A 55115-nucleotide genomic window follows, 5' to 3' on the forward strand; every position below is an offset into this window, starting at 1 on the left:
GCAGCGTCGTTGAACTGCAGCTGCTTTGCCATGTGATCTCCTTGATCGAGAAAACCCCGGCCAGTTGCCTGGCCGGGGTCATCGGAAAACTTACTTGACGACGATCGCCAGGACGTCGCGCGCGGACAGAACCAGGTATTCCTGGCCGCCCTGCTTGATTTCGGTGCCACCGTACTTGGAGTAGATGACGACGTCGCCTTCGGTCACGTCGACCGGTACGCGGTTGCCGTTGTCGTCAACGCGGCCGGGTCCTACCGCGACAACCTTGCCTTCCTGCGGCTTTTCCTTGGCGGTGTCCGGGATGACCAGGCCGGAAGCGGTGGTCTGCTCGGCTTCGAGCGGCTGGACGACAATACGATCCTCAAGAGGCTTGATGGAGACCGACACTCGGCTCTCTCCTTTGCATGAGCTACGAATAGGTACGTTGGCCAAGGACTTTTCCGCCGTCGTCGCGGTGCCGGCAGAAGGCTCCTTGAAAGGTTGGCACCCATAGGGTGAGAGTGCTAATGCTGACTCTATTCGCACAGTTAGCACTCGGTCAAGGCGAGTGCCAGCGGGTGTCACGCGGCCGCCGTCGCCCGTTCCAGGATGGCCGCGAAGCGCTCCGGATCCTGCAGCGGCAGGCCGTGGCCGGCGCCCTCGACTATGTGCAGCGCGGCATCCGGGTGGGCATCCGCGAGCAGGCGCGCGGAGCGGCGCATCACGGCCCTCTCATTCCGGCCCGCGACGACGGCGGCGCGCGTCCCGGTGCTGCCCCAGCCTTCGGGCGGGGCGAAGCATGCGTTTTCGCGGAGCACAGCCTCCAACGTGCGGCGGCTCATGGCCTGCGTGGTGCGGAAGTAGTCCTCGAACAGCTCGTTGCCGAGATGGAGGGCGCGCGCCTGCAGCCTCGCGAACCCGCGAAGGCGGGCCAGCGGCAGCAGGTGTCCCGCCGCACACGCGGCAGCCGCACCGGCGGCGAGGGGTACGGCCAGCGCGCTGACGATCACCGCGCTGTCCACCAGCCCCGGATTCCGGCCAACCAGCTCCACGGCGATCTGCGCGCCGAGCGAGAACCCTGCGACCGCGACCGGAGCGCCTTCCGCGCGGAGTGCCGCCAGGATCCCGGCCAGCTCGTCCGCGGTATCGCGGATGGTGGTGAAGGCCTCGGCCGAACTTCTGCCGTGCCCGGGAAGGTCCGGCACGACAAGGCGGAACCTTGCGGAGAACTGCTGCACCTGCGGGCGCCACATCCATCCCGCCACGCCGCCACCGTGGAGGAGCATCAGGACGGGGCCGTCCATCCGCCCGGAATGTTCGACGTACAACAGCTTCCCCCTCGTCGGTGCGTCACCGGAAGACTCAGGACCCTCTCCGGTTTTGCGGTAAGGCTAACCTAACCGCTAGGGTGCAAATGCGCGCACAAATTAGCAAACGGTTTTGTGTCCTATTGCCGGCGGGCCGCCCAGCCCTCCGGACCGATCTTATCTGGAGCCTAGAAAATGAACTCGACCTTGACGTCCCGGCTGCTTGCGGTCACCGCGGCCGCTTCCCTGCTGGCCCTGAGCGCGTGCGGCCAGAACCCCGGAGCCAGCGCCGCCGCGGGGGAAACAGTCACCGTCGAGCACGCCCAGGGTTCCACCGAGGTTCCGGCCAACCCCGAGACCGTCTACACCTTCGATCTGGGTGCGCTCGACACCCTTGATGCCCTCGGCGTCGAGGTCGACGGCGTTCCGCAGGCCGTCATGCCCGAGTCCCTCGCCAAGTACGGCGAGGACTCCGTCACCAAGATCGGTTCCATGAAGGAGCCCGATTTCGAAGCGATCAGTGAAGGCGCGCCCGACCTGATCATCATCTCCGGCCGAACCGCCGAGGCCTACCCGGAGCTCAGCAAGATCGCCCCGACCATCGATGTCAGCGTCGACATGGCCAACCCGCTGGAGTCGTTCAAGGAGAACACCGAAACCCTCGCAGGGATCTTCGGCAAGGAGGCCGAGGCCGACAAGAAGCTGGCGGCCATCGACACCCGCATCGAGGAGACCAAGGCATCCGCCGCAGACGCCGGCAGCGGCCTGATCGTGATGACCAGCGGCGGCGAGCTGACTGCCTACGGTGCCGGCTCCCGCTTCGGGCTGGTCCATGACGTCCTGGGCGTCAAGACCGCCGCCGACGTCAAGTCCGAGGGCACGCACGGGGAGGCCATCTCCTTCGAGTACATCGCCGAAAAGAACCCGGCGCACCTGTTCGTCATCGACCGCGACGCCGCCACCGGAGAGGCCGGGCAGGCCGCTTCCGCCGTGCTGGACAACGAGCTGGTCAACGGCACGGACGCCGCCAAGAACGACAGGATCACCTACCTCGACTCGAGCTCCTGGTACCTGGTGGGCTACGGCCTGAACAACGTCGACGCCATGATCGGCGCCGTGCAGGAAGCCGTCGCGGCGTAGGACGCTTCCGCCGCCGGGGCACCTTTGCGGGAGCCCCGGCGGCGCAGGCAGGCGACTATGGCTTCCTCAACGATCACCCCGATTGCCCCGGCAGCAGCCGAGCGGGCCACCCGGGCACACCCCCGCGGCTCCGGCGGCCAGCTGATAGGCGCGGGCGCCGCGATTGCGGCGCTGGCCATCATCAGCATGTTCGTCGGCGTCTCCGACGTCTCGCTGCCCGCCCTCCTGGCCGGCGACCAGACGGCCTGGGACATCTTCTGGATCAGCCGCGTGCCGCGCACCATCTCCGTGGTCCTGGCGGGCATGGCCCTCAGCGTGGCCGGCCTGATCATGCAGCTCATGGCCCGCAACAAGTTCGTCGAGCCCTCGACCGTGGGAACCGTGGAGTCGGCGTCGCTGGGCATCCTGGTCGTCACCGTCGCCGTGCCCGGAGCCGCGCTGCTGACCAAAATGTCGGTGGCCGCCGTGTTCGCCGCGCTGGGCACGGGCCTCTTCCTGCTGGTGCTGCGCCGGATCCCGCTGCGCAACACCCTGCTGGTGCCGCTCGTGGGCATCATGCTGGGCGGCGTGATCGCCGCGGTCACCACCTTCTTCGCCTACCGCTTCGACCTGCTCCAGACCCTCAACAGCTGGATGATCGGCGACTTCTCCGGCGTGCTGCGCGGCCGCTACGAGCTGCTCTGGATCGTGGCCGTGCTGACGGTCGTGGGCTACCTGTGCGCCGACCGCTTCACCATGGCCGGCATGGGCCAGGAGTTCTCCACGAACCTGGGAATGAACTACAACAAGGTGATGATGACGGGACTCGTGATCGTCTCCCTGATCAGTGCCGTCGTCGTTGTTTCCATCGGCAGCATCCCGTTCCTGGGCCTCATTGTCCCGAACCTGGTGTCGCTGGCCTTCGGCGACAACGTGCGCCGCTCGGTGCCGTGGGTCGCGGTGTTCGGCGCCGGCTTCGTCCTCGCCTGCGACATCATCGGCCGGACGATCCGCTTCCCGTACGAGATCCCGGTCGGCGTGGTGGTGTCCGCGATCGGCAGCGTTCTGTTCCTCTGCCTCCTGCTGCGCAAGCGTGAACGCCGTGGGTAATACAGCTAGCACGCAGCTTCCCGCCGCCCTCACCCAGCACACGCGCCGGCCGCTCAAATCGCTGGCCCCGAAGACCTGGATCGTCCTGCTCGCCGTGCTGGCCGCCGCACTGGTCGCGACGTTCATGCTGATCGACCTGCGCGGCAACATCGGCTACATCCTGCCCCGCCGCGCGATCAAGGTGGGCTCGATGCTGCTGGTCGCGTACGCCGTCGGTGTTTCCACCGTGCTCTTCCAGACGGTTACGTCCAACCGGATCCTGACTCCGTCCATCATGGGTTTCGACGCGCTCTACATGCTGATCCAGACCGCGCTGACGTTCGCCATCGGCGGCCAGGCGCTGCTCAGCCTCGGCGCCCCGGTGCGGTTCGTGATCGAGGTCGGGCTGATGGTCGGCTTCTCCTTCCTGCTTTACCGCTGGCTGTTCACCGGCGGAGGCAAGAGCCTGCACCTGATGCTGCTGGTGGGCATCGTGTTCGGCGTGATGTTCCGCGGGATCTCCTCCCTGCTGCAGCGGCTGATCGATCCCAGCGAGTTCATCATCCTGCAGGACCTCTTCTTCGCCAGCTTCAACAACGTAGACGGCCTCCTGCTGCTGGTGTCCGTGGCGGCCGTGGCCGCGGTGAGCGGGCTGGCCTGGCGCATGCGGCACCAGCTGGACGTGCTCTCGCTCGGCCGGGACATGGCGCTGAACCTCGGCGTGGACCACAAGCGCTCGGTCACCTCGGTGCTGGTCATCTGCGCCGTGCTCGTGGCAGTCTCCACCGCGCTGGTCGGCCCGATCACCTTCTTCGGCCTGCTCGTGGCCAGCCTGGCCTACCAGCTGTGCAGCCACTTCCGGCACGCCTACGTGCTGCCGATCGCGGTGCTGCTGGGCGTCATCGCCCTGGTCGGCGGCCAGCTGGTGCTGGAGCGGGTCTTCGCCTTCGACACCGCGCTGAGCATCGTCATCGAATTCGTGGGCGGCATCGTCTTCATCGCCCTGCTGCTGAAAGGCTCCGTCAAATGATCCACGTCTCCGACGTCTCCAAGCGCTACGGCGCCCAGACCGTGGTGGACGGTGTCAGCTGCTACATCAAGGACGGCGGCATCACCTCGATCATCGGGCCGAACGGCGCGGGCAAGTCCACGCTCCTGTCGATGATGAGCCGCCTGCTGCCGATGGACGGCGGCAGCGTCAGCATCGACGGGCTGGACGTTACGGCCACCGACAGCAAACAGCTGGCGCGCAAGATGGCCATCCTCCGGCAGGAAAACCAGCTCACCGTGCGCCTGAGCGTGCGGGACCTGGTCGGTTTCGGCCGCTTCCCGCACAACAACGGCCGGCCCACCGCCGCCGACAAAGTCCACATCGACCAGGCCCTGGAGTACCTGGACCTGGGCGACCTCGCGGACAAGTTCGTCGATGAGCTCTCCGGCGGCCAGCGCCAGCGCGCGTTCATCGCCATGGTGCTGGCGCAGGACACGGACTACCTCCTGCTGGACGAGCCGCTGAACAACCTGGACATGAAGCACTCGGTGGAGATGATGCGGCTGCTGCGCCGGCTGGCGGATGAGCTGGGCAAGACGGTGGTGCTGGTCATCCACGACATCAACTTCGCCTCCTGCTACTCGGACAGCATCGTGGCCATGCGGCAGGGCCGGCTGATCCACCAGGGGCCGCCGGCGCAGATCATGCAGCCCGAGGTCCTGCGCGATGTCTACGAAATCGACATCCGCATCGAGGAGATCGACGGGAACCGGATCGGCGTTTACTTCGCCTGAACGGGTGCAGGACGACGGCGGCGTGCCCGGTTCCGGGCGGCCGGCACCTCGGCGCCGCCCGGCTCAGGCTTTGAGGACCGACAGGACGTTCCCCGCCGGATCCTTGAACCAGGCGATGTCCGGCCCGTTCCCGCGCATGATGCCCTTCGCGTCCGTGGGCAGCTGCGGATCGTCGTAGATCTTCGTCCGGATGCCCTTGCCGTTCAGCTCCTCCACGGCGGCGTCCACGTCGTCGACCAGGAAGTTCAGGATGGTGAAGCTGGCCGGCTCGTGGGTGTCCTTGGGGTAGACAAGCACCTCCGCACCTCCGGGCAGGGTGAGGCGCAAGGTGCCCATGTCGCCGTCGTTCACCTCCAGTCCCAGGACGTCGCCGTAGAACGCCTTGGCTGCCGCGATGTCGTTGACGCTGAAGCCGCTCATGGCGCGCGCTGCAAACATGGGATTCCCCTCCTGTGCCTCGTGGAACAGCATGGCTCCTTCCACCTTGGCACGCTTCGCTGCCCCTAGCCAGAGCCGGAAGGGCCCCGGCGGGCGTCGCCCGCTGCGCGCAGCGGTCCTACCATGGGAGAAGGCGCCAGTAAGCGGCGGACCGGAGGCCGGCGATGAATGGGTCAGTCCCACGAACGGACCTGGAACTGGCCCTTGCCGCCTCGCATCTGGCTCCGCTGCCGCAGGAGTCGCTCGCGCGCGTCATGGCCGGCAGTGCCGCCGCAGTGGTGCCGGCCGGATCGGTCACGCACCACGAGGGCGATCCGATGGCCCATCTGGAGCTGGTCGTCACCGGCTTGGCCAAGGTCTTCGTCACGGCGCCGAACGGGCGGACCGCCACGGTCCGCTACTGCCGGGCCGGCGCCCTGGTCGGCGTGGTTTCCCTCTTCACCGAGGGTTTCACCATGCCGGCGACGGTATTGGCACTCACCGAACTGAAGGTGCACCGGCTCTCCCCCGCCGTCGTCCGCGCCGCCGCCCGGCAGGACGGCCATGTGGCCGAGGCGCTGCTGCAGGAACTCAGCGAACGCGCCTTGCAGTTCATGGCGGAAATCGCCGGTACGGCCTTCACGTCCGTGCGGCAGCGCGTCGCCCGCCACCTGCTGGACCTGGCGCATCCCGAACCCGCCGGGCCGGGCCACGAACTGGTGGTGACCACCGGCCAGCGCGGGCTGGCGGAGGCCGCGGGAACAGCGCGGGAAGTGATCGTGCGGGTGCTGCGCGAGTTCCGGCAGGAACAGACCGTGCGCACCGAACGGGACCGGATCGTGCTGCTGGCCCCCGAGCGGCTGATGGAACTGAGCAGGTGGAACACAGGTTCCTGACCGTCCGCGGCAGCGGGACGACACTGAAGGCATGAAGAAGACTGCAGTACGTTCCGGGCGCCCTGCCGGGCAGGCACGTCAAGGGCAGGCACGTCCGGCGCAGGAGAAGGCACCCTCGCCGCATCCGGCAGAGCCGAGCAGCGGCCTGATCACCGAGGACGAACTCCTGCTCGCATCGCGGAACCATGCCATGCCGCTGGAGATGCTCCGCTGGTACGCCACGCCGGCCGGCATGCACTACCTGGTCATCCACTGGGATGTCCCGGCGGTCGACCCGGAGACCTGGTCGCTGCGGCTGCACGGCGCGGTGCACCGCGAACTGCAACTGCGCCTGGGCGACCTGCGTGCCAGGGAGGCGCGGACACTGGACGTGACGATGGAGTGCGCGGGGAACGGCCGTTCGCTGCTGAAGCCGCGGCCGGTGAGCCAGCCGTGGGTCCTGGGCGGCGTGAGCAACGCGGTCTGGACCGGCACGCCGCTGTCCGGCCTGCTGGCGGAAGCGGGGCTCGAACCGGGCGCGGTGGAACTGGTGTTTACCGGCGAGGACCGCGGCTTCCAGGGCGGCGTCGAGCAGGCCTATGCGCGGAGCCTTCCGGTGGAGGTGGCGGCCTCGGACGATGTGCTGCTGGCCTACGAAATGAACGGCCAGCCGCTGATGCCGCAGCACGGTTTCCCGCTCCGGCTGCTCGTGCCGGGCTGGTACGGGATGACCAGCGTCAAGTGGCTGCGCAGCATCGAGGCGGTAACGACGCCGTTCGAGGGCTTCCAGCAGAGCGTCGCCTACCGGTTCCAGCAGGACGCGGAGGACTCGGGAACCCGGGTCTCGCGGATCCGGGTGCGGGCCCTGATGGTTCCGCCGGGCGAGGCGGACTTTGCCACCCGGCGCCGTGTCCTCGCCGCCGGGCCGACCGTCTTGGAGGGGCGGGCCTGGTCCGGGCACGGCGCCGTCACGGCCGTCTCGGTCGGGATCGACGGGGCGTGGTTCCGGGCCCACCTGGAGCCGGCGGTGGACCGGTACGCATGGCGGCGCTGGACCTTTCCCTGGGTGGCCTCAGAGGGAACCCACGAACTGATGTGCCGCGCCGAGGATACGGCCGGAAACATCCAGCCCCTTGAGCAGGAGTGGAACTACCAGGGCATGGGCAACAACGCGGTGCAGCGGATCGAGGTCACGGTCCGGCCCAGCCTGGCCGACGGCACCGCATTCCCCTAGGAAGCCCGCTCGCTGCCCCGGGTACCCGCCCGCTCCTGCACCACGGATCTCCTACACCACGGAGAACCCGGCGGGCAGGGCCGTCCGTCCGGTGAGCGCGGACAGCAGCCTGCTGCCGTCGCCCCGGGCGACCGCGATCTCGACGGCGAGCTTCGCGGCACAGAGTTCGACGTCGGCCGGCAGCGAGGTCGGGATCCCGCAGGCATTGGCGAGGTCGACGCTGTGCACCGCCAGCTCGAAGATCCTCGTCGGCAGGTAGTCGCTGAGGCGCATCCCGCCCGCGATGGTTTCGATGACGCGGTCTTCGGCCGCGGGGATGACCTGGCCGGCCTGCACGAGGAGCCGGTCCACCGCTTCCGCCGGCGCCGGTCCCAGATCCTGTCCGGCCGCGACGGCGCGGTTGGTCACGCCCGGCGAAGAGCTGAAGTCCTGTCCGACGAAGTAGGCGGCCGGCGAGGCGATGTCGATCCTCTCCGCGGGCCGCTGCAGGTAGGTCAGCACGGTCACCAGCGCCCGGCTGGTATGGCCGGCCAGGGTCCGGACGCTCCACTCCCCCAGCCCGGGTTTGTCCCAGCCGTCCGGCGGGACCTGCGCCAGGACTCCGCGGAAATGCCGGCCGGCCGCCAGGTATGTTGCTGCCCCAGGAATCATGAGGCCATGCTACCCATGCCGGCCGCGTCACGGCCGAACGGGCCTATGCTGGCTTTGACTGCCCCCTGCGCGAGAGGACCGAGCCAGTGCCACCGTCCCCGAACCGGTCCGCACCGTTGCTGGAGTCCGACGCCTTGGCGGCCGGCTATGCGGGCACCGCCGTCTGCGGCAGCCTGACCGTCAGGCTCGACGGCGGCGAGTGCCTGGCCCTCATCGGCGCCAACGGCACGGGCAAGTCCACGCTCATCAGGACGCTGAGCGGCCGCCAGGCCCCGGTGGCTGGATCCGTCCGGCTGAACGGCCGTCCGGTGGCCGAAGGCAGCCTCGCGTACCGGCGGGCCGTCGCCGCCGTTCCCGACGAGGACGCGTTCTTCCCCTCGCTGACCACCGGCGAGCATCTGCTGATGACCGCCCGCGGCCACCAGGTACCGGACCCGGACGCCGCCGTCGGACATGAACTGGAGTTCTTCGCGCTGGCCGGACGCCGCCACGCGCTGCCGGACGAACTCTCCTCCGGTCAGCGCCGGCGGCTGCTGCTGGCTTCGGCATTTATCCGCCCGTTTTCGCTCATGGTGCTCGACGAGCCCGAGCAGCGCCTGGACCACGGCATGCGGGGCCGGCTGGCGGAGCGGATCCGCGAGCGCGTCGATGCCGGGGCCGCAGTGCTGATGGCGACCCACGATGCACGCTTCCTGGCCGCGGCCGCGGACCGGTGCGTACTGGTCGGCGACGAGACGGTCGAAGTGGCTCCCGGGCAGGCGGCCGGGATGATGTCGGCGTGAGGGCCGCCAGCGAACTGGAGCGGCCGTCCGGCTTCGATCCCCTGGCCTTCACCCGTGCGGCGGCCCGGCGGCATCCGGCCCGGACCACGGCGGAGAGCTTCGCCGACACCTACCAGGTCCTGCTCGCGGCAGCGGTGGCGCTCGCCTACGCCGGCGCCGTGCTGAACGGCCTGCTGGAGGGGCTGCTGGTCGAATCAGGCGCCGTTCTGACGCGGCAGCTTTCGCCCGGCACCGCGCAGCTGGCGGGTGAAGTCGCCGTCCATCTGGCGCTGCTGTGCGCAGCGGCGGCCGCCCTGAAGCTGTTCCTGCGCGTGGGTCCGGTCTCAGCCACGCCGGCGCAGGCCCACTGGTGGCTCGGCCTGCCCGTCGACCGCCGGAAGGTCCTGGCATGGCCCGCTGCGGCCGGGCTGGCGAGGGCCGCGGCCACCGCAGGCCTGGTGTTCGTCCCGGTGGCGGCGCTCGCGGATCCTGCGCATGGCGCCGCCTCCGTTGTCCTCGGCTGCCTTGCGGCCGCCGGGCTGGGCGCCGTCCTCTTCCTCGCCGGCGCGCTCATCCAGCTGGCGCGGCTGCAGCGTCCCGTCCACCGGCTGCTGTCGGCCATGGTGGCCGCCGTGCTGCTGGTCGTGCCCACGCCGCTGGCTGCATACGCCGCGAGTTCGGCCGGGGTGGAGTCCGTGCTGCCGCTGTCGCCGTCATCATGGCCGCTGCTGGTGCTCCACGGTGCGGCCTGGCCGCTGGCAGCCCTGGCGGTCCTGGTCCTGGCCAGCGCAGCTGCGGCCGGGATGCTGCTCGACCGGCTGACGGCTGGCGAGCTGGTCGCCAGCGGGCAGGCAGCCGGCCAGGCCTCGGCCGCCTTCTATTTCGGTGACGCCGGCGTCCTCCGCGGGGTCCTGGCACCGGAGGGGAAAGCGAAATCATGGTTCGCCCCGGCAGGGAAACCGGCTTCCGCTTTCCGGATCCTCATCGAGGCGGACGCCCTGGCATTCCTGCGCGCACCGGCCAGGACCGGCTGGATCCTCCTTTGCGGACTTCTGCCGGCTGCCGTCGCCAACATCGCCGGCGCAGGCAGCGCAGTGCTGGTGGGCATGTCGCTCCTGGCCAGCGCCGGCATCGCCACCGCCGGGACATCCGCGGCCGCCAGGAGCTGGGCCGCCAGGCCGGCCTTGGAAGCCGGCCTGCCGATCAGCAAGGCCGGAGCCCGTCTCGCCCACGCCGTGCTGCCCGCGGTGCTGCTGGCAGGGTGGGCTGCGGTCGCCTTCGGAACGCTCCTGGCCATGGGTGCGACCAGGCCCCTGAGCCTGGCCCTCGGCGCGGTGGCTGCCCTCGGCCTTGCCGGCGCCGCCGTGCGCGGCGCCTACAGGCCGGAACCAGGCTGGGCGGATCCGGCGGCCGTGCCATGGAACTACTTGGCGGCCAGGGCGGCCTCCTCGTACCTGGCCGGGCCGGACTTCACCTTCGTGGCCGTGCTGCCCGTCCTCGCTGCGATCCTCACCGGCGAAGCGGGCTGGTGGCTCGTCCCGCTCCAGCTGGCCTGCAGCGGGTTCTGCCTGTGGCGGGGCACCCGGGACCGCGGGCGCTGAGGTTCCCAGCACGGACCGCGATGGGGAGAACTCCCCCTGGCCGCCGCGCGGCTGCCGCTGGGCTAGGCTTGAATCCATGGCTTCGGAGAACATCGCACCCATTCTCACGCCCGCGGGATGGGAGCTGCTCAACTCCCTGGGCCCCTATTCCGAGGCCGACAGCCTGAAGACCAGCACCGCGCTGCGCAAGGCCGGCCACTCCCCCGAGCTCATCTCGGCGGCGCTGACCCAGTCCAAGCTGCGTGGCAAGGCGGAGGCCAAATTCGGCCCGTTCGCCTCCAATATGCTTTTCACCCAGGCGGGACTGGAACAGGCGACCCGGCTGAACATCGCGGCCCTGCACGCCCAGCGCTTCGTCGCCGCCGGCGTCGAACACGTCGCGGACCTGGGCTGCGGCATCGGCGCGGACGCCCTGGCCCTGGCAACGCTGGAACGCCGGGTCACCGCCGTCGAACGCGATGAGACCACCGCCGCCGTGGCGACGATCAACCTGATGCCCTGGCCCAACGCGACCGTGGTCAACGCGGAAGCGCAGGACGTGGATCTGGCCGGCATCGATGGCGTCTGGCTGGATCCGGCCAGGAGGACGACGACGACGTCAGGCACCACCCGTTTGTTCGACCCGGAGGCGTTTTCCCCGCCGCTGTCCTTCGTGGAACAGCTGGCCGACCGGGGCCTGCCGGTCGGGGTGAAGATGGGGCCGGGCATCCCGCACGAGGCACTGCCCGCCGGCTGCGAAGCGCAGTGGGTGTCGGTGGACGGCGAAGTGACCGAGGCGGCGCTCTGGTTCAACGCACTGGCCCGTCCCGGCGTTCGCCGCGCGGCGCTGGTGATCGGACACGGAGGCTCGGCGGAGATCACCAGCGGCGTCGACTTCGATCCGGCCAGCCAGGACGTGGAGCTCGGCCCGGCCGAGGGCTACCTCTACGAACCGGACGGAGCGGTGATCCGGGCCGGGCTGGTGGCGGACGTGGCCCGGCAGCTGAACGGGCACCTGCTGGATGAGCACATCGCCTACTTCTGCGCGCCCGAACTCATCGAGTCGCCGTTTGCCCGCGCGTACAAGGTGCTCGAGGTGCACCATTACAACATCAAGAAGCTCAAGGCGTGGGTGAAGGCCAACCGGATCGGCACGCTGGAGATCAAGAAACGCGGCACCTCGGTCACGCCGGAGGAGCTGCGCAAGACCCTGCTGACCGGCTCAGGCAAGGGACCGAACAAGGCGACGCTGGTGCTCACCCGGATCGGCGAGGACCGGGTCGCCATTGTGGTGGAGCCCGTGCCGGGACCGGGCCACCGCAGCCGCAGCCGCGACGTCAGGCCGTAAGAAGGGCCGGCGGTGCGGCCGGCGCGGGTCCTCACAGCCCGCGGCCTGCTCAGCCGCAGCCGGTGCCGGCCTTGAACTCCCCGACGTCCGCCGGCAGCTTGCCGGGCGCGCCGGCCTCGCCGGTCAGGTAGTCCAGCAGCGCCTCGAAAGCCGCCGGGGTGTCCCCGTACAGCGCCGCCTTGGTCTTGCCCTGCGAGAGCTCCAGCCCCCACGGCTCCGCCAGGGACACAACGACGTCGCCGGTACCGGACTCCCGGCCGGCCAGCAGCGTCACCACCGGGCCGGAACCGACCTGCAGCCCGCGGGAGCGCGCGGCCTCGGCCAGCCGCTCGTTGGCTGCCGGGTCCGCTCCCTGGATGGTCAGCGCGCCGTCGACCTGGCCGCCCTTGCACTGCCCGGTCAGGACCGTCAGCGCGGCGGCCGAGGCGGACTCGGCCTCGTCGGCATGGGTGCCGACCTCCTCGAGGGAGGCCACCTGCGCGATCGATTTCTGCCACAGCTGCAGGGTGGCCACGCGCGTGGCAGCCTCGTCCAGCCGCTTCTCGCTCAGCGTGCCGTCCTCCACCGCGGCCAGAATGGCGGCGTGCGCTTCATAGACGTCGGTCGGCATCAGCAGCAGGTCCGCGCCGGCGGCGAGCGCCATGGGTGCCGCCCTCCCGCCCGGGTAGGCGTTCTCCACGGCGCCCATATTGAGCGCGTCCGTGACGATGACGCCCTCGAACCCGAGCCCGCGCAGCGCCTTATAGCTGGGCGCCGAAAGCGAGGACGGAACGCCGGGTTCCAGCGCGTTGACGGCGATGTGGCCCATCATCATGACCGGAGCCCCGGCATCGATAGCGGCCTGGAAAGGCTTCCAGTCGCGCGCCTCCAGCTCGGCCAGCGGGGCGTCCTGGACCGGCAGGTCCAGATGCGAATCAGTGGTCACCGAGCCGTGCCCCGGAAAGTGCTTGACGCTGGGCAGCACGCCGGCGCTCTCGAAACCCTCGAGCAGGGCCGGGACCTGGGCCGACGCCGGTACCGGCTCGCTGCCGAGCGAACGCGCCCCGATGGTGGGGTCGGCCGGGCCGATGGTCAGGTCGACGCTGGGCGCGTGGTCCATCGTGAAGCCGAGCGCGGACAGCTCCGTGGCCATGGCCGCCATCGAATCCCGCGAGACGTCCTTGTCCGCGGCGGCCCCGTAGGTCATCGGCGTGGGCCACTCGGTCAGCGGCGCCCGCAGCCGGGACACCAGCCCGCCCTCCTGGTCCACCGAGATGATGCCTGGCCAGTCCCGGCCGTCGAACATCGCGTCCTGCAGGGTCTTGTTGACTTCGGCCATCGCCGCGACGTCCACCGTGCCGTCCGGCGCCGTCGGGACGTTGTCGCCCATGATGATGCTGCCGCCCAGGTGCAGCTTCTTGATCGCTTCCACTTGCGGCGCGGGATCGGTGCCGGCGAAGAACGCCACCATCACCTGTCCCGCCTTTTCGGCGACGCTCATCGCGGAGACGGCGGCAGCGGCGTCGTCGTAATCCTGCTGGCTGGGCCCCCACGAGAGCGCGGCGTCCTGTGTAGGGGTGGCGGACGCGGACGACGGCGGGGCGCCGGTTCCGTCCTGGGGTGCGGGCGGTGCGGTGGTGCAGGCGGCCAGCAGCAGGGACGAGGCCGCCAGCATACCCAACGCCAGGCGGCGGGAACCGAGCAATTTCACGTACCTGACCGTACCACTGCGTAGAATCGAGATAGGTCCTCCGCCGCAGCGCTGCGTGCCGGAAACACAGTTCCGGCGCAGGGTGCCGGACGACAACGCAGCAGATCAGGAGCCGGTTTGAATATCGATTTCGCGCATTCGGCGCAGTCCACCCTCGGCGTCGAATGGGAGCTCGCCTTGGTTGACGCCGAGAGCGGCGAACTCGTGTCCGCGGCGGAAAAGGTCCTCCGCGAGCTGTCGCGCAACCACCCGGATCTGAAGGATGACGATGAGCATCCGCACGTGAAGCAGGAGCTGCTGCTCAACACCGTGGAGCTGGTCACCGGAATCTGCACCTCCGTGGAACAGGCCAAGGACGAGCTGGCCAGCGGCATGGCCTCGGTGCGCGACGTGACGGACCCCATGGGGATCGAGCTCTTCTGCGCCGGCAGCCACCCGTTCGCCGCGCCGCGGTCGCAGCGCGTGACGGACAAGGAACGCTACGCCAAGCTGATCGACCGGACGCAGTGGTGGGGCCAGCAGATGGTGATCTACGGCGTCCACGTGCATGTGGGGCTGGACCACCGGGACAAGGCCCTGCCGGTCCTGGACGGCCTGATCAACTACTTCCCGCATTTCCAGGCGCTCTCCGCGTCGTCGCCCTATTGGGGCGGGGAGGACACCGGGTACGCCTCGCAGCGGGCGCTGATGTTCCAGCAACTGCCCACCGCCGGGCTGCCGTTCCAGTTCCCGGCGTGGGCCAACTACGAAGACTACGTGCAGGACATGTTCACCACCGGGGTGATCGACACGCTGAGCGAGATCCGCTGGGACGTGCGGCCGGTGGCGGCGCTGGGCACCATCGAGATGCGCATCTGCGACGGGATGTCCTCGCTGCAGGACGTCGGCGCGATCGCCGCGCTGACCCAGTGCCTGGTGGATGAGTTCTCCACGGTGCTGGACGAGGGCTGGGCCATTCCGACCATGCCGCCGTGGCACGTGCAGGAGAACAAGTGGCGCGCCGCGCGCTACGGATTGGACGCGATCGTCATCCTGGACGGCGCCGGCCGCGAGAAACTCGTCACCGACCATCTGCGCGAGGACGTGCTCAACCGGCTGGAACCCGTGGCCAGGAAGCTTGGGTGCAGCAACGAACTGGCGGACGTGGAAAAGATCATCGAGCGCGGTGCCGGCTACCAGCGGCAGCGCCGGGTGGCGGCGGAGAACGACGGCGATCTGCGCGCGGTCGTCCTCGACGCGGTCCGGCAGATGCGCGAAGTCTAGGCTCGGGAAGGAGCCAGGATGGGTCCAGATCCGCAGGACTCCGGGGCGGCAGGCCTCGCGGGCGCGTTCCGGGCCGCCTTCTCCGGCCATCCCGCGGCCGTCGCGATCGTCACCGCGGCAGGACCGGACGGACCCGCCGGGATTACGGCGTCCTCGGTGATTTCGGTGTCCGCGGAACCGCCGGTGCTGGCCGTTTCCATCACCCCCGGCACCGAGTCCGGCGCCGCCCTGCTGGCCGGTGAAGCGCTGGCCGTCCACCTGCTCACCACCGCCAACCGGCGGCTCGCCGAACTATTCGCGACACCCGGTTCGCGCCGCTTCGGCTTCGACATGGACTGGCATACGGCGCCGACGGGCGAACCCGTCCTCCGGGGTGTCGGCACGGTGCTGCTATGCAAACCGCTCGACAGGATGGCCGCCGGGACCGGTGTCGTGCTGGCCGCACAGGTCCAACAGATTCTCGAGGGCGGCTCATCCGCCCCGCCGCTGGTGTACCGCCGCCGGACCTACTATGCCCTGGACGACTGGTCCATCCTGCGCACCCGGACCTGACGGCCCCGCATCCTCACTTGGTTCGGGGTTGGCGGCAGGACCCGCAGCGTCAGCCCGCACGGGCCTGTGGCGTGCCCCGGCGGCCGCGGTAGCGATGGACCGCGTCCGTATTGCCGCACCGCGCGGAGCAGTACGCGCGGCGGCCCCCGCGGCTGGTGTCCGCGAAGACCCGCCGGCAGCCGGCACGCGCGCAGGCGCCAAGGCGGGCCCCTCCCGCCTCGGTGATGAAGATGGCAAGTCCCCCGGCGGTCATCCCCCGGACCCGCTCGATCACGCTGTCCTGCGGGTCCGCGAAGTGCATGTGCGGGAGCATGCCGTCGTGGGCAGTGAGGAAGACGCGCCGGACTCCCTGGTCCAGGAGGGTGTTGACGACGGCGCAGCGGACGTCCTCACCCTCGGCGGTGAAGACCGACCGCAGCATGCCGGCCCAGCTCCTCAGCCCTTGTTCCGCAGCCGCGTCCAGCTCCGCCTGCCGGACGAAAAAGCGCGCCAGGAGCTCCTCGAGCGCACCAACGTCCCAGTTGTCCGTGTCCAGCATGTTGACGAGCTCCTCGGCCAGCCGCACGCCGTTCATGTTGTCATGGTTGAACTGCATAAACCCATGACAATACAGTCGTCTCGCGCACCTGTCTCCTCCGCGATCGCAGCCCGGACTCACCGGGCGGCGTCCGGGCTGGAGCAGCTGGCCCGACGACGAGGAGCCCCAAGCTAAGTGAACACCGCTCTGTCCGCGACGCGGACTACCCAGTCCCGCATCGTGCGGACCCTTTCCATCGCCCAGGTCTTCTCCGGACTGGGCAATGGCTCAACGCTGGCCTTGGGCTCGATCCTGGCGGTTGACCTGTCGGGGTCCGAAGCCCTGGCCGGGTCGGTGAATACGGCCTTGACCCTGGGGGCGGCCGTTTCCGCGATTCCGCTGTCCCAACTGGCCCTGGCCCGCGGGCGCCGCATCGCCCTGACCACCGGGCTTACCGCGGCCATCGCCGGCACCGCGCTCATGGTCGGCGCCGTCGCCACCGGGCTGTTCGCGCTGCTGCTGGCGGGGGCTTTCCTGGTCGGCCTGGCCACCGCCGTGAACCTGCAGGCACGCTTCGCCGTCACCGATCTGGCGGAGCCCTCCCGCCGGGGACGGGATCTGTCCCTGGTGGTCTGGGCGATCACGATCGGGGCGGTCGCCGGCCCCAACATGGTCTATCCCGGCGCGGTCCTGGCCGGCTGGCTGGGGATCCCGGCCCAGGCCGGGCCGTTCCTGATCTCGGCGGCCGGCATGGTCATCGGCGCCGCGATTGTCGCAGTGTTCCTGCGCCCCGACCCGTTGCTGACCCGCCGCGCCATGGACGGAAACGGACCAGAGCCCTCCGGCAGCAGCTCAAGCCTCTGGCGCGCCGGCTGGCAGATCGTGCGCGAGCACCCGACCGCCCGCGGCGCGGTCATCGCCGTGGTGACCGCGCATGCCGTGATGGTTGCCGTGATGTCCATGACGCCGCTGCATATCCAGCACCATGCCGGGAACGCGGCCGGGAGCCCGGACACGATCGCCCTGATCGGCTTCACCATCTCCCTGCACATCGCGGGGATGTACGCGCTGTCCCCGCTGATGGGCTGGCTGACCGACCGGATCGGAGCCGCACCGACCGTCCTGGCGGGCATGGCCACCCTCATGGCGGCGGTGGCGCTGACCGGGCTGCTGCCCGGCAGCATGCCCGCCGTAACCGCGGGGCTCATCCTGCTCGGACTCGGCTGGTCCGCGGCCACCGTCGCCGGTTCCACCCTGCTCGTCGCCTCCCTCACGTCCTCCCAGCGCGTACCGGCGCAAGGCTTCTCCGACGCAACCATGTCGCTGGCCGGGGCCGTGGGCAGCGCCGTCGCGGGACCCGTCATGGGCCTCATCGGCTACTCGGGCATCAGCACCGTTGCCGCCCTCCTGATCGTTGCCTCGATCATGGCGCTGCTCCGCCTGTCCGCCGGCGCCCGCCGGCGGGAACCCACACCTCCCGGGCACTGAGGCCAACGCGGAAAGGACAACGCGGATAGGAGCGGGCCACCCGCCGGCCCTGAGGTCAGCCCGCCTAGCAGCCTGTCCCGCTTACAGGTGGATGCTGGTGACCGGCATGGAGGAGTCCGGGGCGAACGCGATGCCGGACGGTTCTCCCCCGGCCATGATGATCTGCGAGCCCAGCGCCGCCACCATCGCGCCGTTGTCCGTGCACAGGCTGATCGGCGGCACCCGCAGGGTGATCCCGTTGGCCGCGCAGCGCTCCTCCGTCAGCGCCCGCAGCCGCGAGTTGGCGGCCACTCCCCCGCCCAGCAGCAGGTTGCTGATGCCGTTCTCCGTGCACGCCAGCATGGCCTTGGCGGTGATCACGTCCACCACCGCCTCCTGGAAGGACGCGGCGATGTCCGCCACCGGGACCTCCTGGCCTGCGGCCTCGAACTGCTCGACGGCGCGGGCCACCGCGGTCTTCAGCCCCGAGAAGGACCAGTCGTAGCGGTGCGGGCCGGGAGCCTCGGCGGTGCCCATGTACTTCGGCTGGCTGAGGCCTCGCGGGAAGCGGATGGCCTTCGGGTTGCCCTCGCGCGCCAGCCGGTCGATCACCGGGCCGCCCGGATAGCCGAGCCCGAGGATCCGGGCCACCTTGTCGTACGCCTCGCCCGCGGCGTCGTCGATCGTGGAGCCGAGCAGTTCGACGTCGTCGGTAATGGACTTCACGCGCAGGATCTCGGTGTGGCCGCCGGACACGAGCAGCGCGCCGAGGTTTTCCGGCAGTGCGCCGCCATCCAGCAGGCCCACGCCCACGTGCGCCACGAGGTGGTTGATGGCGAAGAGCGGCTTGCCCGTGGCGACCGCGAGCGCCTTGGCCGCGCAGACGCCGACCATCAGGGCGCCGGCCAGGCCCGGCCCGGAGGTCACGGCGAGCGCGTCCACTTCGTCGAGCGTCACGCCGGCGCTGTCCAGGGCCTGCTGCAGGGTCGGCACGAAGGCGTCCAGGTGGGCCCGCGAGGCGATCTCGGGGATGACGCCGCCGAACCGCACGTGCTCGTCCATGGAGGAGGACACGGTGTTGGTCAGCAGCGTGTCCCCGCGGACAATCCCGACACCGGTCTCGTCGCAGGACGATTCGATGCCGAGCACCAATGGTTCCGTGCGGTTCATCGGGCATCCTCCGTTTCGTCGGTCTGTTGCACGGGATCGGTCTGCAGGGCGGTCCCGGCCTGTTGCGCCGGTGGGGCCTGCCCCGCCTGCCCGGCGTCCGCGCCCGGCGCCCCGGTCCAGCGGTCCAGTTCCAGCCGCATAATCAGCGCGTCCGCGCCGTCCCGGTAGTAGCGCGGGCGGATGTGGATCTGTTCGAAGCCGAACCAGCGGTAGAGCCGCTGCGCCCGCGGGTTGTCCGCGCGGACCTCCAGCAGCACGTCCTTGGCCTTGCGCCGGCCCGCCTCGTCGATGAGCAGGGTCAGCAGCTGCGTCCCGATCCCCTGGCCTTCCCGCTCGGGCACCACCGCGATGGTCTGCACGTCGGCGATCGGTTCGATGCACATGAGCCCGGCGTAGGCGATCACGCGGTCCAGCGCGTCCACGGCGACAAAGTAGCTGCGGGTCTCGGGCTGCGCGAGTTCGTCCTCGAACATCTGCAGCGGCCACGCATCCAGCGGGAAGAGCGCGCGCTCCAGTTCCTCCACCGCGGCAACATCCGCGCCGGTCATCGTCCGGATGCGGCCGGCCCCGGTACCGGTGTTGCCGGCGGCGTTCACAGCGCCCGCTTCCGCGGCCCGGGTACCTTGGCGTCGGATTCGCGCAGGTAGAGCGGGGTCGTGTCCAGCAGCGGCAGTCCCCGGACCAGCTTGACGACGGCGGTGCGGCCGAGCGCTTCGGCGGTGGGCTGGGTGCCGGTGAAGCCGGGGACGGACCTCAGCAGCTCCGGGTAGAGGCCGGCGCCGCGCCCATAGACGGGCAGCTCCGGAACGTCGGCCGGCGCCGAGACATGCGGGCCGTCGATCAGCTGATGCGTGCCGCCGGTGCTGAAGTAGCGGGCCCAGTAAACTTCCTTGCGCCGGGCGTCTGTCGCCACGATGAACTCGTCCACGCCCTGGCGCCAGGCGTCCAGCGCGGCGTCGACGGCGATGGCATCCAGGCTCATCACACCGTGCAGCGGCTTGCGCCACGCGAAAGCCAGCGAACGCGCCGTCGCGATGCCGGAGCGCAGCCCGGTAAACGGCCCCGGTCCTACGCCGACCACCAGCGCGTCCAGCTGCGTCCCGGCCACGCCGGCGGATGTGAGGATCCCGTGGATGCCCGGTGCCAGCACCTCGGCATGGGTCCGCGTGTCTTCGGTGGCGAACGTTCCGAGGGTCTCTCCCTCTCCGGTCAGCAAGGCCGCACTGGCGATGGCGGAGGTATCAATGGAGAGGATCAGCACCCCACCATTTTACGCGGTTACGGCGTGCAGCCCGTCCGCACGCCGTCGAGGACCTCCTCTAACGGAAACCCGCCGATTCCCGGAAGGTCCCTCTGCGGCCGAAGGGACCGGCCGGCGTGATGCCGGGCCGGTCCCTTTCGGAGCCCTGAATCCGTACGTTCCTAGGACCTCGGACTCAGCCCCGGTTGTACATGACGTGCTTGGTGCGGGAGAAGTCCTCCAGGGCGTAGATCGAGAGGTCCCGGCCGTAGCCGGAGCCCTTGAATCCGCCCCAGGGCACCTCGTTGGCGATGACCAGATGCGAGTTGACCCAGACCGTGCCGAAGTCCAGTTGCCGGGGGACGGACAGCGAGCGGGCGGCGTTGGAGGTCCATACCGAGGCGGCGAGCCCGTAGATCGTTTCGTTGGCCCGGCTCACGGCTTCCTCGTCCGTGCCGAAGGTCTCCACCGAGACGACCGGGCCGAAGATCTCCGTGCTGGTGATCGCGGCACCGGCCGGCACGTTCGTGACCACGGTGGGTTCGATGAAGTAGCCCGGACCTTCCAGGGCGTTGCCGCCGACGGCGATCGTGAGGCCCTCCTTGCGGATGTCCTCCAGCGCGGCCAGCACCCGCTTGTAGTGCGCCCCCGAGATCATGGAACCGATTTCGACGTCGTCGCCCGCCCCCGGAGCACCGACGGAGATTTCGCTGACCTCGCGCACCAGCAGTTCGGTGAACTTCTCCGCCACGGACTCGTGGACGAGGACGCGGCACGCCGCACCGCATTCCTGGCCGCCGTTCCAGAACCCGGCCTCGCGGACACCCCGGGCCGCGGCTTCCAGGTCGGCGTCGTCGAAGACAACAACGGGCGCCTTGCCGCCCAGCTCCAGATGCACGCGCTTGACCGTGGAGGCTGCGTTCGCGGCGACCTTCTGGCCGCTGCCCACGCTTCCGGTGATGGCGACGAGGTCCACATCCGGGTGCGCCGAGATGCGGTCTCCCACGATGCGCCCCGACCCAGTGATGATATTCAGCACGCCGGCGGGAACCTCGTCGGCAATGAGCTCGGCCAGCTTCAGCGTGGTCAGCGGCGTCTGCTCCGAGGGTTTGAGCACCAGCGTGTTGCCGGCGGCCAGGATCGGTGCGATCTTCCAGGCGGCCATCAGCAGCGGGTAGTTCCAGGGCGTGATCACGCCGACGACGCCCACGGGTTCGCGGAAGATCACCGAGGTGTGGTTTTCCGCGTAGTCGTCCGCGCCCAGCGTGGTGAAGGCGCGGCCGGCGCCGGCGGAAAACCGGAAAGTGTCGATGGCGCTCGAGATATCGTCTTCGGCTACGGCAGCCGGCTTCCCGGTGTTGGCCGCTTCGAGGGTTTCGAGGAGTCCCCGGTTGGCCTCGATGATGTCCGCGATGCGCAGCAGGACTGCCGAGCGGTCCTTGGGCGTCGTCGCCGCCCAAGACGCCTTGGCCGCGACGGCTGCGGCGACGGCGGCATCGACGTCCTCCACGGAACCGTCGGGAACCTGCATCAGGACTTCTTCCGTGGCGGGGTTCTCCACCTCGCTGGTCGCGGCCGAACTCGGGGCCGTGAACCCACCGTCGATGAACTGGCCGAACGGCGGGAGGGAGGGAGCCGGGGCGGCTTCCGCCCTGCGGACGGTGAAGAGGGCTGTGCCTGAGGTCGTCATGGTTTTTTCCTTAAGCCTTGTTATTAGCGGTTGGAGCGGGCCGCGGGCCCGGTGCGGCTATTCGCGTCGCACCAGGCCCGCGGCGCCGGAAGGCGGTCAACGCCGTCGTTAGTGCGAGAACGCCGCGGCTGCTTCGGTGAGGGTCTTGCCCTTGGTTTCCGGGGCGAGCCACTGGGAGAGAGCGGCACCGGCGAGTGCGACGGCGGCGGCGATCAGCATGGTGGGACCGGCCCCGAGGCTCTCCATGGACATCGGCAACAGGAAGATACCGATGCCTGCCCCGACCCGGCTGACGGCGGCCGCGAAACCGGTACCGATGCAGCGGATCTCGGTCGGAAGGACTTCGCCCGGGTACACGTTCGTCAACGTGTTGTAGCCGGCGTTGAAGAACGAGAAGACCAGGAAGAGGATCAGCACGACGGGCGCCGGCGCTCCTGCCCACAGCCCGATGATCGCGAGGACGACGCCGCACAGCCACTGCGGCGGAACAGTCAACAGCCGCCGGCCGGCCTTTTCGATCAGCAGGAACGTGACTATGACCCCGGCCAGGGCGACGGCAGAGAGCCCGACTCCGCCGGCCAGTCCGCCGGCGAGGCCGTACTGCTGCAGCACGCTGTCGGCGAAGGTCGCGATCGCGAAGTACGGTGTCACCGCGCAGAACCAGAACCCCGAGATGAACAGCGTGGAGCGCCAGTGCTCCTTGGAGAACAGCATCCCGAAGCTGCCCTTGCGGACGTCCTCATGCTGGACATCGTCGAGCGCGTCGTCCGGCATGTACTTCGCGGCGAGGGCGCGGGCCTCGTCCTTGCGGCCCTCGCTCCACAGCCAGCGTGGCGACTCGGGCAGTCCGAGCCGGGCCAAAAACAGGGCCACCGCGAGGAAGGTACTGGTGCCCAGGATGAAGTGCCAGCTGAGCTCGGTGTATTCGTTGAGCAGGTGGCCGGTCAGGAACGCGATCATGAAGCCGCCGTACCATGCGATCCCCATGGCGGCCATAAGCCGTCCCCGCAGGTGCGTGGGGGAAAACTCGGCCATCAGGGGCCAGCCGACCGCGTACTCGGTGCCGATGGCAATGCCCATCAGCAGCCGCACCACGATCAACCACACCGGTGAGTCGATGAAGAACTGCATGCCTGACGCGACAGCGAACAGGCCGATGTCGAACATGAAAATCGGTCTACGGCCCCACTTGTCGGCGGCCACGCCGCCCAGAGGGGCGCCGATCAGGATGCCGACCAAGGCGGCTGCAGCGATCAGGCCTTCCCAGAACGCCGTGAGCTGCAGGTCTTCGGCCATCGTTCCCGCGACCGGTCCGATGATGCCGAGGACGTAGCCGTCCAGGATCATGCCGCCGATCAGGACGCTGACCATTCTGATCAGGAATCGTCGCTTGTCTGCCGCTGCGCCCGCGTGCGAACGGGCCGCCGGGTTCTTTGTCGATGACATGGCTTACTCCTGCGGGGTTGGGATAGACGAGGTGGCTTTTGCCTTGGTCGCGATGTTGAGAAGCTGGCATTCGGGCATTTTGGCCTCCCGGTCGTGGTGTTATCCGACCGGTTGCTTCAGCGCGGACAGGGCCTGCCGGACCCGTGCAAGGTCCGTGGCGTTGAGCTCGGCCGTGGGGCGCCGGGGCTTGCCGGCCGGCAGCCCCTGCAGTGCCAGCCCGGCCTTGACGGACGGGATGAACGGCACGGACAGGAGCGCGTCGATGACCGGGTAGACGTCGTTCCACAGCTCGCGGGCACCGGTGAGGTCGCCGTCGGCGATCCGCCGGTTGACGGCGACGATCTCGTTCGGGACCACGTTGGCCGCCCCGGCCATCACGCCGGCGGCGCCTTCTGCGAGGGCGCTGTAGATGTAGGCGTCCCACCCGATGAAGGTCCCGATGACGTCGCGATGGTGGTGGATCAACTGCAGCGCCTGTTCCCAGTTCGCGCTGGAGTCCTTGATGTAGCGGACGTTCTCCACCTCCTCCGCCAGCGAGCGGACGGTGGCCGGGTCCAGGTTCACTCCGGTCACGGCAGGAATGTTGTACAGCATGATCGGGAGGTCGACCGCGCCGGCTACATCCTTGATGTAGGTGACGGTGTCCTCGACGGTCAGCGGCTCGTAGTACGGAGTGACCAGCATCAGCACGTCGGCCCCGGACTTCTCCGCGGCTTTCGAGAGGCGGATGGCTTCGGCGGTCGAGGTGGCGCCGGTCTGGGCGATGACCGGGACCCGCCCGTTTGTGTGCTCGATGACGGTGTCGATGAGGAGCAGGCGCTCCTCGGAGGACAGGGCACCGACCTCGCCCGTCGATCCTGCAGCCACGACGCCGTCTACGCCCCCGTCGATGGAGCGATCGACGACGCGCCGCAAGGTAGCGGTGTCGATGGTCTCGTCCGCGTTGAAGGGGGTGGACAGGGCGGTGAGGACACCGGTGAGTTCTGTAGTCATGAAGAGATTCCTCGTTTCGGTTCGGTAGAAGTGCGGCTGGGCGTTAGGCGACGATCGAGATGCCCGGGTTCGGCCGTGCCTGGCGCTGGGTGGCCAGCAGGCTGGCGGCTTCCTGTGCCGCCGAGAACCCGGAGGTGATCGAGCTTTCGGTGTAGAGGGTGCCGAGGAAGTCGCCGGCCAGGAAGACGCGGTTGGTTCCGCGCATGAGGGTGGACTGGAGCTTGGCCCGGCCGGGGAAGCAATAGGGCGAGGCCACCTCCCACCGGGCAGCCTTGGCCTCCACGACGCTGTCGGCGAAGCCGTGGCCGAGGACCTGGTCGAGATCGGCGAGGTGGGTCTGGATGACGTCCTCGTCGCTCTTCTCCAGCAGCGCGCGTCCGAGGCCGGCCGGCGAGAAGGTCATGAAGCTGCCGCCGGGTTTCCGCACGGACTCGGTGCCGCGGACGATGCTCGCCTGGTTCAGGGCGATCGCGAACGAGCGCTTCGGGGCCGCGATGGCGTAGATGTCGTCCCACGGCCGCGCCGAAGTCTCGTTGGTCAGGAAGGCCGTGCTGACGTGCGGGCCGTACTTGATCTGGCCGAGCGCGCCGCGCAGGTCCTCCGGCAGGTCCACACCGATGCGGTGCGAGACGTCCGCCGTCGTGGCGAGGACGACGGCGCGGGCCTCCACTTCGCGGTCGACCCCGCCCTGCGTGTAGCGGACGATGACGGAGTTCTTCTTGTGCACGACTTCGTGCACGGCGGCACCGAGCTGGATGCGGTTGCCCAGCGACGCCGCGATCGTTTCGGTCAGCGTCGACGGCCCGCCGACGATGCCGCGGTTCAGTCCCTGGCCGAAGCCCAGCACCAGGCTGAAGTACCCGATGCCCGCACCTGCCGAGATCTGGTCCATGTCGCCGGCCGAACGGGTCACCGTGGTCTTGAACAGCGCGGCCGCGTCCTCGCTCAGGTCGCCGATGTAGTCCTGGAAGGATTCCTCGTTATGGAAGTCGTAGATGCGCTGCTGGCGCATCGCCCCGGATTCCCCCGCCCGCTTCCGCACCACCCGGGTGTACTTGGCGACGCCGCCGACGACCTTCATCCCGCCGCGCAGCGTATCGATGCGGGACGAGAGGGACATGGGGATGCGGAACGGGTACGTGGCGATGTGTCCCTTGCGGATGAACTTGCCGTTCATCGACAGGGCCTGGAGCGAGCCCGGGATCTCGACGGCGGAAACACCGACCTCGCTGAGCAGCGCGTCCGTGGACGACCCGGCCCCGGCGAAGACGTGTCCGCCCCAGTTCAGCCAGTAGTCGCCCCGGCGCTCCGAGCGGATCCGCCCGCCCACGCGCCCGTCCGCTTCCAGCAGCAGCGTGTCCCAGTGCCGCAGCCGCCACCCGGCGGAAAGACCGGCGAGTCCGGCGCCGACGATTACAACATCTTTCATCTGTTCCAACTTCCTTTCCGGATCCCCTGCACAGGAGGGCCGCAGTCCCTATGGGGACGACCGTTCCGCGGTGCTTTGCAGCTTCTAGCGGGCTGACGGGGCTTTGTGATCTGGCTAACGTGATGTGCCTTACATCAAAGATAATTTGTGATCACACATCACACAAGGCGGTGGGGAGAAGTTTTTTTGAGGCCCCACTCCCGCGCCGCCGATGTCGGGTCAGTGGCGGCGATATATTTGATCTGTGGTCATATCCAAGCGCGTCGAGTCAACCTTGCTGACCGACCAGGTGTACTCGATGATTCATGAGGCGATCCTGAACGGGGACCTGCCGGCCGGTTCCCGCCTGCGCATCCGGGACCTTGCCGCCCAGGTTGGAACCAGCGTGATGCCGGTGAGGGAAGCGATCCGCCGCCTGGAAGAAGCCGGACTCGCCGAACGCGAGCCCCATAAGGGCGCCGTGGTCAAAGGCCTGACCCTGGAGGAACTGATCCACGTCTACGACGTGCGCCGCCTTTTGGAGGTCGAGGCAGCGCGCCTGGGGAGCCGGAAGGTCACGTCCGAGGACGTCGACAAGATGCAGGACGAATACACCCGGATGCGGACCGCGATTGCCGAGGGCCGCGTCATTGCCCTCCTCGACCACGATGAGGAGATGCTGGCCACGCTGTACAACGCCTCCGGAAACCCTGTGCTCGTACAGCTGATCCGCGCGCTCTGGCAGCAGTGCCGGGCCTACAAGATCGTCGGGGCCAAAGGCAGCCTGAACGACGGGGGCGACGATACGCTCTGGCGCTACCAGCAGGACCTGATTGCCGCGGCCCGGAACCATGACGCCGTCGCTGCCGCCTCAGTGAACGATGCCTCGCTGCTGGACGCGACAGGCCGCATCAAGGCGCTTCTGGCGGCGCAGAACGAGGGCTAAGCGCCCGGCCGCAGACCGCTACGCCGCAGGCTCAGCGTTCCACGGCGTTAAGACCGCACCATTCGGCGATGAAGAGGGCAATCGACTTAGTGATGCGGCGGACGGACTCGATGTCGACGCGCTCGTCGTAGCCATGGATCGCCTCGGAGACCGGCCCGTAGACCAGCGTCGGGGTGTCCGCGTAGAGCGTGAAGACGCGGCCGTCGAGGTAGCCGGGGGTGACGAAGGACTGAAGTTCCTTCCCGAAGACATCGCGGTGCGCGTCTTTGAGGACGTTCTCGGCGTCGCTGCCTTCCTCAAGCACGTAGCCCTCGGCGAAGAATCCCGTGCGCACGGCTTTGGCGCGGATTCCGTTGCCCTGCTCGTCCGCCGTGATGCCCTCGAGTAGCTCGGTGATCTGCTTCCACACGCTTTCGGCCGACAGGCCCGGGTAGAGCGCCACCCGCAGGTCGACGTGGCACCAAGCCGGGACACTGGAGGGCCAGTCCCCGCCCCGGATGCCGCCCATGTTCAGGTTGATCGGGTGGGCGAGGTCTTCGAAATACCGGTGCGCGGCGCGTTCGTCGTTCCACTCTGCTTCCAGGGAGCGGAGCTTGCCCACGACGTAGTAGGCGGCGTCGATGGCGTTGAATCCCGCGAGCATCTCCCGGGGATGGGTCGGCTGTCCCGCGACCTCGAGGCGGAACCAGATGACGCCGACGTTCGCCCGTACCAGCATGTCTTCCTCAGGCTCGGGGATGACCACGGCGTCGGCCCGGTACCCCCGGAGATGGGCGGCCAGCGAGCCGTTGCCGGTACACTCCTCCTCCACTACGGACTGCAGGTGGATCCTGCCGGCGGGTTCGAAGCCCGCGGCGCGGACCGCGTCGAAAGCGAAGAGGTTGGCGGCGAGTCCGGCCTTCATGTCGCCGCTGCCCCGGCCGTACAGCCAGCCCTCCTTCACATAGGAATCCCACGGTGAAGCAGACCACTGCTCCGCGGGGCCCTCGGGAACCACGTCGACGTGGCCGTTGAGGATCAGCGAGCGTCCGCGCTCCACGTCGGGCGTCCAGGTGCCGACAACATTGACCACCTCGTCATAGGAGACGGCGATGGCCCCGGCCCCGGGGTGGGCGGAGAGCTCCTCGGGATCCAGTTCCCAGCGGTCCATTTGCAGGCCCCGTTGTTCCATGGCCTCGAACAGCAATTGCTGCGCGCTGCCTTCCCGGGTGCGCAGGGAAGGATGGCGGACGAGCTCCTGGGTGAAGGCGATCTGGGCGTCGAAGGCCTCGTCCACAGCGGTCAAGATGCGGTCGCGAACGTGCGGATCGAGGGACATCATGTTCTCCAGTCGGTTCCGGCGGACGGAGTAATCGAAGCTCCGGGACAAGGTCGGCGATGCCGCAAAAACCGGCACCGCTTCGAGTCTCTCTGCGTTTACCGGCCCAAGGAAGAGCAGTTTCGCACCGACAACGCCGCCGGGCGTGTGCCTTTGCACAATGCTTCGAGCCGTTTCCTTCTGCCTCGAATCTCAGTTTTTCTTGAGCTCCTCGGCGAGCATCACGATGATGCCGCTGGGCCCGCGGACGTAGGTGAGCTTGTAGATGTCCTCGTAGGTCGCCACGCCGCGAAGCGGACGGCAGCCGTGCCGGGCGGCGATCTCCAGGGCTTGGTCGATGTCGTCGACCGAGAACGCGACGCGGTGCATGCCGATCTCGTTGGGACGGGTGGGCTCCGTCTCGATCGCTTCGGGGTGGATGTACTCGAAGAGTTCAAGGCGGCCGTGGCCGTCCGGCGTCTGGAGCGTCGCAATCTTCGCATGGTTCCCGTCGAGGCCGACGGCGGTGTCGGTCCACTCCCCGCTGACCGTGTCGCGGCCGACAACCGTGAGGCCGAGGTCCGTGAAAAAGGAAATCGTTGCTTCGAGGTCGCGGACGGCGATGCCGACGTTCTCAAGTTTGATGGCCATGCGTTGCAGGCTACCGAGCCGGGCCGTATTGCTCCAGAGCCAGGGCGCCCAAACCGTAAACTGTCGCGACCCCCCGACTCAGCCAATCGAAAACCCGGCCCTTGATTGGCCGGTCCCCGCATTTTGGGCCGTCAGCGGTGGACTGCCCGGTCGATCGCGCGGGCGAGATCCCGGTACAACGCGCCTGAAGGACGCGCGTTCAGCTGGGCACGGTCTTCTGCCACGGCGAGATGGTAATGCCCGGACTCGCCGGCATTGATGAACGTTTCCGGGTGGCCACTCTCGGGCTCCACCAGCAGCTGCCAGATGAACCAGGGCTGTCGCCACATGTTCACCAGCACCGGGTCGGCGCCCTCAGGCACCGGGACCGTCTCGCCACCGAATCGGCGGTTGACCGTCTGGAGGTCGATGGACAGCGGTTCGGACGCGAGGCTCCAGGCAGGGGCGATCCCTACCCAGGCCGCGATGGCCGGATAGAGGTGGCCCAGGGCCAGGAAGTCCAACTGGTGTCCGGCCTGCGAATTGCCGGCAAGGAATCGGTCGTAGGACGGGCCCGCCAGGACCAGGCAACCCTCCGGGCCGAGCCACGCTTGGAAGACCGAGGCCCGGCCGCCGAACTGCGCTGCGATGCGCAGCGAGGCGACGGAATCCCGCCAAGGGCTGGTGACCAACCGGCCCTGTCCGGTCAGCTTGCCCTTGTCCGTCAGCAGACCTGCCGACACCAGCTGGTCCAGTTCGGCCGCTTTGCCGGCGATGCCGAAGCGCCCAAGCCTGCCGGACTCCGCGGCGGTCTGCAGCAACTGGAGACTGCCAGCGGTGAGCCAGGGCCCCTGGGAGACGTACGGCTGCCGGGCAGCGATGCCGGAGAGCTGCTCAAGCTGTTCGCCGGTGTGCACGGATGCGAAAGCCTCGGTCCGCGGCTCCTTGTGGGGAAACGCAGCCATCAGCCGGCCCTCCGGAACTCGATCTTGGCGGCCAGGTAGCCGAACAGCTCGTCAAACGCCGTCAACTGGGTGGCCGCGCAGGTTGCCGTCACGTCCACGGCGCGGCCGTTCACGGCGAAGGTCCAGCGCTGGACATGCAGGACCTGGTTCCCCAGCTGGTGGGTGTACTCGATCTGCCGTCCGTTGCCGGCAGGGTGCGGCCAGATGTTGCAGGCGATCAGGTGTGCCCGGTCCAGCTCGGCGATGGCGGCGGCCATCGCGAAAGTGGACAGTTTGGCGATGGATCCATCGTACGGCTGGCTGGTCACCACGACGTTGGGCCGGAATGCGCCGTTCCCGGCCGGCGGGGCGAGCAGCACCAGATCGGTCCCTTCGGTGCGTTGCCGGGACCAGCCGGCCGGACAGGGGATCCGAATGTCGTTCGTGGTTTCGACCGGACAGTCCTCCGGGCCGGACGCTGTCATCGGCGTCCCTTCTGCTGCAGGCGCAGCGGTTCCTCGTGTTCGGCGGTGCGGACCCAGGCCGGGCGCATGAAGCGCGGGAGCCAGACGATACTCAGCAGCGAAACCAGGATGCCGGCCAGGGCCGGAAGAAGTACCGCCGCCGTGACAGCATCGGGCGCTCCGGTCTCCGCCGCCCAGGCCGCCAGCGGGGCGAGCATGAATCCGATGCCGCCGTAGAGCAATCCGAGGCCCGGGTAGCTGCGGATCCCCGGGACCAGCCCCCCGTAGGCCAGCCAGCGCCGCCAGCGCCCGGAGTAGGCCCGCCACCCGGCAACCGCCATCGCCGCCCCGGCCGCGACGGCCGCTAGTCCCACAGAGAGTTCCACGCGCTCTTCAATCCCTCGCCTACTTTTTCGCCCAATCCGCTGCCGATCGCACCGCCGGCAATACCGCCCACGATACCGCCGACGACGGCACCGACCGCAGTTCCGGGGCCGGGGAAGATGGACCCGATGGCTCCCCCGAGGATTGCGCCGCCCTTGGCGCCGGCCCAGGCTCCCGCCGCACCGCCGGCCAGCGACGTCCCTCCGACGATAACCACGTTCTCGGCCGCGCTGGCCGCCCGCTGGCCGTCCGTCCAATCAGGATGGTTGGCCAGATCCTCGTTGTACTGTGTCGAGCCTTGTTCCCAGATGGTCATGCCCGCATCCAGCACAAACAGGCCCCGGCCGGCGTTCTTGGCCCAGGCCGGCGGAGTAACCGCGTCCGGATCCAGTCGGAGTTCGGGACGCGGCCGCGCATACGCGTCCACGTCGATCGGCGGCCGGCTCACGTCTACGGTCGAACCGAGGGGCGCGAGGAGGCCCGAAGAGGTCCGGACCCACTTCTGCCCGCTGGCGTCGATGAAGTCGTATGCCATGTCGTCCACGTGCAGCGGCCCCTCCAGCCGCAGCGGCGGACCGGGCTGCAGGTCGAAAACGCGCGGCTCGGTAACAACCTCCAGCGGCTTTCGCACATGGACCGGTGACTGGTGCACGTGCTCCAGGATGGTTTCGGCGATGTCTTTGTTGGCACCCAGCGCGTCAACCCAGCCGGGCGTTTCGAGCTGGCCGGAGGCAGCGCCGATGGCGGCAATGCACCGGGCTTCGGCTTCCTCGTAGTCCTGCACGAGCCTGTCCACCCGGCCCTGCAGTTCGATGCCGGCCCGTACCTGTTCCGGTGTCTGCTCCACGCCGGTCGGGAGGCAGGAGCCGGCCTCGGCCAGGAGGTTCGCGTAGCGGGTCTTGAAGCCTGCCGATGCAGCCGCAAAGTCGGACAGCGCATCCCGCAGCAGGCCTGCCACCGTGCGGGCCTCGTCGCCGTAAGCCCGGACCTTGTCGAAGGCCCGGACGGCCTGATCCGCTTCGGGCGCGCGGTAGACCGCGCCCAGGCCGGACCACACCGCATGGCAGTTGTCCGCGATGCTGTTGGCCGCTGCGCCCGCGGTGGCAATGGCCTCGGCCTGGGTATCCAGTGCGTCCGGGTCGGCGAAGTCCGGGAGGGCGGCAAACGAGACGTTCACCCCTGCGGCACCTTGGACGCGCTCTCCTGCGCACGGGCAGCCATTTCCATGTCGCCGGCCTTGTACCAGTTGATGGCTTGGGCCGTGCCGTTGCATGCATTGGTGGCACGGACGGTCGCATTCGACAGCAGCAACCCGAGGTAGTCGGAGTGCGCCGCTTCAAGCGCCGCTTTGATCCCTGTGCTCCCGCAGGCTCCACCCGCGGCTTCGACTGCGGCCAGCATGTCTTTCTCCACGTCGTGGAATTCCAGCATCTCCTCCGCTGTCTGCGCGACGATTCCGCTGGACGCTGCGACGTCGATATCCCAGGCCGCCATTCCCACCACTTTCTGTCCCTTGCGCGGATTTCTGCATCCCCGCCGGATCCACTCTAGGACAAAGGTTTCAGTGGCCGCGATGGGGAGAACTCCCCCTTCGGGGCCGCTGCCGCCTGCCCCTCGTTCCGGCCTCCAAAAGTCAGCCGCAGCCTTCCTGTAAGCGCGCATCTTCGACTGCGTCCCGCAGTGTGTGCCAGACGAGGGAGGAGGACTGCGGCGCGAGCTGCACGCCGCCGTCGTTGTTGAGCCCGAAGAGGTAATGGCCGGCCGGACCCGCGTTGACGAAACCTCGGCGGAAGCGGCCCGCGCCGACGGTGGCGACCCAGACAAACCACGGTTCGCCCCACATCCGGCGCAGCTGCGGGTCCGCTCCCTCGGGCGGCGGCGTCCGCCGGTCCAGGATGCGCCGTTCAAAGTGTTTCCGCTGCACCCTGCTGGCCGGGGCGGCTTCCGTCCATGCCGGACCGAGGCCTGCCCAGGCAGCCATGGTCGACGCCGTGTCCTCGACCCCGGCGACATCCAGCTGGACCATGCTGCCGCCGGCGCCCGACTCGTACCCGAGCAGCAGCGCCCGCGCCGAGGTTCCCGCCACCACGGCGGTCCAGCGGCGCCCGACCCACAGCTGCAGGCTCGTCCGCGTCCCTTGGTGCCAGCCGTCGATCCGGGCCGTTGTCTGCGCCGTCTGCACGGCGTACCGGAAGAACCGGGCGTCCGCGGTATAGACGCCGCGGGAGTCGGTGAGGCCCCAGCTGCCGAACTCGCGGGCGAGATGCGGCCGGCGGAGCGCGGCGGCCTTCCCGAAGCGGTGCTGCGCCGAGTTGGCCAGGACAGAGGCGGCCTCGGCGGACAGCCAGGGGCCGGTCGAGAAGTAGCCCTGCGCCTCGGCCAGGCCGGCCAGTTCCTCGGGCATTCCCCCGGCCGGGTCCCCGCCGAACGGGACGGGTCCGCCTCCGGATCGGACTTCGGGCCGCAGCACGGTGCTCATGCGGCCGCCTCGTCCCACTGGAGCGAGGCCATCATCGCGTCGAAGGAGCCGCGCACCAGCGGCACCTGCCCCACCGTGCTGCTGGCGACGACGTCCAGGCAGCGTTGCTCCAGCTTCAGGATCCAGCGCCGGACCAGCACGGTGGTTTCGCCGATCCGGTAGGTGAACTCAAGCCGGCGGCCCGGGCGGCCGGCGTGTTCGAGCGGTTCGCTGGCGATCAGCAGCGGGTCCTCGTACTGCCGTTGCGCTTCCTGCGCGGCCCGCAGCGCGATGCGCGGAAGCGGCTCGTCGGAAAAGTAGCTGACAATGACCAGGCTCGGCCGAAAGGTCCAGGCCGGAAGGCCTGCGAGGGCGGCCACCAGCTCGGTGTGCTCCACCGGCACCCGTTCCCAGCCCTCCGGCGTTGCCACAGCGACGGCGAGCGGCGGATGGATCGTCCTTTTCACCCATCCCGCCAAGCCCGCACTCCTTGTCAACGCCGTATCGCGCCTCCCAGCCTAGGCCCGGACCGGTCCGCGCCGCGATGGGGAGGACTCCCCATCGCACCTCGTGCCGGGGCAGCGGCAGGTCAGAACGGGCCGTGCGACGCCCAGCGCGGTCCGTACGCGGCGATGCTGATCAGCCGGTCCTCCGTTTCATCCGGCTCATCGAAGTCAAGGACGACGGCGGCGCTACCGCCGCCGTCGCCCGCGCCGGAAGGGCCTGCGGCCGGCCCGGTTCCGGTGGAGCGGTGCAGGCTGATGTCGAGCCAGCTGTCGGCCAGATGCTCCACGCGGCCGCGGCCCCACTCGACGACCGTGACGGAGCTGTCCAGGGTGTTCTCCAGGTCGATGTCGTCGATCTCCGCGTCCGACTGCAGCCGGTAGGCGTCCACATGCACCAAGTCGGGCCCTTCGCCCAGGGACGGATGCTCCCGCACCAGCACGAAAGTCGGCGAGATGATTCCCGGGCGCACGCCGAGGCCTTCGCCCAGGCCCTGCGTGAACGTCGTTTTGCCGGCGCCCAGCTCGCCGGTGAGGACCAGCAGGTCACCGGCCCGAAGCTGCGCACCTATCCGCTTGGCCAGCGCCTGCGTTTCGGCGGCACCGGCCACCGGATACTCGGCGCTCCAGGCGGGTCCGGCCGCCGGGGTGCTCATTCCGCGCTCCCGGCGGGCGCACCGCCGTCGTCAACGGGTGTCTGGCCGAGGTAGACCCGGGGCACCCGGGGACTGATCCGGGTGACGATCTCGTAGTTGATGGTGCCGGACGCCGCCGCCCAGTCCGCAGCCCCCGGAACGTCTTCGCCCGCGCCGAACAGGATGACTTCCTCGCCGACAAGGTCGGGCGCCTCGGCGGTCCGCAGGTCCACCACGAACTGGTCCATCGCCACCCGGCCGACGACGTCGTAGCGCTTGCCCCCGATGGCCACCTGGGCGCCGCTGGCGTTGCGCGGAATGCCGTCCCCGTAGCCCATCGGCACGAGTACCAGCGTGCTGGGCCCCTCCGTCCGGTAGCGCAGCCCGTAGGACACACCCTGGCCCTCCGGCACGCGCTTGCAGTTCGCCACCTTGGCGCGCAGCGTCATCGCGGGCCGAAGCTTGAGGTCTTCGGGGCGCTCGTTTTCGAACGGGGAAAGGCCGTAGGTGCCAAGACCCACGCGCACCATGTCGAAATGGGCGTCGGGACGGCTCAGGGTGCCCGGCGTGTTGGCCAGATGGCGGACTTCGAGGTCCATCCCGGCGTCCTCGGCGACGGCCACGGCTTCGCGGAAGCGGTCGATCTGCTCGTCCGTTTCCGGCCGGTGCGGCTCGTCCGCCACGGCGAGGTGGGAGAACACGCCAACCACGCGCAGCAGCCCCTCTTCCTGGAAGGCGGACGCCTGGCCGATCAGCTCCTCCCAGCGATCCGGCGGGCAGCCGTTGCGTCCGAGGCCGGTGTCGATCTTCAGCTGCACGCGGGCAGGCCGCTGGACTTCCTTGGCAGCGGCAGCCACGTGTTCGAGTTCCCAGCCGGAGATGCCGATGTCGATGCTGGCCGTGATGGCGGCGGCGAAATCGCTGTCCGGAGTGTGCAGCCAGGCCAGGACGGGAGCCTCGATGCCGGCCGCCCGCAGGGCCAGGGCCTCGGTGATATGGGCGACGCCCAGCCAGGAGGCTCCGGCTTCGAGGGCCGCGCGTGCCACCGGAAGCGCTCCGTGCCCGTAGCCGTCCGCCTTGACCACCGCCATCACGCGGGCGGGCTCGGCCACTTGCAGGAACTGCCGGATGTTGTCCCGGATGGCCTCCAGATCAATGACGGCCTGGCGGTCAAAACTCTCGGATGCTGCTGAATTCACCACTCCATTCTTCCACTTGGCGCCCGCGGCTCCGTCCAGCCCGTCCGGCGATTGTGCAGAACCCGCACCAAAGCGGCCTTTGCGGAGGCGACAGCCACGGAAGCTTCTGTGGAAGCGTCCGGGGAATCAGAGCGGACCCAGGTCCCCGAGCACCCGGCGGATGGCCAATTCGTGCGCCACGGCGTTGAAGCGGTAGAGCGTTTCTCCGTGCGCGGCCAGATAGGCGTTGCACTCCCGGAACAGTTCCTCGTTCACCCTTGCCTCAAGCTGCTCCAGCTCGGCGCGGGTCAGGGTAGACAGATCCCGCGGAAAGTCGTCCGACGGCCTCAGTGCGGAGAACGGCATACCCGGGTCCTTTCTGCAGCTGCCCCACTGCCTGTGGTTGCTGCCGGCAGATTCCCCACCATCCGCCGGACTGCGACTTCTCCATTTGAACCCGCTTCTCCCCCGCCCGCAAGCCCCGGGAACCCACTAAATTTGCCGCCCCCGGGCACCGGACGTGGACTGCTGATATTGGGCGTGCCAAGGTGGGAACCATGCCCACCGAGGACGACGTGCGCCGGCTCTGCCTGGACCTCCCTGGCGTCACGGAGCGGCCCAGTTGGGGCCGCCCTGCCTGGTTCGCCCGCACCCTCATGGCGCGCATCTGGGAGCCCGGCGTGCTGACCGTCAAGACCCGCGAGCGCGAGGCCCTCGCCGGGACGGACCCGGAAACCTTTTTCTGGACGCCGCACCACGAACGGTCCCCCAACCTCGTACTGGTCCGGCTGGAGCGCGTCGCGCCGGACGAACTCGGCGAACTGCTCGACGAGTCCTACCGGATAGCAGGACCGCCCGGAAGTAGCCGGCCGTAGCGGCTTCTTCCGGGCGGTCGGGTCGGGCAGGGGCCAGGCCGGGCTAGCGGACCCCGACGGGTTCCGGCTCGGGCTCGCGCGGCCCCGGCGCCGACAGCTTGGCACCTTCGACGTCCACATCCGGCAGGATCTTCTCCAGCCACCGCGGCATCCACCACACGGACTTGCCCAGCAGGTGCATCGCCGCCGGGATCAGCGTCATGCGCACCACGAACGCGTCCAGCAGCACCCCGAGCGCCAGCCCGAAGCCGATCGGCCGGACCATGGTCAGGTGCGAGAAGACGAAGCCGGCAAAGACCGAGACCATGATGATCGCCGCGGCGGTGACCACCTTGGCGCCGTGGTTGAAGCCGCTGACCACCGCGGCCCTGGCATCCTCGCCGTGCGCATAGGACTCGCGCATCCCGGAGACCAGGAACATCTGGTAGTCCATCGCCAGCCCGAAGAGCACGCCGATCAGGATCATCGGCAGGAAGCTCAGGATGGGGCCCGGATCATGCACGCCGAAGACGCTGGAGAGCCAGCCCCACTGGTAGATCGCCACCACGGCCCCGAAACTGGCACCGAGCGAGAGCAGGAATCCGGCGGTCGCCAGCAGCGGTACCAGGATGGAGCGGAACACCAGCAGCAGCAGGATCAGCGACAGCCCGATCACGATCGCCAGGTACACCGGCATCGCGTCCGCCAGTTTGTCGGACACGTCGATCTGCATGGCGGGCTGCCCGGTGACGGAAATTCCGACGCCGGTGCTCGCCTCGATACTGTCGGCCTGCGCCCGCAGGTTGTGGACGAGCTCCTCGGTGCTCTCGGCCGCCGGCCCTTCCTCCGGGATGACCTGCAGCGCCGCGGTGCGGCCGTCGTCGCTGGTTCCGAACGGCACCGCCGCCGTCACGTACTCCAGGCCCCGCAGTTCGCGGGAGACCTGCAGCAGCTTCTCGTCGGCCTCACTCCCCTGCAGCCCGTCCGGCAGGTCAGCCACGACCACCAGCGGGCCGTTGATGCCCTCGCCGAAGCTGTCGCCGAGCTGCGTGTAGGCGCGGTAGGCGGTGGAATCCGCCGGCTCCGAGCTGCCGTCGGGCAGCCCCAGCCGCAGCTGCGTGGCCGGCACCGCCATCACGCCGAGCAGCGCCACGCCGGCCACCAGTGCCAGCCACGGCCGGCGGGTGACGACCCGCGCCCAGCTCCGCTTGGGATCGTTCACCGACGCGGCATCCGCCGTCGTCGTTGCCGCGCTGCCCTCCGCGGGACCGGACATGCCCGCCCTGGCCCACGCCCGCTTCGAGAGGATGCGCCTGCCGATCACGGCGAGCATCGCCGGCGTCAGGGTGAGGGCAACGACGACGGCGACGGCCACCGTCGCGGCCCCGGCCAGTCCCAGCACGGTCGGAAACGGGATGCCGGGCACGGCGAGCGCCGCGAGCGCGATGATGACGGTCAGGCCGGCGAACAGCACGGCGTTGCCGGACGTGCCGGTGGCGCGGCCAATGGATTCCTCCAGCGGCATGCCGGCCAGCAGCTGGGAACGGTGCCGGTTGACGATGAACAGCGAGTAGTCGATGCCCACGGCCAGGCCCAGCATCAGCGCCAGCACCGGCGAGACGGAGCTCATCTCGACGACGCCCGAGAGCGCGATCGTGCCGCCGACGCCCACGCCGACGCCGACGATGGCCATGAGCAGCGGCAGGCCGGCCGCGATCAGCGTGCCGAGCATGATCACGAGCACCGCGGCCGCCACGGTGATGCCGATGATCTCGGCGGCGCCGAACAGCTGCGAGATGTCTTCGACGATGTCCTTGCTGTACTCGGCGTGCAGCCCGCTGACCAGCGCCGATTCGGTCATCTCCTGGACGGCCTCGCGGTCCTCCTTGGCGACCTCCATCATCGACTTCTCGAACTGGACCTGCATGACGGCGACGCTGCCGGTGTCGCTGACGAAGCGCACGCCCTCGGAGGACTGCTGCTGCAGCTTCGCGGCCTGAAGGTCGGCGACGCCGGACTCGTAGTCGGAGCGGCCGTCCTTCAGCTGCTGCTCGGCGTCGTCCAGCTTGGCCTCGGCCGCCTCGAGCTGGGCCTTCTGCGGCTCCAGCTGCGCGCGCTGGGCCTCCAGCTGGGCGCGGATCTGGGCCGCCATGGCGGGCTGTCCCGCGGCGTCGGCCTGGGCGGCCTGCGCCTCCGCGGCCTGCAGCTGCTCCTCGGCCGCGGCCAGCTGCGCCTTGCCGGGCTCGAGCTGCTGGCGTCCGGCATCCAGGTCCGCCTGGCCCTGCTCCAGCTTGGCCTTGGCCTCGTCGAGCTGGGCCTGGCCATCCTCGATCTGCTGCGGGGCGTCGTCCAGGGCGGACTGGAGCTCGAACGGATCGGTCGCGCTCTTGACCGCGTCGAGTCCGCCGAGGTCCTTGGCCAGCCGGGCGACCGCGTCCTGCTGTTCCTTGCTGAACTCCCCGCCGTCGTCCGTGCTGAACACGATGGTGCCCAGCCCGCCCGCGGCATCCGGCAGGCTGCCCTGCAGCTCGTCGAGCACCTGCTGGGACGGAGTGCCGGGAATGGAGAAGGTATTGGAGAGCGTGCCGGCGAAGGCGGCCACGGATCCGCCGATGGCCACCATCACCGCCAGCCAGGCCGAGATGAACCACCAGCGTTTGCGGGCGGCGAGTTTGCCGAGCGAATACAGCAGAGAAGCCATGGTCTAGGAGTCCTTGGGATCGTGGTTGATGCCGTTGATGTTGAAGCCGCTGCGGAGCAGGCCGATGCTCTCGAGCAGGTGGTTGTGGAATGACAGGGGGTCCGGGTTGCGCCCGGCGGCGGAGTCGGCGGCGGTCCGCATCGCCGCCTTCGCGCAGGCAACCAGCGACCCGGCGAGCGCGCGGACCAGCAGCTCGCCGGCGGCCGCGCCGAGCCTGACGGTCAGGCCGTCCTCGAGCTTCTGCTGGGCGCTGTTCCACAGCTGCAGCTGCATCCGCTCCAGCTGCGGGCTGTCCTCGGTCATGGCATAGACCTCGCACAGCACCGCCATCTGCTCGCGGCCCATGTCGCCGCCGAGGGTCGCCATGACCGCATCCACGATGGGCTCGTCCGCCGGGCGTTCGTCCAGCCGGCTGAAGGCCCCGTCGAGGAACTCCTCGATCGGACGGGCCACCGCCGCCTCGATGGAAGGAAAGTAGTTGAAGAAGGTCCGGCGGGAGACGCCGGCCGCATCGGCCAGGGTGTCCACGGTGAAGCCGCCGGGCCCCTGCTCGCGGGCCAATTTCAGGGCCGCGGCGGAAATGGCGTTCCGGGTGGCTTGCTTATTCAATTCGCGGCGGCTCGGTGAGGCCGCCGGAGAGGTTTCCTGCACCCGACAACTGTAGGGCCAAACTTGCACACAATGCAAACTTGCCCGGCATGCAACTGCTGCCTCCGCCAGCGCGGGGCCCATAAAGCGCCCCGGACGGTGCGCCGTCGAGCCGCCCTTGCCTGCCGGAGCACCATGGAGTGCACTGGGAGCCATGCGGTTCTTGCTCTGGATCCGGGCATTCGATGCCCGCTGACGCCCTTCAGGGAAACAACGACGACAGCGCGGGCGTCCGGCGTCCGCCCGCGGACTGGTTTGTGCTGCTGGAACGCGTCACGGCGGAGATTGCCGCACTCCTCGGCAACCGGCGGATTTGGCGGGACCTGCATGCCCGCGGCGCGGCCCTCGAATCGGAGGCGCCGGGCGGGCCGGCCACGTCCTGGCTGGCCGGGCTCTATTACCGGGACGCGGCGCTCGGCATCCGCCGGATGGTCGACGGCGACCGCCGCACCGGCTCGTTCAAGCAGCTGCTGCAGAAGATGGCCGAGGAGCCCAAGTACCTCGCCGAGGAATGGTTCCTCCACGGCAGCACCGGACCGCACCGCGAGGACCTGGCCGCGGCTTTCCGGGAGACGGCGGACCCCCAGCGCTTCGGCCACCTGAACCCGGCCGTCCCGCGCGCGGACCTCGCGGCGCTGTCCGGCCGTACCGCGGGCATCAAATGCTGGGTGGACCAGCACATCACCCATGCACAGCTGGATCCGCACTCGACCCAGCCTCCGCCGTCGGACATTGACGCGGCACTGGACCTGCTCGCCGCGCTGCTCGAGAAGTACACATTCCTGCTTCGACCCAATGGCGCGGACCCGGCTCAACCCGAAGGACCCGGCGGAGCGGAACCTATCCGCCCCGAAGGACCTGGCGCCGCCGGCGACTAGGGCAGAGGCCGGTCGCGCGCAGCCGAAGACCACCGGGCGGCGCAGTCCCCTCTGCGAAGCCGCCCGGCGGCCGGCATATTGATGACAGCGGCCGGTCGGACCGCCGCTACTTGCCGATGACGTCGCCGGCCCGGCGGGATTCGGCGGTGGCCAGCCGGTTCAGGGCCAGCGCACCGACGAGCAGGCCGAAATCGCGCAGCGCAACGTCGAAGAAGCCTGGCAGGACGAGCAGGTTGATGATGATGCCGAGGAGCCAGGCCGCCACGACGAGCGCGCCGATGCGCGGCCGCCAGGCGACGAGGATGCCGGCCAGGATCTCGACCACGCCGACGCCGTACATGAACTGCTGGGCGGAGACCGGGATGACCTGGGTGGCAACCGGGGCGAGGTACTGGGTCCAATCCGTGAGCAGGTTCGTGAACTTGTCGAGGCCGAAGAGAATCGGCGCGATGGTGAAGACCGTGCGGAGGAGCAGGAAGGCCTGGCGGACCGGGCTGTGTACGCCCGTGCGGGTGGCAATGCTGGGCTGGTGGGTAACCATGACCAATCCTTTCTAAAAGTAGTGGTAACTAACTTTAGAAAGCGTCGGCTGTTACGTCAATGGTTCTTGTTTTTAGAGTAGGATTTTTCCATGGGACACCGCAGCCATCCGGACGCCGTTACGGCCATCGCGGCCCTCGCGGACACCAACCGACGGTCCGTGTACGAGTTCGTCCTCGCCGCGGCCGCCCCGGTGAGCCGGGACGACGTCGCCGGCGCCCTCGGCATGGTCCGCGGCACGGCCGCCTTCCACCTGGACCGGCTGGCCCGCGAAGAACTGCTCACCGTCAGCTACCGGCGCCTGACCGGGCGCAGCGGGCCGGGCTCGGGCCGGCCCACCAAGCTCTACGCCCCCACCGTCCGCGAGGTCTCGGTCAGCCTGCCCCAGCGGCACTATGACCTGGCGGCCGAGCTGCTGGCAGCCGCCGTGGACGAATCGGCCCGGAGCGGAGAGCCCGTGCAGGAGACCCTCAGCCACGCGGCCGCACAGGCGGGCCGCGCCATCGGCGCCGAGGGCGCGCTGGAGGATTCACTGGCCCGCTACGGGTACCAGCCGGTGCGTGAAGACGACGGCAGCATCATCATGCGGAACTGCCCCTTCCACAGGATTTCGAAGACCCACACGGCCACGGTCTGCGGCATGAACCTCGACCTGCTCGCCGCCGCCACCGACGTGGCGGGGCAGAGCGGATCCACCGCCGTCCTCGATCCCGCGCCGGGCCGCTGCTGCGTCCGCATCCTCCCGCCGCCGGACTGAGCTATTCCTGCGGGCCGGATTCGCTCACGCTGAAGGCTCAGTTCGGCTCCAGCCGGGAATTACCTGCCTGGGACGCTCTCCTGCAGCAAGCCGCGGACCGTCCGGGGCACGGCACGGCTGATGTCCGACGCGGTGATGGGTCCTCCCGCGGAGGCTGCAGTGCCCGCGAGCCCGTGGACCGCGGCAGCCATGGCGGCGATGCCGGCCGCGTGGTCCGGCGGGTCGATGCCGGCCGCGTCCAAGTCCGCCGGATCGACGGTGGCCGCGAGTGCGCCGAGGATGCCGGCCAGCGTGTCCCCGGACCCGGCCGTGGCCATCCAGGGCGTGGCGTTGTCCTGGCTGAAGAGCGTGCCGGAGGGTGAGGCGATGACCGTCGCCGCGCCCTTGAGCAGCACGGTCGCCCCGGTCAGGCCGGCGGCGAGCGCGGCAAATTCCGACGGCGAGGCTTCCACCTGCTCGCGGGTCACCTCGACGTCCTGGCGGGCGAGGATCCGGACCAGCTCGCCGGCGTGCGGCGTCAGCACGACCTGCGGTCCCAGCTCGCCGGGCAGCTCGTCCAGCGCGCTGGCGTCCGCGACTACGGGCAGGCCGGAGGCGAGGGCATCAAGCACGCGCCGTGCCTGCTCCTTGTCCGTCCCGGTTCCCGGTCCCACGAGCCATGCCTGCACCCGGCTCTCCGCAACCGAGTCCGAACTGCTGCACACCGCCTCGGGCGTGGATGCGTTCACCAGCCGGCAGACGTCCCGCGGACCCAGGTAGCGGACCATGCCGATCCCGGCGGCCGCGGCCGCCTGGGTACACAGCAGCGCGGCGCCCGGGTACTGTTCCGAGCCGGCGACGATGCCGAGCACTCCGCGGGTGTACTTGTGCGAATCGCGTTCGGGCACGGGCCAGAGCCGGCGGAAGTCCGAAGGCTCCAGCCGTCGGAGCGCCGGCTGCGGCAGCTGCGGGCCGAGCCCGATGTCGATCGTTTCCACAGTGCCGGCGGCACCGGCCGCCGGCCCGGCGAGCAGGCCGGCCTTGGCTCCGCCGAAGGTGATCGTGAGGTCGGCGCGGAGCACCGGTTCGAACAGCTCCCCCGTGTCCGCCGAGGTGCCGCTGGGCAAATCGCAGGCCACCACGAGCGGGGCTCCGGCATCGGCGATGGCACGGACCAGGCCGGCGGCCGGGCCGCGCAGCGCTCCGGCCGCACCCGTGCCGAGGATTCCGTCCACCAGTACGTCCGCCCCAGCGCAGAGCGAGGCCAGTTCCGCGGCGTTCTCCTCCCGCAGCTGGAGGGCCCGGCCGCCGGCAGCCGTGAAGGTGGCCAGGGCCTCCGGGTGGCAGCGCGCGGAGGTGAGCACCGCCGTCGTCCGCACTCCCCTGCGGGCCACGGCGGCGGCGGCATAGAGGGCGTCCCCGCCGTTGTTGCCGCTGCCGGCGAGGACCACCAGCCGCGCGCCGGAGACCCGGCCGCGGCGCGAGCGCAGTGCCCGCAGCACGGACACGGCCAGGCCGTGGGCGGCCCGGGCCATCAGTGCCGGACCGTCGCCGGCCTCCAGCAGCGGCCGCTCGGCCTCGCGCACCTGCGCACCGGTCCAGGCGCGGATCATGTCCGGTCTCCACCCGGATGGAGGCCCCGCCCGTGCCTGCCTGGCCGGCCCGTCACGCGGTGCCTTCGCCTTGCCGCCGCAGCACGGCCGCCGACTTGCGCGGCAGTGTCAGCGCGCCGTCGAGCTTGGCGTCCGGGTCCGTCGCGAGCAGCAGCCGTCCCGGCCCGGCCTCAATCCTGCGTTCGTCCTCCGCGAAGTTGAATGCGACGGTGACGCGGCCGCGGCGCAGCAGCAGCCAGCGGCGGTCCTCATCGAAGTCCACGGCGACGGCCCGCAGGTCCGGGTTGGTCAGCTCCGGCTCCTGGCGGCGGAGCCTGATGAGCTCCCGGTACAGCTGCAGCAGGCGTGCATGGTCCCCCTCCTCCACTTCGGACCAGAGCAGCTTCGAGTTGGTGAACGTGCTCTCGTCCTGCGGGTCCGGAACGATCTCCGGGTCCCAGCCCATCCGCTCGAACTCGCGGAGCCGGCCTTGCGAGGTGGCCTCGCCGAGCTCCGGCTCGGGGTGCGAGGTGAAGAACTGCCACGGCGTCGACGCGGCGAACTCCTCCCCCATGAACAGCATCGGCGTGAACGGCGAGGTCAGGTTCAGCACCGCTGCCAGCGCCAGCGAGCCGTAGTCCAGGGTGGCGGACAGCCGGTCCCCCGCGGCGCGGTTGCCGATCTGGTCGTGGTTCTGCGTGCAGACCACCAGCTGCCGCGTCGTCACGTGCTCCTTGTCGATGGGCCGCCCGTGGTGGCGGTGCCGGAACGAGGAGTAGCTGCCGTCGTGGAAGAATCCGCCGGCCAGCACCTTGGCCAGCGCGCCGAGGGAGTCGAAGTCCGCGTAGTAGCCGGACGTCTCGCCGGTCAGGTTCACGTGCACGGCATGGTGGAAATCGTCGCTCCACTGGCCGTCCAGTCCGAGGCCGTTGCGCGTGCGGGACTCGATCATCCGCGGGTTGTTCAGGTCCGACTCGGCGACCAGGAACAGCGGCTTGCCCAGTTCGGCGGCGCAGGCGTCCGTGGCGGCGGAGAGCTCTTCGAGGATGTGGACGGCGCGCTCGTCGTGCAGGGCATGCACGGCGTCCAGGCGCAGGCCGTCCACGTGGAAGTCGCGGAACCACATCAGCGCGTTGTCCACGATGTACCGCCGGACCTCGTCCGACTCGGGCCCGTCCAGGTTGATCGAGTCGCCCCAAGGGTTGGAGCCGGCGGCGGCAAAGTAGGGGCCGAACTGCGGCAGGTAGTTGCCGCTCGGACCCAGGTGGTTGTACACCACGTCCTGGATCACGCCGATCCCCTGCCGGTGCGCCGCGTCCACGAAGCGCTGGTAGGCGGCCGGACCGCCGTAGCTTTCCTGGACCGCGTACCAGAGCACGCCGTCATACCCCCAGTTGTGGGTGCCGTTGAAAGCGTTGACGGGCAGCAGCTCGACATGGTCCACGCCGAGCCCGGCGAGGTAGTCCAGCTTTGCCGCCGCCGCGTCCAGGGTGCCCTCGGGCGTGAAGGTTCCCACGTGCAGCTCGTAGATCACCCCGCCGCTGAGCCCCGGCGAGCGCCAGCCGGCGTCCGTCCAGGAGTGCTGCGCTGGGTCGAAGGTCCGCGAGAGGCCGTGCACGCCGTCCGGCTGGCGGCGCGAGCGGGGATCGGCGACCGGCTTGTCCGCGCCGTCGATCCGGTACCCGTAGTCCACCTCGCCCGCGGGCACGGCGGCGTCCTCCGGCAGCCGCCACCAGCCGCCGTCCGCGCGCTCCATGGCGTACTGCCGTCCGGCGGCGAGCAGTTCCAGCGACTCGGCCCGCGGCGCCCACACATCGAAGCGGCTCATGCTTCCTCCTCCCGGACCAGCAGCGCCACCGGCAGGTTCCCGAAGACCTCGGCGGCCGGCAGGGTCCCGGTGCTCTTGTACCAGAGGCCGGTCAGCTCGTCCCGGTAGCGTCCGGGCGGAAGGACGACGGCGGTGTCCCGCCAGCCGCCCGCCCGGCGCAGTCCCAGCGGCAACCGGGTGGCGAGCGTGACCGCGCCGCCCCGGTCGAAGGCGAAGAGGTGGTCCGCGGCGGCACCGGTGGCCGGGACGGCCCGGTAGCCGCTGAAGAGCTCCTGCCGGTCCCGGCGCAGCTGCAGCGCGCGGGAGACCACCAGCATCTTGGCCGCCGCGCCCTCGTCCACGGCCGGCAAGGCTCCGGATTCCTGGCCCTTGAGCGACTGCTCCCGTGCGGCGAAGTCCACCGGCCGGCGGTTGTCCGGATCCACCAGCGAGTGGTCCCAGAATTCGGTGCCCTGGTAGACGTCCGGCACGCCGGGCATGGTCAGCTGGACGAGCTTGGCGGCCAGCGAGTTGCTCCAGCCGGCGCCGCGCACCTTTGCGGCCAGGTCCTCCAGGACCGAGCGGACCGCAGGGTTGTCGAAGGCCGCGTCCACGGCCGCATGCAGGCGCCGTTCGAAGTCCTCATCGGGCCGCACCCACGTCGTGGAGTTGCCCGCCTCCCGCGAGGCCTTCTCGGCGTACGCATGGGCCCGTTCACGGCTCAGCGGCCATGCCCCGAGCAGCGCCTGCCAAAGCAGGTCCGCCAGCGGCAGGTCGCCGATGGGCGCCGCTTCCTCGAGCCGGGACAGCGCTGCCGCCCACTCCCCGGGCAGCTCGGAGAGCACGCTGATGCGGGCCCGCGTGTCCTCGCTGCGCTTGGTGTCATGCGTGGACATCGCCGTCATGGCGAGCGGGGCGTGCAGTTCGCGCAACAGCAGCCGCTGGTGCAGCTCGTTCGGCTCCAGCGAGAAGATGGACGGGTCGGCGCCGACTTCGTTGAGCGAGGTCAGCCTCGGGTAGCGGTAGAACGCGGTGTCTTCCACGCCCTTGGCCATCACCATGCCCGAGGTCTGCTGGAACCGCACGGCCAGCTCGGTCAGCCCGTCCTGCGGCGAGAGCAAACCCTGCAGGGCGGCAATGGTCGGCGCAAGATCCGGCCGGCGGACCTGGGCCGCGATGGCGGCCTCCTCCAGGTACTCCGCGCCGTCCGGCAGGTAGCTGCGGTAGACCGGGAAGCACGTCAGCAGCTCGGCCAGCGCGTCCTCCGCCGAGTCCTCGGCCAAGTCCGCCTCCGCGGGAATGAGCCGGACCAGGCGCAGCACCTCGGAGCGGAGCATGCCGTCCGTGATGGCGCGCTTGGTCCCGTGGATCATTTCCGCGAAAGGCTCCGCCGGAGCGGCCGCTTCCAGTTCCGCCCGGCCGGCCGGATCGGTAAAGAGCCGGTCCACGTCCGCGAGCGCGTCGTACCCGGTGGTGCCCTGGCACTGCCAGCGTTCCGGCAGCCGCTCCCCCGGCTCGAGGATCTTCTCCACGAGCACGTAGGCGCCGCCGGTCAGCCGGTGCAGGTCCTCCAGGTAGCCCGCGGGGTCGGCCAGCCCGTCCGGATGGTCGATCCGCAGCCCGTCCACCAGCGACTCGTCGAACCAGCGTCTGACCTCGGCGTGCGATTCCTCGAACACCCACGGCACTTCCACCCGCACGCCGGCGAGCGTGTTGACGCCGAAGAACCGGCGGTAGTTCAGTTCCGAGTCGGCCCGGCGCCAGTTAACCAGCTCGTAGTGCTGGCGGTCGTGGACCTCGCGGGCCGAGGCGCCGTCCTCGGCAGTGCCTGCCGCGACAGGGAAACGGTGGTCGTAGTAGTGCAGTTCGCCCCCGGCCAGCTTGAGCTCGTCCAACTGTGCGTCGCCGTCGCCCAGGACCGGAAGCCGGATCCGGCCGCCGGCGGCGTCCCAGTCCACATCGAAGGCCTCGGCGTAGCGCGAACCGCGGCCCTCGGCCAGCAGCGACCACCACCAGCGGTTCTGCGCCGGGGTGGCGACACCCATGTGGTTGGGCACGATGTCCACCAGCACGCCCATGCCCGCGGCGTGCGCGGCGTTTGAGAGCGCCTTCAGGCCCTCGGCACCGCCGCGCGCCGGATCCACGGCAGAGAAATCCGTGACGTCGTAGCCGTGGTCCGAGCCCCGTTCCGCGGTGAGGATCGGCGAGAGGTAGACCCAGTCCGCCCCCAGCCGCCGCAGGTAGGGAACCCGTTCCGCCGCGTCGAACAGCGTGAACGACGGGCTGATCTGCAGCCGGTAGGTGGACAGCGGCGTCCTCATGCGGTGTCCTTCCGGCCGCCCTTTTCGTCAGCCAGCACCGCCAGCGAAGCGGCCACCGAGTGGTCCGGTTCCTCCGGCGGCGGGGTGTGGGCCCGCAGCACCACCATGGACTTGGCCTGGACCGAGATCTTCTGTCCGGCCGCGACAGGCTCCGAGTCCGCGTATTCGCCGCCGGTGTCGATGACCTCGTCCCACTTCGCCGAGTAGTCCTTCGAGGGCAGCACGAAGTCCACCGCCACGTCGTCCGCGTTGAAGTAGATCAGGAAGTTCAGGTCCGTGATCGGCTGGCCCCGGTCGTCCCGGCCCCGAATGCCCTGGCCGTTCAGGAAGACGCCGATGAACCGCCCGATCGGCGAGTCCCAGTCCTCCGGCTCCATCGGCGTGCCGTCCTGGGTCAGCCACGCGATGTCCGGCAGGGCCTCGCCCTCGCCGCGCCGCACCGGTCGGCCGTCGAAGAAGCGGCGGCGGCGGAAGATCGGGTGCTCGGACCGCAGCCGGTTCACCGCGGCGACGAACTCGAGCAGCGGCTGGTCCACCTTGCCCCAGTCGATCCAGGACAGCTCCGAGTCCTGGCAGTACACGTTGTTGTTGCCCTGCTGGGTCCGCCCAAGCTCGTCGCCATGCGCGATCATCGGCACGCCCTGGCTCAGCAGCAGCGTGGCGAGGAAGTTGCGCTGCTGCCGCGCCCGCAGCGCCAGCACGTTCGGATCGTCCGTGGGCCCCTCCGCGCCGCAGTTCCACGAGCGGTTGTGGGACTCGCCGTCGTTATTGTCTTCCCCGTTGGCCTCGTTGTGCTTCTCGTTATAGGACACCAGGTCCCGCAGGGTGAAGCCGTCGTGCGCAGTGACGAAGTTGATCGACGCGACCGGGCGCCGGCCGGAATCCTCGTACAGGTCCGAGGAGCCGGTGATCCGGGATGCGAACTCGCCCAGCGTGGCAGGCTCGCCGCGCCAGAAGTCGCGTACCGTGTCCCGGTACTTGCCGTTCCACTCCGTCCACAGCGGCGGGAAGTTGCCGACCTGGTAGCCGCCGGGGCCGATGTCCCACGGCTCGGCGATCAGCTTGGTCTGCGACACCACCGGGTCCTGCTGGCAGAGTTCGAAGAAGGTCGACAGCCGGTCCACATCGTAGAACTCGCGGGCCAGGGTGGACGCCAGGTCGAAGCGGAAGCCGTCCACGTGCATCTCGGTGGCCCAGTAGCGCAGCGAGTCCATCAGCAGCTGCAGCGCATGCGGGTGCCGCACGTTCAGCGAGTTGCCGGTGCCCGTGTAGTCCATGTAGTACTGCTGCTCGTCCTCCATCAGGCGGTAGTAGGCCTGGTTGTCGATACCGCGGAAGGACAGGGTGGGGCCCAGGTGGTTGCCCTCGGCCGTGTGGTTGTAGACCACGTCCAGGATGACCTCGATGCCGGCCAGGTGCAGCTCGCGCACCATCGCTTTGAACTCCTGGACCTGCTGTCCGGCGTCGCCCGTGGAGCAGTACGTGTTCTGCGGGGCGAAGAAGCCGATGGTGTTGTAGCCCCAGTAGTTGGACAGGCCCTTGTCCTGCAGCGTGCTGTCGTTGACGAACTGGTGCACCGGCATCAGCTCGATCGCGGTGACGCCCAGTTTCTGCAGGTGCGCGATCACCGACGGGTGGGCCACGCCGGCATACGTGCCGCGCTGCTCCTCCGGCACGTCCGGGTGCAGCTCGGTCAGGCCCTTCACGTGCGCCTCGTAGATCACCGAGCGGTGGTACGGCGTGCGCGGCTTGCGGTCCCCGTCCCAGTCGAAGAAGGGGCTGACCACCACGCCGAGCATCATGTGCTCCGCGGAATCCTCGTCATTGCGCGAGTCCGGGTCGCCGAAGTTGTAGCCGAACAGCGGCTGCGCCCAGTCGATCTCGCCGCTGACCGCCTTCGCGTACGGGTCCAGCAGCAGCTTGTTCACGTTGCAGCGCACGCCGCTGGCCGGATCGTACGGCCCGTCGATCCGGTAGCCGTACTTCTGCCCGGGAAGAATCTGCGGCAGGTAGGCGTGCCAGACATAGCCGTCCACCTCCCGCAACGGCACGCGCGTCTCCGTGCCGTCGTCGTCGAACAGGCAAAGGTAGACGGCGTCGGCCACTTCGCTGAAGATCGCGAAGTTGGTGCCGTTGCCGTCATAAGTGGCTCCGAGCGGATAGGCGTCTCCGGGCCATGCTTCCATCAACTGCTCCTGACATTTGGGGATTGTCTGTTCCTTTCTTACCGCATCCGGGTGACACTTTCGTGTAATCCGCCTAACGCGTAACACGTACGACGCCGGCCTGCCGCCCGCCGTCGTACCTTCCCGTGCCGTCGGAGCAGGTGCAGCCTTGCGGACGTGCCCGGTCGGGGGCACACTCATGCAAAGCGGCAGGTGGCCGCCAAGGGGGTGGAAGACCGTGGGAGGACGTGTGGGCGCCGGCAGGCAGGCGTGTTTGGCAGCGGCCGCCGCCTTGCTCCTCGTGGGCTGCCAGGCCACGCCGGCTCCAACCGTCATTGACGAGTCGCGCGCCGATTCCTCCGCGCCGGATGCTTTCAGGAACCGGACGGCGCTGCCGCCCTGCCCGGACGTGGTGCTCGACCAGGGGAAGAAGCTCGGGGCCGAAGCCCTCGAGTGCCTCGAACGGGGGTACACGGAAAACGGGGCGGAACTCGCCGTAGCCCGACCCACCGTCGAGGGGGACATGGTCGTGCGCTACGCCCGGGTCACCACGCATGCTCCGGCGCTGCAACTCTTCCATGACTCCACTCGCGACAAATTCGGCAGCGGAGAGTGGACCGAGGCGTCCTGTCCTCTGCCCCAGGGGCAGGACAGCATCGCGGCATGCCTGGGCATCGAATGAGGGATACGGCGGACCCAACCGGTGCTTGACCAAGGAGGAGGCCGGATGGCCAGCCTGATCTATTCCGCCACTATGTCGCTGGACGGCTACATCGCGGACGGGAACGGCAGCATCGACTGGACCGCTCCGGATGAGGAGGTGCACGCGTTCGTCAACGACATCGAGCGTACGGTGGGAACCTACCTGCTGGGCCGGCGCATGCACGAGGTTCTGTCCGTATGGGACACACTGGCTGCGGACCCGGGGCTGGAAGAGGTGGAGCGGGATTTCGCGAAGCAGTGGCTGGAGAAGGACAAGATCGTCTACTCCTCCACGCTGGCGTCCGTGGCGACATCACGGACGCGGCTGGAGCGGGAGTTCAGGCCGGAGATTGTTCGGCAGCTGAAGGAATCCGCAGACCGGGACCTTTCGATCGGCGGACCCGCCCTGGCCGCGCACGCCTTCGCGGCGGGGCTGGTGGACGAGTGCATCTTCTTCGTCGCGCCGATAGCGGTCGGCGGCGGCACGCCTGGGCTGCCCGCCGGCCAGCGGCTGTCCCTCGACTTGCTGGACGAACGCCGCTTCACCAACGGCACGGTCTACCTGCGCTACGCGGTGCGCCCCTGACCCTAACCTCCGGCGCCACTCCGCGGCCGGGCTTTCGTTTCGTGCAGACAATGCCCTGCACGGACAGTAAGCTTGCTTATGTTGTCGGCGAGCAGGGCCGGCACATCCGACGTCCACCGGAGGGAGAACACATGGGCCAGCCGGCACAGCAACAGGAAGTTCCGGGCGAGCAGTCGAAAATGACCCCGGTCCCCGACTGCGGCGAGCACAGCTATCGTGGCACGGGCAGGCTGAAGGGCAAAGCGGCCGTCATCACCGGCGGTGACAGCGGCATCGGCCGGGCAGTAGCCATCGCTTTCGCCCGTGAGGGCGCCGATGTCCTCATTTCCTACCTCAACGAAGACGAGGACGCCCGGGACACGGCTGGCCTCGTTGAGCAGGCCGGCCAGCGGGCCGTGCTGGTCCGCGGCGACCTGGATACGGCCGAGCAGTGCCGCAAGGTCATCGATACCGCCGTGGACGAGTTCGGCAAAATCGACATTCTGGTCAGCAACGCCGCCTACCAGATGACCCACCAGTCGCTGGACGAGATCAGCGACGAAGAATGGGACTACACCTTCAAAGTCAACATCGGGGCCATGTTCCATCTGGTCAAAGCCGCGGTGCCGCACATGGCTCCGGGATCATCGATCATCGGCAGTTCTTCGGTGAATTCGGACATGCCCAATCCGACTCTGGCGCCGTATGCCGCCACCAAGGCGGCGATCGCCAACTTCTCCGCCAGCCTGGCCCAAATGCTCGGCGACAAGGGCATCAGGGTCAACAGCGTGGCCCCCGGTCCGATCTGGACGCCGCTGATCCCCTCCACCATGCCGCCGGAGAAGGTCGAATCGTTCGGGCAGGATACGCCGTTGGGGCGCGCGGGCCAGCCCGCGGAACTGGCACCAACATACGTCCTGCTCGCCTCCGATGACGGAAGCTACATCTCCGGGGCGCGCATCGCGGTCACCGGCGGGCGGCCCATCCTTTGACACATCCCGCTTGCGGATCCGGCTCCACCGGCAGGCCTGGGCGGCCGCTACAAACTGCAGGGCCTGATCGGCCGGGGTGGATCGGCGTCCGTGTACCGGGGCGTCGACGAGGTGCTGGGCCGGGCGGTCGCGGTGAAGGTGTTCAAGCCCGATGCCGGCCACGAGGACGAGCTGCGCCGGCAGCAGGCCGAAGTCCGCCTGCTGGCTACGTTCAATCATCCCGGCCTCATCGCCGTTTACGACGCCGGCACGGAAGCCACTCCCGCGGGCGGGTCCTGCTCTTTTGTTGTCATGGAGCTGGCACAGGGTTCCGACCTGCAGCACCGCCTGAGGCAGGGCCGGCTGCCACCCGGGGATGTAGCAAGGATCGGTGCAGACCTGTCAGGCGCGCTGCGCTACGTCCATGAACGGGGCGTGATCCACCGCGACCTGAAGCCGGGCAACGTCATGCTCAGCTACGACGAAGACACCGGCGAGGCAAAGGCCAAGCTCACGGACTTCGGCATCGCGCGGGTGATCGCCGGTACCCGGCTTACCGCAACGGGGAAAACCGTGGGCACCGCGACGTATCTCAGCCCCGAACAGGCCAAGGGCGAGGCGCTGGGGACCTCCAGCGACATCTACTCCTTGGGGCTCGTCCTGCTCGAGTGCCTGACCGGCCAGGTCGAGTTCCCCGGAACTCCGGTCGAGTCCGCAGTCGCCAGGCTGCAGCGCGCCGGTGATCCCGCCTGCATTGCCTGCGGCTTGGCGGGAGCTGCTCTCCGGCATGACTGCCATGGATCCTGCCGCCAGACCGGACGCGGCCGAAGTCGAAGCGGTCCTGGCACCGATGCGGGGCCAAGACGAGCTGCCCGTCCCGGCCGGGATCGAACCGCATCGCCCCACCGTCCCGCTGTCCGCGCGAAAACCGAACCGGCGCGCACGTTCCCGGCTCCGCGGCACGCACGTTTTCTGGCTGGCCGCTGTGCTGCTCCTGCTCGCCGGTGCGGCCGCAGCAATCCTGGTGGTCTCGGCAGGCGGGTCCCCGGCGCCGGCTGTCCCGGAGCCGTCCCCCTCCCTGACCGGAACCTTGGAAGACCACATGCGTGAACTGGAACGGAACCTCGTCCCGTGAAAACCATCCGACGCCGCGGCCGGGCCGCCGCTTGCCTGGCTGCGCTTACCCTCTCGGCGGTAACCGCCTGCTCGGCGCCGCCTGCTCTGACCGACGCAGCGGCCATCACCTTGCAGGAGCAGGCAGCCGTGGTTCGTGCCGCGGCCGCGTCCGGGGACTACCGGAAAGCCACGGAGGAGCTGGACGGCCTTGCCGATGCGCTTTCCCGGGCCGCCGGCCAAGGAGACGTCTCGTTCTCCCGCTACCAGGCCATCGACGCTGCCATCACGCAGCTGGGCGAGGACCTTCATGCAGAGCGGGCGGCTGCGTCCCCGGCATCGCCCGCGCCGTCACCCGGGGACGAGCCGGCCGGCCCGGAAACGGAGGCTGCGGTGGACGAGAGTCCCTCCGCGCCCCCGCCCTCCGTCCCGGCGCCCGCCCCGATTGCTCCGGCGCCCGTCCCGCAGGACAGCACTGCGGACCCCGGAACAGCAGAGAAGCCAGGCGCCGGCCCCGGAAAGGGCAACAGCAGCGGGTCCGCGGGCAACGGCAATGCGCCCGCCACCGGCAACGGGGAAAACAACGGCAAAGGCCAGGGACATGGAAAGGGCACGAACCCGGGCAAAGACTAGGTTCATCCGCCCCTAGCGGGACATCACCCTTGGATCGCCGGAGGCACTACCAGCACCCGGTGCTGCCCCTCGCAGCGGTATACCGCCAACGTGCCTTCCGGCACCGGGCCTTCCGCCTCCCATTGGCTGTCGTCGAGTGCCTGCAGGGCCTGGCCGCACTGCGGACAAACGGACGTGCCGCTTGTTCCAAGAGTCATGATGCTCCTTCGATGAGTCAGGACAGCTGGCCCCAACTTACCGGCTCCAACTTGGAGTGCACAGGTGCGGGCCGCCATCAGACCTGTGGGCGGCCCGCTCCAAGGGCTATTTCTCGGCGATCGCCATCGCCGTCGCGAGGTCGCCGTCGTGGCTCATGGACAGGTGCCAGTACTTCACGCCCTTGGCTTCGGACGCCGCCGCGACGGTACCGGTGAATTCGGGGTACGGGTCTCCCCCGCCGTCGACCCGGATGGTGCAGTCCTGCCAGTTCATGCCCACCGGTGCACCGATGGCCTTGGCGATCGCCTCCTTGGCCGCGAAGCGCGCGGCCAAGGAGCGTGTGTTGAGCTTCCGCTCCTCCGGCGTGAACAGGCGGTCCCGCAGTCCGGGCGTGCGCTCCAGCTGCGCCCGGAAGCGGGACACCTCGACGACGTCGACGCCGATCCCGACGATCATTGCTTCGCTTACTCGACGGTGACGGACTTGGCGAGGTTGCGCGGCTGGTCGACGTCGTAGCCCTTGGCGGTGGCCAGTTCGCAGGCGAAAATCTGCAGCGGCACCGTGGCCAGCAGCGGCGCGAGCAGGGTCGGCGTCTCCGGGATGTAGAAGACGTGCTCGGCGTAGGCCTTGACCGCCTCGTCGCCCTGTTCGGCGATCACGATGGTGTTGGCGCCGCGGGCCCGGATCTCCTGGATGTTGGAGACGACCTTGGAGTGCAGCGAGTGCCGGCCGCGCGGGGACGGCACGACGACGAACACCGGCTGGCCCTCTTCGATCAGCGCGATCGGGCCGTGCTTAAGCTCGCCGGCGGCGAAGCCCTCGGCGTGGATGTAGGCGAGCTCCTTGAGCTTCAGCGCGCCTTCCATCGCGACCGGGAAGCCGACGTGGCGGCCCAGGAACAGCACCGACTTGGTCTCGGCCATCTCGCGGGCGAGCTTCTTGATCTGGTCCGCGTTGTCCAGCACGGACTGGATCTTCGCCGGGATCGCGCCCAGGTCGGAGAGGATGTCGCGGATCTCGCCCTGGAACTTGATGCCGCGCAGCTGCGCCAGGTACAGGCCCAGCAGGTAGGCGGCGGTGATCTGCGCCAGGAACGCCTTGGTGGAGGCGACGGCGATTTCCGGGCCGGCGTGCGTGTAGAGCACGGCGTCGGATTCACGCGGGATGGTGGAGCCGTTGGTGTTGCAGATCGCCAGCGTCTTGGCGCCCTGCTCCTTCGCGTAGCGCACGGCCATCAGGGTGTCCATGGTCTCGCCGGACTGCGAGATGGACACGATCAGGGTGTTCGCGTCCACGATCGGGTCCCGGTAGCGGAACTCGTGGCTCAGCTCGACCTCGGTCGGGATCCGGACCCAGTGCTCGATCGCGTACTTGGCCACCTGCCCGGCGTAGGCGGAGGTGCCGCAGGCCAGGACGATGATCTTGTTGACGTTCTTCAGCAGCTCCGGGTCGATCCGGATCTCGTCCAGCGTCAGCCGGCCGGCCGCGTCCGCGCGGCCCAGCAGCGTATCGCCGACGGCGGCGGGCTGGTCGTTGATCTCCTTCTCCATGAAGGAGGGGTAGCCGCCCTTTTCCGCGGCAGCCGCGTCCCAGTTGACCTCGAACTCGGTGCCCTGCGCCGGATTGCCGTGGAAGTCGGTGATCTCGAAGCTGTCCGGGGTGATCGAGACG

At 69.3% G+C, this 55115-nt stretch carries 57 protein-coding genes (2 of these 57 running past the window's edge); 21 read left to right on the top strand and 36 right to left on the bottom strand.

What is annotated here, in order from left to right; genetic code table 11:
• From groL to AHIS1636_RS07545, 3 genes are all read right to left on the bottom strand, one after another.
• Window positions 1-32: the 5' portion of a chaperonin GroEL gene (gene groL, locus AHIS1636_RS07535; protein WP_264795193.1), read on the bottom strand. It extends 1576 nt beyond the left edge of the window; only the first 32 of its 1608 coding nucleotides appear in the window; the start codon lies at window positions 30-32; its stop codon lies beyond the left edge, outside the window.
• 58 nt (window positions 33-90) lie between these two features.
• Window positions 91-387 (bottom strand): co-chaperone GroES, encoded by a 297-nt coding sequence (gene groES / locus AHIS1636_RS07540; RefSeq protein ID WP_262105701.1) that lies wholly within the window; start codon window positions 385-387, stop codon window positions 91-93.
• Between the two features lie 173 nt (window positions 388-560).
• Window positions 561-1307, bottom strand: a complete 747-nt coding sequence (locus AHIS1636_RS07545) for an alpha/beta fold hydrolase (protein ID WP_264795194.1) — start codon at window positions 1305-1307, stop codon at window positions 561-563.
• Between the two features lie 174 nt (window positions 1308-1481).
• Between AHIS1636_RS07545 and AHIS1636_RS07550 the strand changes: the two genes are divergently transcribed.
• From AHIS1636_RS07550 to AHIS1636_RS07565, 4 genes are read left to right on the top strand one after another with little or no spacing between them, the layout of a single operon-like run.
• On the top strand, window positions 1482-2426 hold the full coding sequence (locus AHIS1636_RS07550) for a siderophore ABC transporter substrate-binding protein (RefSeq protein WP_264795195.1): 945 nt from the start codon (window positions 1482-1484) through the stop codon (window positions 2424-2426).
• A 57-nt stretch (window positions 2427-2483) separates the two neighbouring features.
• A complete protein-coding gene (locus AHIS1636_RS07555) occupies window positions 2484-3515 on the top strand; it encodes an ABC transporter permease (RefSeq protein WP_264795196.1) in 1032 nt (343 codons plus the stop codon).
• A complete protein-coding gene (locus AHIS1636_RS07560) occupies window positions 3508-4524 on the top strand; it encodes an iron chelate uptake ABC transporter family permease subunit (RefSeq protein ID WP_507762587.1) in 1017 nt (338 codons plus the stop codon). Before AHIS1636_RS07555 ends, AHIS1636_RS07560 begins: the two co-directional genes overlap by 8 nt.
• Entirely contained in the window at window positions 4521-5279 is a 759-nt protein-coding gene (locus AHIS1636_RS07565) for an iron ABC transporter ATP-binding protein (protein WP_264795198.1), read from the top strand. The genes AHIS1636_RS07560 and AHIS1636_RS07565 overlap by 4 nt, the downstream gene beginning before the upstream one ends.
• Window positions 5280-5342: 63 nt before the next feature.
• Here AHIS1636_RS07565 and AHIS1636_RS07570 read toward each other — a convergent pair whose 3' ends face one another.
• Window positions 5343-5717, bottom strand: coding sequence for a VOC family protein (locus AHIS1636_RS07570; protein ID WP_264795199.1), 375 nt, complete (start codon window positions 5715-5717; stop codon window positions 5343-5345).
• 164 nt (window positions 5718-5881) lie between these two features.
• Here AHIS1636_RS07570 and AHIS1636_RS07575 point away from each other — a divergent pair, with 164 nt between their 5' ends.
• Both AHIS1636_RS07575 and AHIS1636_RS07580 read left to right on the top strand, forming a co-directional pair.
• Window positions 5882-6592, top strand: a complete 711-nt coding sequence (locus AHIS1636_RS07575; protein ID WP_264795200.1) for a Crp/Fnr family transcriptional regulator — start codon at window positions 5882-5884, stop codon at window positions 6590-6592.
• Window positions 6593-6623: 31 nt separating this feature from the next.
• Window positions 6624-7805: a sulfite oxidase gene (locus AHIS1636_RS07580; RefSeq protein WP_264795201.1), complete on the top strand. Its 1182-nt coding sequence runs from the start codon at window positions 6624-6626 to the stop codon at window positions 7803-7805.
• A 51-nt stretch (window positions 7806-7856) separates the two neighbouring features.
• Here AHIS1636_RS07580 and AHIS1636_RS07585 read toward each other — a convergent pair whose 3' ends face one another.
• On the bottom strand, window positions 7857-8456 hold the full coding sequence (locus tag AHIS1636_RS07585) for a maleylpyruvate isomerase N-terminal domain-containing protein (RefSeq protein WP_264795202.1): 600 nt from the start codon (window positions 8454-8456) through the stop codon (window positions 7857-7859).
• An 86-nt stretch (window positions 8457-8542) separates the two neighbouring features.
• On the opposite strand from AHIS1636_RS07585, the gene AHIS1636_RS07590 reads away from it, so the two are divergent.
• The 3 genes from AHIS1636_RS07590 to AHIS1636_RS07600 all read left to right on the top strand — a co-directional run bounded on the left by AHIS1636_RS07590 (window position 8543) and on the right by AHIS1636_RS07600 (window position 12145).
• Window positions 8543-9238 (top strand): ABC transporter ATP-binding protein, encoded by a 696-nt coding sequence (locus tag AHIS1636_RS07590; protein WP_264795203.1) that lies wholly within the window; start codon window positions 8543-8545, stop codon window positions 9236-9238.
• Window positions 9235-10818: a DUF6297 family protein gene (locus AHIS1636_RS07595; RefSeq protein WP_264795204.1), complete on the top strand. Its 1584-nt coding sequence runs from the start codon at window positions 9235-9237 to the stop codon at window positions 10816-10818. The genes AHIS1636_RS07590 and AHIS1636_RS07595 overlap by 4 nt, the downstream gene beginning before the upstream one ends.
• A 76-nt stretch (window positions 10819-10894) precedes the next feature.
• Window positions 10895-12145, top strand: coding sequence for a THUMP-like domain-containing protein (locus tag AHIS1636_RS07600; protein ID WP_264795205.1), 1251 nt, complete (start codon window positions 10895-10897; stop codon window positions 12143-12145).
• 49 nt (window positions 12146-12194) lie between these two features.
• Here AHIS1636_RS07600 and AHIS1636_RS07605 read toward each other — a convergent pair whose 3' ends face one another.
• Entirely contained in the window at window positions 12195-13835 is a 1641-nt protein-coding gene (locus AHIS1636_RS07605) for a glycoside hydrolase family 3 N-terminal domain-containing protein (RefSeq protein ID WP_264795206.1), read from the bottom strand.
• A gap of 117 nt (window positions 13836-13952) precedes the next feature.
• Here AHIS1636_RS07605 and AHIS1636_RS07610 point away from each other — a divergent pair, with 117 nt between their 5' ends.
• On the top strand, window positions 13953-15098 hold the full coding sequence (locus AHIS1636_RS07610) for a glutamate--cysteine ligase (protein WP_264795207.1): 1146 nt from the start codon (window positions 13953-13955) through the stop codon (window positions 15096-15098).
• An 18-nt stretch (window positions 15099-15116) separates the two neighbouring features.
• Window positions 15117-15650, top strand: a complete 534-nt coding sequence (locus AHIS1636_RS07615) for a flavin reductase family protein (RefSeq protein ID WP_264795208.1) — start codon at window positions 15117-15119, stop codon at window positions 15648-15650.
• 49 nt (window positions 15651-15699) lie between these two features.
• Here AHIS1636_RS07615 and AHIS1636_RS07620 read toward each other — a convergent pair whose 3' ends face one another.
• On the bottom strand, window positions 15700-16245 hold the full coding sequence (locus AHIS1636_RS07620; protein ID WP_264795209.1) for a CGNR zinc finger domain-containing protein: 546 nt from the start codon (window positions 16243-16245) through the stop codon (window positions 15700-15702).
• 117 nt (window positions 16246-16362) lie between these two features.
• Here AHIS1636_RS07620 and AHIS1636_RS07625 point away from each other — a divergent pair, with 117 nt between their 5' ends.
• Window positions 16363-17655, top strand: coding sequence for an MFS transporter (locus AHIS1636_RS07625; RefSeq protein ID WP_264795210.1), 1293 nt, complete (start codon window positions 16363-16365; stop codon window positions 17653-17655).
• A gap of 81 nt (window positions 17656-17736) precedes the next feature.
• Here AHIS1636_RS07625 and tsaD read toward each other — a convergent pair whose 3' ends face one another.
• From tsaD to AHIS1636_RS07660, 7 genes are all read right to left on the bottom strand, one after another.
• Window positions 17737-18804, bottom strand: a complete 1068-nt coding sequence (gene tsaD, locus AHIS1636_RS07630) for a tRNA (adenosine(37)-N6)-threonylcarbamoyltransferase complex transferase subunit TsaD (RefSeq protein WP_264795211.1) — start codon at window positions 18802-18804, stop codon at window positions 17737-17739.
• Window positions 18801-19352 carry a ribosomal protein S18-alanine N-acetyltransferase gene (gene rimI / locus AHIS1636_RS07635; RefSeq protein ID WP_264795291.1) on the bottom strand — a complete coding sequence of 184 codons (552 nt, stop codon included), beginning with the start codon at window positions 19350-19352 and terminating at the stop codon, window positions 18801-18803. Before rimI ends, tsaD begins: the two co-directional genes overlap by 4 nt.
• A 44-nt stretch (window positions 19353-19396) precedes the next feature.
• A complete protein-coding gene (gene tsaB, locus AHIS1636_RS07640; protein WP_264795212.1) occupies window positions 19397-20065 on the bottom strand; it encodes a tRNA (adenosine(37)-N6)-threonylcarbamoyltransferase complex dimerization subunit type 1 TsaB in 669 nt (222 codons plus the stop codon).
• A gap of 175 nt (window positions 20066-20240) precedes the next feature.
• A complete protein-coding gene (locus AHIS1636_RS07645) occupies window positions 20241-21734 on the bottom strand; it encodes an aldehyde dehydrogenase family protein (RefSeq protein ID WP_264795213.1) in 1494 nt (497 codons plus the stop codon).
• Between the two features lie 108 nt (window positions 21735-21842).
• Complete coding sequence (locus tag AHIS1636_RS07650; protein ID WP_264795214.1) at window positions 21843-23180, bottom strand: MFS transporter; 1338 nt, start codon at window positions 23178-23180, stop codon at window positions 21843-21845.
• A 99-nt stretch (window positions 23181-23279) separates the two neighbouring features.
• On the bottom strand, window positions 23280-24173 hold the full coding sequence (gene dapA / locus AHIS1636_RS07655) for a 4-hydroxy-tetrahydrodipicolinate synthase (RefSeq protein ID WP_264795215.1): 894 nt from the start codon (window positions 24171-24173) through the stop codon (window positions 23280-23282).
• Window positions 24174-24216: 43 nt separating this feature from the next.
• The gene (locus tag AHIS1636_RS07660) at window positions 24217-25602 is read right to left on the bottom strand and encodes a protoporphyrinogen/coproporphyrinogen oxidase (protein ID WP_264795216.1); all 1386 of its coding nucleotides are present in this window, start codon (window positions 25600-25602) and stop codon (window positions 24217-24219) included.
• 244 nt (window positions 25603-25846) lie between these two features.
• Between AHIS1636_RS07660 and AHIS1636_RS07665 the strand changes: the two genes are divergently transcribed.
• Entirely contained in the window at window positions 25847-26527 is a 681-nt protein-coding gene (locus tag AHIS1636_RS07665; protein ID WP_264795217.1) for a GntR family transcriptional regulator, read from the top strand.
• Between the two features lie 31 nt (window positions 26528-26558).
• On the opposite strand, the gene AHIS1636_RS07670 is transcribed toward AHIS1636_RS07665, so the two are convergent.
• The 12 genes from AHIS1636_RS07670 to AHIS1636_RS07725 all read right to left on the bottom strand — a co-directional run bounded on the left by AHIS1636_RS07670 (window position 26559) and on the right by AHIS1636_RS07725 (window position 35386).
• Window positions 26559-27845, bottom strand: coding sequence for an ArgE/DapE family deacylase (locus tag AHIS1636_RS07670; protein WP_264795292.1), 1287 nt, complete (start codon window positions 27843-27845; stop codon window positions 26559-26561).
• A 192-nt stretch (window positions 27846-28037) separates the two neighbouring features.
• Entirely contained in the window at window positions 28038-28475 is a 438-nt protein-coding gene (locus tag AHIS1636_RS07675; RefSeq protein ID WP_264795218.1) for a VOC family protein, read from the bottom strand.
• A gap of 131 nt (window positions 28476-28606) precedes the next feature.
• A complete protein-coding gene (locus tag AHIS1636_RS07680; RefSeq protein ID WP_264795219.1) occupies window positions 28607-29419 on the bottom strand; it encodes a hypothetical protein in 813 nt (270 codons plus the stop codon).
• Window positions 29419-29883, bottom strand: coding sequence for a hypothetical protein (locus tag AHIS1636_RS07685; protein WP_264795220.1), 465 nt, complete (start codon window positions 29881-29883; stop codon window positions 29419-29421). The genes AHIS1636_RS07680 and AHIS1636_RS07685 overlap by 1 nt, the downstream gene beginning before the upstream one ends.
• Complete coding sequence (locus tag AHIS1636_RS07690; RefSeq protein WP_264795221.1) at window positions 29880-30248, bottom strand: hypothetical protein; 369 nt, start codon at window positions 30246-30248, stop codon at window positions 29880-29882. Before AHIS1636_RS07690 ends, AHIS1636_RS07685 begins: the two co-directional genes overlap by 4 nt.
• A complete protein-coding gene (locus tag AHIS1636_RS07695; RefSeq protein WP_264795222.1) occupies window positions 30227-31423 on the bottom strand; it encodes a hypothetical protein in 1197 nt (398 codons plus the stop codon). The genes AHIS1636_RS07690 and AHIS1636_RS07695 overlap by 22 nt, the downstream gene beginning before the upstream one ends.
• The gene (locus tag AHIS1636_RS07700; RefSeq protein ID WP_264795223.1) at window positions 31420-31740 is read right to left on the bottom strand and encodes a DUF6507 family protein; all 321 of its coding nucleotides are present in this window, start codon (window positions 31738-31740) and stop codon (window positions 31420-31422) included. Before AHIS1636_RS07700 ends, AHIS1636_RS07695 begins: the two co-directional genes overlap by 4 nt.
• A 139-nt stretch (window positions 31741-31879) precedes the next feature.
• Window positions 31880-32725 carry a hypothetical protein gene (locus AHIS1636_RS07705; protein ID WP_264795224.1) on the bottom strand — a complete coding sequence of 282 codons (846 nt, stop codon included), beginning with the start codon at window positions 32723-32725 and terminating at the stop codon, window positions 31880-31882.
• Window positions 32722-33171 (bottom strand): hypothetical protein, encoded by a 450-nt coding sequence (locus tag AHIS1636_RS07710; RefSeq protein ID WP_264795225.1) that lies wholly within the window; start codon window positions 33169-33171, stop codon window positions 32722-32724. The genes AHIS1636_RS07705 and AHIS1636_RS07710 overlap by 4 nt, the downstream gene beginning before the upstream one ends.
• A gap of 122 nt (window positions 33172-33293) precedes the next feature.
• Window positions 33294-33863, bottom strand: coding sequence for a tRNA (adenosine(37)-N6)-threonylcarbamoyltransferase complex ATPase subunit type 1 TsaE (gene tsaE, locus AHIS1636_RS07715; RefSeq protein ID WP_264795226.1), 570 nt, complete (start codon window positions 33861-33863; stop codon window positions 33294-33296).
• Window positions 33860-35041: an alanine racemase gene (alr, locus tag AHIS1636_RS07720; RefSeq protein WP_264795227.1), complete on the bottom strand. Its 1182-nt coding sequence runs from the start codon at window positions 35039-35041 to the stop codon at window positions 33860-33862. Before alr ends, tsaE begins: the two co-directional genes overlap by 4 nt.
• Window positions 35042-35167: 126 nt before the next feature.
• Complete coding sequence (locus tag AHIS1636_RS07725) at window positions 35168-35386, bottom strand: hypothetical protein (protein ID WP_264795228.1); 219 nt, start codon at window positions 35384-35386, stop codon at window positions 35168-35170.
• 191 nt (window positions 35387-35577) lie between these two features.
• On the opposite strand from AHIS1636_RS07725, the gene AHIS1636_RS07730 reads away from it, so the two are divergent.
• Window positions 35578-35895, top strand: a complete 318-nt coding sequence (locus AHIS1636_RS07730; protein WP_264795229.1) for an MmcQ/YjbR family DNA-binding protein — start codon at window positions 35578-35580, stop codon at window positions 35893-35895.
• A 43-nt stretch (window positions 35896-35938) separates the two neighbouring features.
• Here the strand turns inward: AHIS1636_RS07730 and AHIS1636_RS07735 are convergent, their stop codons facing one another.
• On the bottom strand, window positions 35939-38575 hold the full coding sequence (locus AHIS1636_RS07735; protein ID WP_264795230.1) for an MMPL family transporter: 2637 nt from the start codon (window positions 38573-38575) through the stop codon (window positions 35939-35941).
• A gap of 3 nt (window positions 38576-38578) precedes the next feature.
• Window positions 38579-39226 carry a TetR/AcrR family transcriptional regulator gene (locus AHIS1636_RS07740; protein ID WP_264795231.1) on the bottom strand — a complete coding sequence of 216 codons (648 nt, stop codon included), beginning with the start codon at window positions 39224-39226 and terminating at the stop codon, window positions 38579-38581.
• A gap of 182 nt (window positions 39227-39408) precedes the next feature.
• On the opposite strand from AHIS1636_RS07740, the gene AHIS1636_RS07745 reads away from it, so the two are divergent.
• Window positions 39409-40101, top strand: a complete 693-nt coding sequence (locus AHIS1636_RS07745) for a hypothetical protein (RefSeq protein WP_264795232.1) — start codon at window positions 39409-39411, stop codon at window positions 40099-40101.
• 106 nt (window positions 40102-40207) lie between these two features.
• Here AHIS1636_RS07745 and AHIS1636_RS07750 read toward each other — a convergent pair whose 3' ends face one another.
• The gene (locus tag AHIS1636_RS07750) at window positions 40208-40642 is read right to left on the bottom strand and encodes a hypothetical protein (protein ID WP_264795233.1); all 435 of its coding nucleotides are present in this window, start codon (window positions 40640-40642) and stop codon (window positions 40208-40210) included.
• Window positions 40643-40732: 90 nt separating this feature from the next.
• Here AHIS1636_RS07750 and AHIS1636_RS07755 point away from each other — a divergent pair, with 90 nt between their 5' ends.
• Window positions 40733-41398: a helix-turn-helix transcriptional regulator gene (locus AHIS1636_RS07755; protein ID WP_264795234.1), complete on the top strand. Its 666-nt coding sequence runs from the start codon at window positions 40733-40735 to the stop codon at window positions 41396-41398.
• A 59-nt stretch (window positions 41399-41457) separates the two neighbouring features.
• On the opposite strand, the gene AHIS1636_RS07760 is transcribed toward AHIS1636_RS07755, so the two are convergent.
• From AHIS1636_RS07760 to glgX, 4 genes are read right to left on the bottom strand one after another with little or no spacing between them, the layout of a single operon-like run.
• Window positions 41458-42990, bottom strand: coding sequence for an NAD(P)H-hydrate dehydratase (locus AHIS1636_RS07760; protein ID WP_264795235.1), 1533 nt, complete (start codon window positions 42988-42990; stop codon window positions 41458-41460).
• Between the two features lie 52 nt (window positions 42991-43042).
• A complete protein-coding gene (gene treZ / locus AHIS1636_RS07765) occupies window positions 43043-44797 on the bottom strand; it encodes a malto-oligosyltrehalose trehalohydrolase (protein ID WP_264795236.1) in 1755 nt (584 codons plus the stop codon).
• On the bottom strand, window positions 44794-47097 hold the full coding sequence (treY, locus tag AHIS1636_RS07770; RefSeq protein ID WP_264795237.1) for a malto-oligosyltrehalose synthase: 2304 nt from the start codon (window positions 47095-47097) through the stop codon (window positions 44794-44796). Before treY ends, treZ begins: the two co-directional genes overlap by 4 nt.
• Window positions 47094-49283 (bottom strand): glycogen debranching protein GlgX, encoded by a 2190-nt coding sequence (gene glgX, locus AHIS1636_RS07775; RefSeq protein ID WP_264795238.1) that lies wholly within the window; start codon window positions 49281-49283, stop codon window positions 47094-47096. The genes treY and glgX overlap by 4 nt, the downstream gene beginning before the upstream one ends.
• 217 nt (window positions 49284-49500) lie before the next feature.
• On the opposite strand from glgX, the gene AHIS1636_RS07780 reads away from it, so the two are divergent.
• From AHIS1636_RS07780 to AHIS1636_RS07800, 5 genes are all read left to right on the top strand, one after another.
• The gene (locus AHIS1636_RS07780; protein WP_264795239.1) at window positions 49501-49944 is read left to right on the top strand and encodes a hypothetical protein; all 444 of its coding nucleotides are present in this window, start codon (window positions 49501-49503) and stop codon (window positions 49942-49944) included.
• A 45-nt stretch (window positions 49945-49989) separates the two neighbouring features.
• Entirely contained in the window at window positions 49990-50550 is a 561-nt protein-coding gene (locus tag AHIS1636_RS07785; RefSeq protein ID WP_264795240.1) for a dihydrofolate reductase family protein, read from the top strand.
• 131 nt (window positions 50551-50681) lie between these two features.
• The gene (locus AHIS1636_RS07790; RefSeq protein WP_264795241.1) at window positions 50682-51521 is read left to right on the top strand and encodes an SDR family oxidoreductase; all 840 of its coding nucleotides are present in this window, start codon (window positions 50682-50684) and stop codon (window positions 51519-51521) included.
• A gap of 90 nt (window positions 51522-51611) precedes the next feature.
• On the top strand, window positions 51612-52610 hold the full coding sequence (locus tag AHIS1636_RS07795) for a serine/threonine-protein kinase (protein ID WP_264795242.1): 999 nt from the start codon (window positions 51612-51614) through the stop codon (window positions 52608-52610).
• Between the two features lie 21 nt (window positions 52611-52631).
• Window positions 52632-53246, top strand: coding sequence for a hypothetical protein (locus AHIS1636_RS07800; protein ID WP_264795243.1), 615 nt, complete (start codon window positions 52632-52634; stop codon window positions 53244-53246).
• A 23-nt stretch (window positions 53247-53269) separates the two neighbouring features.
• On the opposite strand, the gene AHIS1636_RS07805 is transcribed toward AHIS1636_RS07800, so the two are convergent.
• The 3 genes from AHIS1636_RS07805 to glmS form a co-directional block, all read right to left on the bottom strand.
• A complete protein-coding gene (locus tag AHIS1636_RS07805; RefSeq protein ID WP_264795244.1) occupies window positions 53270-53443 on the bottom strand; it encodes a hypothetical protein in 174 nt (57 codons plus the stop codon).
• Window positions 53444-53549: 106 nt separating this feature from the next.
• Window positions 53550-53900 (bottom strand): holo-ACP synthase, encoded by a 351-nt coding sequence (locus tag AHIS1636_RS07810; RefSeq protein WP_264795245.1) that lies wholly within the window; start codon window positions 53898-53900, stop codon window positions 53550-53552.
• Window positions 53901-53908: 8 nt separating this feature from the next.
• On the bottom strand, window positions 53909-55115 hold the 3' portion of the coding sequence (gene glmS, locus AHIS1636_RS07815; RefSeq protein WP_264795246.1) for a glutamine--fructose-6-phosphate transaminase (isomerizing). The gene runs 710 nt beyond the window's last position; the window shows 1207 of its 1917 coding nt (coding positions 711-1917); its start codon lies off the right edge, out of view — the gene reads right to left on this strand; it ends in the stop codon at window positions 53909-53911.

The organism is Arthrobacter mangrovi, from assembly GCF_026011795.1.
Lineage (GTDB): Bacteria > Actinomycetota > Actinomycetes > Actinomycetales > Micrococcaceae > Crystallibacter > Crystallibacter mangrovi.

Bases quoted from the DNA above. Each gene is read 5' to 3' on its own strand.
- AHIS1636_RS07600 (WP_264795205.1), top strand. From the start codon at position 10,895: ATGGCTTCGGAGAACATCGCACCCATTCTCACGCCCGCGGGATGGGAG.
- AHIS1636_RS07730 (WP_264795229.1), top strand. From the start codon at position 35,578: ATGCCCACCGAGGACGACGTGCGCCGGCTCTGCCTGGACCTCCCTGGC.
- AHIS1636_RS07585 (WP_264795202.1), bottom strand. From the start codon at position 8,456: ATGATTCCTGGGGCAGCAACATACCTGGCGGCCGGCCGGCATTTCCGC.
- rimI (WP_264795291.1), bottom strand. From the start codon at position 19,352: ATGACCGGCGCGGATGTTGCCGCGGTGGAGGAACTGGAGCGCGCGCTC.
- AHIS1636_RS07575 (WP_264795200.1), top strand. From the start codon at position 5,882: ATGAATGGGTCAGTCCCACGAACGGACCTGGAACTGGCCCTTGCCGCC.
- AHIS1636_RS07745 (WP_264795232.1), top strand. From the start codon at position 39,409: ATGCCCGCTGACGCCCTTCAGGGAAACAACGACGACAGCGCGGGCGTC.
- AHIS1636_RS07750 (WP_264795233.1), bottom strand. From the start codon at position 40,642: ATGGTTACCCACCAGCCCAGCATTGCCACCCGCACGGGCGTACACAGC.
- AHIS1636_RS07570 (WP_264795199.1), bottom strand. From the start codon at position 5,717: ATGTTTGCAGCGCGCGCCATGAGCGGCTTCAGCGTCAACGACATCGCG.
- AHIS1636_RS07555 (WP_264795196.1), top strand. From the start codon at position 2,484: ATGGCTTCCTCAACGATCACCCCGATTGCCCCGGCAGCAGCCGAGCGG.
- tsaD (WP_264795211.1), bottom strand. From the start codon at position 18,804: ATGAACCGCACGGAACCATTGGTGCTCGGCATCGAATCGTCCTGCGAC.
- treZ (WP_264795236.1), bottom strand. From the start codon at position 44,797: ATGAGCCGCTTCGATGTGTGGGCGCCGCGGGCCGAGTCGCTGGAACTG.
- tsaE (WP_264795226.1), bottom strand. From the start codon at position 33,863: ATGAGCACCCCGGCGGCCGGACCCGCCTGGAGCGCCGAGTATCCGGTG.
- AHIS1636_RS07735 (WP_264795230.1), bottom strand. From the start codon at position 38,575: ATGGCTTCTCTGCTGTATTCGCTCGGCAAACTCGCCGCCCGCAAACGC.
- AHIS1636_RS07615 (WP_264795208.1), top strand. From the start codon at position 15,117: ATGGGTCCAGATCCGCAGGACTCCGGGGCGGCAGGCCTCGCGGGCGCG.
- AHIS1636_RS07650 (WP_264795214.1), bottom strand. From the start codon at position 23,180: ATGTCATCGACAAAGAACCCGGCGGCCCGTTCGCACGCGGGCGCAGCG.
- AHIS1636_RS07685 (WP_264795220.1), bottom strand. From the start codon at position 29,883: ATGACAGCGTCCGGCCCGGAGGACTGTCCGGTCGAAACCACGAACGAC.
- AHIS1636_RS07670 (WP_264795292.1), bottom strand. From the start codon at position 27,845: ATGTCCCTCGATCCGCACGTTCGCGACCGCATCTTGACCGCTGTGGAC.
- AHIS1636_RS07565 (WP_264795198.1), top strand. From the start codon at position 4,521: ATGATCCACGTCTCCGACGTCTCCAAGCGCTACGGCGCCCAGACCGTG.
- AHIS1636_RS07785 (WP_264795240.1), top strand. From the start codon at position 49,990: ATGGCCAGCCTGATCTATTCCGCCACTATGTCGCTGGACGGCTACATC.
- AHIS1636_RS07700 (WP_264795223.1), bottom strand. From the start codon at position 31,740: ATGGCGGCCTGGGATATCGACGTCGCAGCGTCCAGCGGAATCGTCGCG.
- AHIS1636_RS07725 (WP_264795228.1), bottom strand. From the start codon at position 35,386: ATGCCGTTCTCCGCACTGAGGCCGTCGGACGACTTTCCGCGGGATCTG.
- AHIS1636_RS07760 (WP_264795235.1), bottom strand. From the start codon at position 42,990: ATGATCCGCGCCTGGACCGGTGCGCAGGTGCGCGAGGCCGAGCGGCCG.
- AHIS1636_RS07705 (WP_264795224.1), bottom strand. From the start codon at position 32,725: ATGAGCACCGTGCTGCGGCCCGAAGTCCGATCCGGAGGCGGACCCGTC.
- dapA (WP_264795215.1), bottom strand. From the start codon at position 24,173: ATGACTACAGAACTCACCGGTGTCCTCACCGCCCTGTCCACCCCCTTC.
- glgX (WP_264795238.1), bottom strand. From the start codon at position 49,283: ATGGAAGCATGGCCCGGAGACGCCTATCCGCTCGGAGCCACTTATGAC.
- AHIS1636_RS07790 (WP_264795241.1), top strand. From the start codon at position 50,682: ATGGGCCAGCCGGCACAGCAACAGGAAGTTCCGGGCGAGCAGTCGAAA.
- AHIS1636_RS07810 (WP_264795245.1), bottom strand. From the start codon at position 53,900: ATGATCGTCGGGATCGGCGTCGACGTCGTCGAGGTGTCCCGCTTCCGG.
- AHIS1636_RS07580 (WP_264795201.1), top strand. From the start codon at position 6,624: ATGAAGAAGACTGCAGTACGTTCCGGGCGCCCTGCCGGGCAGGCACGT.
- AHIS1636_RS07755 (WP_264795234.1), top strand. From the start codon at position 40,733: ATGGGACACCGCAGCCATCCGGACGCCGTTACGGCCATCGCGGCCCTC.
- AHIS1636_RS07550 (WP_264795195.1), top strand. From the start codon at position 1,482: ATGAACTCGACCTTGACGTCCCGGCTGCTTGCGGTCACCGCGGCCGCT.
- treY (WP_264795237.1), bottom strand. From the start codon at position 47,097: ATGAGGACGCCGCTGTCCACCTACCGGCTGCAGATCAGCCCGTCGTTC.
- AHIS1636_RS07620 (WP_264795209.1), bottom strand. From the start codon at position 16,245: ATGCAGTTCAACCATGACAACATGAACGGCGTGCGGCTGGCCGAGGAG.
- AHIS1636_RS07680 (WP_264795219.1), bottom strand. From the start codon at position 29,419: ATGGCTGCGTTTCCCCACAAGGAGCCGCGGACCGAGGCTTTCGCATCC.
- AHIS1636_RS07675 (WP_264795218.1), bottom strand. From the start codon at position 28,475: ATGGCCATCAAACTTGAGAACGTCGGCATCGCCGTCCGCGACCTCGAA.
- AHIS1636_RS07645 (WP_264795213.1), bottom strand. From the start codon at position 21,734: ATGACGACCTCAGGCACAGCCCTCTTCACCGTCCGCAGGGCGGAAGCC.
- AHIS1636_RS07805 (WP_264795244.1), bottom strand. From the start codon at position 53,443: ATGACTCTTGGAACAAGCGGCACGTCCGTTTGTCCGCAGTGCGGCCAG.
- AHIS1636_RS07660 (WP_264795216.1), bottom strand. From the start codon at position 25,602: ATGAAAGATGTTGTAATCGTCGGCGCCGGACTCGCCGGTCTTTCCGCC.